Here is a 44,605-nt window from a genome sequence, read left to right as displayed (position 1 = left end):
ATCTGAGATATCAATCCTGCGAGTGCCCACACAGATTGTCTGATAAATTGTTAAAGAGCAGTGAGTTACGCGCTTTCGCTTGCTAACTCGAGGTGGCGTATATTACGCTTTCCTCTTTCAGAGTCAACCCTTAATTTCAGGATATTTGACTCTCATCGCCGCCGTTACTCTGTGATGTTGTTCACATGTTCCGTGTCGATGGAGGCGCATTATAGGGAGTTATCCTGAGGCTGCAACCCTAAATTTGCACTAATTTGACTGACTGCTGCAATCCCCAGCAAAACCCCGCCTTATACGCAGTTGTGCACAAAGTTATCCACAAAATTGATCGACTCCCCTTGATATACACACCATGAGGTTAGTAATACCTTCATTAGCAGTATGAGAACATCCCCAATAAGACGCGTTTTTCTGAAGACCAGCTCATCAGTATCCGCCACGAAGCCGGGCCTGGCGTTCCTGCCCGTGAGATCTACCGGAAGTATGTCATCTCCAACTATCCCTTCTATATATAGAAGGCGAAGAAGATTCACGGCATGGAGAGCAAGGCTTTTGATGGCGACGGCATTTTGTGGAAATGTATCCGGCCTCTCGCGAGTGAGATGTTGTTACAGCCAAGCCACGATGGAATCAGCAAGCATCGCTTCCTTAAGAGCACACTTCTGGCGTTCAGTACTACCCGCTTTCAGCCAGTGTCGATTCGTAGTTATGTTATCCGCTTAAACACAGCAAACATGTAAAACACATGCGGGTCGGTATGCCTATATAAATGTACGCTGCACGATGATGTCATCGTCGTCCCGTTCGAGGAGATTCAAAGACACTGCGTTACTGGGCACAACGTGGCGTCACCAATGCCCTCTTCCATTCTGGAAAATTCAACCCCAACCCCGAAAGTTGGAACAACATTCAGTTGGGTGAAAATGTGATGGTGGGCTGTGGGAATAGGATGCAGACAGGATGTATCTGCAACCAGTAGCAGGAAACATGATGACGAGGGCGATAGATTAAGCCAACTACCAGGATGACTTTGCTTTTACTTGAGCAAGCAGTTCCGTTTTATCCAGGTCAGATAACTTCACCCAACTTAATGTAAGTTCTGCCAGTTGATCATCTACCATATAGAAGTAAGCAAGTGGGACTTCCAGAGCTGTAGCAAGCTGCTGTGCGATCTCAATATTGGCCTGATGCACACCCTTTTCATAGCGATTGATGCGCGTGCTCGCAACGAACTCGTCTATCCCAGCAAGAATGCCAAGACTCTTTTGTGACAGCCCTTTCGAAAGACGTGCAGCTTTTAGGCGCTGGCAGAAGATATCGGGGTAATTAATAGAAGTTTTCATAGCTACGATAGTCGTAGCTTTATAGCGTAGCAGATACTACGAGTAACGTAGTTTTTGTATTAAATAGAGTGGTAACACAGATGGCTAACGGGCTAGATCTAAAACTTCTTCTTTAATCTGCAAAGATGATCGGCTAAAGAGCAAAAGCATTTCTGCCAATTGATCATCAGCATAGAAATAGGCAAGCGGTACATCTAATACTTCAGCCAAATACTGAGCCGTTTGTATATCAGCTTCATGAATCCCAAGCTCATACCGATTGATGCGAGCGCTCGCAACAAACTCATCTATACCTGCCAAAATCCCAAGGTTTCTTTGTGAAAGACCAGACGCAAGCCGGGAAGCTTTGAGCCTTTTGCAGAAAATTTCACGATAATTTGTTGTTGTTCGTATAACTACGATATTCGTAGTTTTCATTTAGACACAAAACTACGAATAACGTAGCATTGATTTGTGACAGTTCTATTTACAAGTAGTAGTTAGGAGGGAATCATGACAAACGGCTGGCATCAGGCAGATATCATCGCGGGTTTACATAAAAAGGGTACTTCCCTTGCAGCGCTTTCAAGAAGTGCTGGTTTGAGTTCATCAACACTGGCTAATGCACTTATACGGCCCTGGCCAAAAGGTGAGTTTTTGATTGCTGAGGCTTTAGGGGTACATCCGAGTGAAATTTGGCCTGGTAGATATTTTGGGGTTGATGGGGAAATTTTTGAGCGTAAGAATTTAATCCGAAAGGCTAGAGAGTAACTAAATGAAGTAATTCACGTTAAAATTAAAAAATAGCAAAGATAATTTACCTTCAATATGAAATCATGTTCACAACAGCAAATATCCTTATTAAGGATACTTGCCAAAAGGATAAAAAAAGACCATTGTAGTTTACAAAACCATAATTAAAATTCTACCATTTACTCAGAGTAAGCAAAGCGTGATAACTCACTAAAACCTAACAACTATAAACATTATAAAAATGTAGCTATAATTGTCAGCATTCAAGTATTACTTAGCTCTGTTAGTCACACCAAATGGTATATGTACAGAAGGAAGTACAGACGCAGAAGCATCAGAATGAAGGCGTTGATCATAAAAAACATGTGCGTCTTCATTATGCCAAGAATTTTACTCTTTTCCACTCCTCCCATAAAGAATGCCTCATTCACATTTATCCCCCAAGAACGCATGGTATTAATGACACGTTTGTGCGAAGGAGCATTTCTAGCGCTAACTATTGATATACGTAATATCCTTTGATATGAGGGATCTTTTTCCTCCATCTCCTCCTCCATTTTCTGAATGTCAGATATACGTTTTAAAAACTCTTTTAAAGGACCTGGATTATGTGAAACATTTACTTTTGATTCTTCATGGTGATGAAAATCTGCTAGAATGCGATTTTCTTGAAATATTGCTTCAGCTTCATCGTCAGCAATAACTCCATCGAAGTCAAAAGCAATTCTCAATTCGCGGTCTAGAACATCGTCCTTTATATTTCCTTTCAAGATCTGCCCAGCATGGTAACCTGCCATTACAGCTTGATTAACATCCTGTGAATTTGCAGAAAGGAACAACTCTATATCTAAAGCTGGTATATATTTATGGGGCGTTCACCCTTGCAAGAAAAGCGCTCGTGTTATACTTAAACCATAGCTTTCTATAGAGTTCATAACGCGCAGGCCGGTATCAGGATCATTTCGCGATAATAATATAACTTCGACCGGGGGGCTTGTTGGATTAATATTATTTAGGCTTAACAACCTTCTGATAAATGGGAATGCCCCCCTTTACTTAACAATACATCTTGATTTTCTCTCTGAAATTTTCGATATTCCTCTTCTCCCTTTTTTCTAAATATTTCATCCGACTCCTCGAGATCAAAAAGAGCACTGGAAGCTAAACCCATTACTAATCGAGAGGACAAATCATAAGGCATTTCTACTTTCCCTTGTATAATACAAGTGAGGATAAAAATTAGCCGTACTAAATCAAAGATGTGAGAACATTCACGGAAAAAAATTACAAAAAAAGCCGCTCGTGAGCGACTTAATTTGCATATCAAATGGTGCGAAGGCCGGACTCGCCAAATCAACATAACCATCTGAATTACATAAATATTAAATCATTTAAACCTTCTTTATATACTCACTTGTATACTCAATTGATTTTAGTTTGCTATGATTATAAATCAATGAGTTAGAGCAATGTGTATAGTCTCAGTTTTGAGCCATTTTTACCAGCAGGAAGCAACTCAAACTCTCCGCTTCAACGAGGCTTAGCTAACATCCCCGGATAGTGTTTCGCAATAATGTCATTCATCCTTTCTATCAACTCCAAACGCTTGAACGTCAGATGGGCTGTTCCCTTTTGAAAGTAACGAATACTGAAGAACTCATCCTCGTACATATCCTTAGCAGGGTTATCCCGAATATGTTCCATCAACCGGGTAGAAATATCACCACGGTTGTCGGGAATCGGTTTGCCATCGAGTAAAAACAGCATCCGCCCCAGATCCGCCAGTTGATCCCGCCTCCAGCCCCAGTTCAGACTAAATCCCCAGCGGTTATGCGTCACCAGATTGTTAATGATGATCTTCTTACCAAAGCTACAAGGGCTATTGGTCTTATAATCCCATGACAGACCTTTGAACACATTGATGATCCCACGCTCAAATACATCCATTTTATTCAGATGTAACTGCTCAAAAGTACTGAGTATATTCGCCTCGCTGATGGCAGGTAGATCGCCCTCCTCCAGGTTCTTATGCCATTGGTCGCGCGCCTGAGCATCCATCAATGCCATCATGCCAGACTTCAACATCAAATCACGCCAGATACTACGGTCAATATTGCGGGTGACAGCAGGGAGCGCTTTATCCACCGTTTCAGTCAGCCAACTATCGTAGCGGTGCCCGGCTTTCATCGCCCAGTCTTGCGCCGTACCACCGCCAACTTCTGAGGTTAATAGTGAAATGGCATCAAGCTGCTATATGAGCTGTTCAATTTGCAGCAGTGCTGCATCGCGGCCAGAAACTACTCGTTCGATACTGGTCGAACAGATGAGTTCATTGTGTTCCGTTAATACATCGGGTTCTGTTTGCATCGTCAATCATCCATAAAAGCAAACACGCCTGCCGGAAATGGCAGGCGCATTATGCGATGAATAAATAAGGTGGGAACTTCAGAGGTAAAAATCAGGAATGGTGCTCGAAGAATTTAAATATTCATTAATCCGGTAGCTCGCCTGGCCCTGAGAATATCGATAGCGGTTAGGAAGGGTGTCTGCTCTTGCCATGTAAACCCTTTGCGGTCAGTGCGTATCAGTTCATAACGTTCAACCAGAAAATTCACCGCATCAGCCAGTGTTATTCCTGCTTCGATATGTTCCTGGATGGCTGAATCATCATGGAATGGTGTGTCGTTGAGCGTAAGGCCGTAATGATGCTCAAGCAGATAGGTTAATAGTTGCTGCCAGATCTGCACGGGCGACAGGCGTGACGCAACCGGCACCGTGACCGGTACAGTTGAAATATACATGAGTTGAATCCCTGATAAAGGAAGAGGAAGTTGTTATCTGGTTACAGCTGACTGGGGATAAATAGCAATATAAACGTAGCCATGAGAGCCGAGAGTGTCAGCTTCGCAGGTGAGTCCGTTATGATGCAGACTGACGCAGTGCTGGCTGCGGGAATTAAGTTCTCCAGTGGTCAGCATTCTTTCCAGCTGTTTCATCATCAGTGGAAACGCCTGATCCAAACGCAATGCTTCATCGTCACTGAATGAGCCATTAAACCCAGCTCGGTCAGCCAGAAAGTAGAGACGGTTGCCTTCCTGAACCAGGCGAGCGCCGAAGCATGGCGTGATATTACGTATTAATCCCCACTGAAGGCAGAATGCGCTCTCCGCCGATGTGCCGGATAAGGTGGTCGACTGCATTAACATATTCCTTAATGACTGAGAGAGGTGATTAATTCATCGTCACGCTGCGAAGGATGGCATATGGGCCTGCCCGGTCCTGACGACGCTCAACAAAAACAGCGAGTACGCCGCTGATATTCTGAACTTCACGTCCGTAGTAATGGCAGACACTGCCATGCCACTGGTAGTGACCTGTACAGAAGGCAGATAACCGGGATTCGGGATGCTGACGATAAATATGCATCGCCTGGCGTTTACTGATGATTTTCATTCTGCACCTCACAACCAGCCACATTCAGCAAAAGACACCACTTCGTTCCCGACCACGAGATGATCCAGCACCCGCACTTCCACCAGTGCCAGCGCTTTCGCGATCCGCTGAGTAACATGTTTATCCTGCTGACTGATTTCTGTTGTACCTGAAGGATGGTTATGGGCCAGAATGACCGCAGCGGCGTTGTGCTTCAGGGCTGACTTCACCACTTCACGGGGATGCACTTCGGTATGGCTGAGAGTGCCGGTAAAGAGTGCTTCGCGCCCCAAAAGGCAGTGCTGGTTATCGAGATACATCACGATAAAGACTTCCCGCTCCAGGTGAGCCATCTGCAGTTGTAGCCAGGTTTTGGTGAAGCTGGTGGAGGTAAAAGACTCACTCGGCTGACGCTGATACTTTTCCAGCAGTCGTAACGCCCGACGGATAACGCGTTGCTCATTTGGTAGTAATACCGGGGATAAATTGAGTGCGGACATAATTACTCCTTAAAACAAAAGCCCCGCCGGATTAGTGGCAGGGCATGAAGAGATGGAAGGTAAAAAGGTTCATGAAGTAAGCTGCAGCATATTCTCAGCCATCACCCACAGAGCGCGGTTAAGCTTCACATCACCGTCGATACCTTTTACGGCACGGGTATGGGCACGTTTGCCTTTGGTCGTTCGCCCCGACAAACCACCTTTAATCAGGTTTTCCTGAATACGCTGGTAAGTGGTCCATAAATCGTTACTCTCATCCTGCCAGCGGCGTGGGGAAAGAATTTGTGATTCGGTTACCGGCTGATGTTCTTCACCAAAGCGATACGTCAATGCTGCTTTTGCCATCGCCTGCTGGGCTGGTGGAGGTAGCATTAGCGATTGCATGGCATCGCGCTTCTCCTCCACCCGGTCAAATATCCCCAGTACCTCGTAAGCACCTTCGATAACCTTCTCCACTATGTTGCCTTTGTGTGGCACACGCACTTCGCCGAAAGACTCGCCACATATCAATCCGTTCTGACAAACAGCACGAAACAAGCCCGGCAGCATCTGATAAGAACTAGAACCATCATGGCTGTTCAGCAGGATGATTTCCGGGACCTGTTTGCCAGTAATCTGGCCTTCACGCCGCAGACGCAACATATGTTTTGTGTGCTCGCGCTTGCTGGGATCGCGAACGCGGGTCTGACAAGCAAAAAATGGCTGGAACCCTTCGCGTTGCAGGTTATCCAGTAGGGTAATGGTTGGAATATAGGTATAGCGGTCACTACGGGATTCATGTTTCTCCTCGCTAAAAACACTGGGTACATAATGCGCGAGTTCATCGTGTGTCAATGGACGGTCGCGGCGAACCAGATTGACCACACTAAAGCGGCTGGCTAATTTCATGGTTATTTCCTGTATTTGAGACAAAAGAAAACGCCCTGCTCGAATGAGCAGGGCGCTGGTGGTGTATTACTGATGTTTTAAGCATTGTGGGTAAGACTTACGGAAGTGCAAATTTCGGCACACAGCCGTTATCGCCAAATTCAGGAAGAACATTGGCAGCGCCGTTGAGCGTGAACGTTGCTGCTTTTGCGCTGGTTCCCGAGACAATAACGCGCTTGCCGCTACGTAATTTATTCCATGCCCACATCACATTGTCTGAACCCCCATGGGATTCGCTTTCGCTGATATTCGCTTCTTCTTCGTTATCAATTTTCATGGTCAGCTTCTGGCCATCATCCATGCTGACCTGATGGCCGTTTACATCAGTGAAGATAATGGTTACCGCCTGTGAACCGGTACTTTCGCAGGCGAGGTATAACTGTGACTGCCCCTTACCGAGGATGGTGTATTCAGCGGTGCCCTGAGCGTAGCCGCTTGTCCAGGCATCCTGGCTACCAAATGCCATTGCCTGGGCGGATAAAAGAAGAACGAGAGCAAGGGGTATGCAAGGTTTTAGTGTCATAGTTTTAGTCCGTTAAATGGGTGAGGAAGGGAAACACTGCTGATAAGGCGTTTATTTCATTCGCTGATAGTGAAGGTTCCCTTGTTGGTAAATACACGTGCTTCAACGAAGCTGCAGTTAATTCCTTTTTGCTGGAGCGGGTTGCCGAAATGCCACGTCAGGCCATCGGCAAACTTCATGGTAGTGGGGGTAAATCCCTCCTTTTTGGGCACCCAGCCTTCAACCGTAATGCCCTGATAGGTGACCGTTCCTTTTGCCAACAGCAGGCATCTGCCCCGGTTTACGTCAATGTTCTTGATCTGGATGTTGTCAGTCCTGGCGATAACAGTGACAAGCAGCTCGAAACCACTCTTCTGGACATCGAGTTTAATAACATCATTTTCAGTCGCTCCGGCAGGCAAAGACACCGTTGCCAGTAGTGCCATGGCGGCGGTGACAGGATAAATTTTTTTCATCTGAGTCCTTAAAACGCGATCAACCCTACGATTCATCGCATTGATTTTTAATAAATAAAATTTCAAGCAAAGCAATCCCTGAGAGATTCTATAACCTGATATTAATAGTGGATAATGAATAAACCCGATCGGTTCGATCGACAAAATAGATCGTAATTCAGCAAAATTGCTTGTTGATGGTATTAACCGAAAAAGAACGACCAGACGCTATGAGCAGCTCGAGCCACGGTATGAGTTACGGCGTGAAGAGCATTGCGGGCAACCTGAGGCATAGGTATCAGGTCAATGACGTGATCAACGGTATCCGCCACGAGTTCTGCGAAGCTGTCGCGGGCGGTGCTGGTGGTATAGTGCGTGCGGTAAGCACTGTGAAGATGAGGTACTAGTGGGCTGCGGGCCTGCTTTGGGAGCCGGGTGATCATGGCCTCCACCACTTTTGCCAGTTGATAACGGCCTTTGACCGAGATCGGCAGAATCTCGTCAGCCGCCACGGGAAGCTGACGGGCCACGGCCTGACGTTTCAGTACAATATGCTCCGCCTGTCGCGCAGAAGGCTGCGCCGATGCCCGGTTCCACAGCTCGGCTGGCTCAGTCTTATCCACCTGGTTGAGCAGCCACAGGACAGGAGGCAACGAGCCGCAGTACTGTGCAAATACATCTTCATAGAACTGCTCTTCAGCCGCATAAGCACGGTCATCGGCCTTAAGCACCCAGATAACCATATCAAGCTCAGGCATAAGTTCGCGGTAAAGCTTCCGGTACTCACCGTCACGGCACTGACTTTCCCCTACGCCGGGCAAATCGATGAGCGTCAGGTAGTGAGAGCCCAAACGCAGCCGGATGCGCTGAGGTTTTCGGGTACAGGATTCTACGGCATTGACGGCGCAGACTTCACTGCGAAACAGCGCGTTGCACAGGCTGCTCTTCCCGACGCCCGTTTTGCCCATGATGCCGATAACCGGTTCATAGGTAACAAGCTTGTTAAGCTCGCTTAAAAGGGACTGACGTAGTGAACGTGGATAGCGCCGCAGATGGCGGCGGATAAGGGCATAACCCGATGGATTTTTCATGGTGGCTTCCAGATAGCAAAAAGGCCATCCGGAGTGGATGGCCTGTTGAGGTGAAACGGGAGGGAATTCATTAAGGTGATATATAACTGAGAAAAGTTTAGACGTACTGCGCAGCGGTCATTTAATGCATTTGATGGATTAGAGCTGAGGGGCTGCTATGTGTCAGAAGCGGACCTTGCTTACATTATGGGGGGCAGCTCAGTGCTATGATTGGCATTGCTCAGTCTGGACTGAGTCTCCACAAGGTAATACTTGCCAAAAAGTATAGTTCCCCTAACCGCAGGGTCTTGTTATTGGCAGGGCCTCCATAACAATTTCCAGGGCGCTCCGTTCCTCTTATGAAAATCGACTACGTCTATCTGCATCAATACCGAAACTTCGCTGAAGCACACATCAATCTAGCCAAGAACAGCTTGGTGATTGGAAGCAACGATGTTGGTAAAACCAATATGATTCATGCGTTGCGACTTTTGCTCGACAAGAGTTTGTCAGAGGCTGATATCGAGCCGACGGCACGTGACTTCCATTGTGGGCAAAATGGCATACAGGCCAATTACTTTATGATTCGAGTTGCGTTCTCAGAAGTAACTCAGGACGCCGTTCTTTCCCAACTCAAGGGCTTTGTTAGTGCTACAGGCCACTTCTTTCTTGAATTTAGGGCCACCAGGGCGAACCATAGCTATGAGATCGCTGCAGGCTATGACCTCTCTGCAATGGAGGTTATTCCTAGTCGTCATTACCTAAAGCACCTTCATCTGAAGTACATCCACTCTCAGCGGGACCTTGTACGATACATCCGTTCAGAGAAGCGGCATCTTTTGCGTCTTGCGCAGGAATCACGCGATGATGCCCAAGTGGATGCCGATGCCATACAGCTACAGACACTTGCTGGGCTGCTGGAATCCATAAACTCTGGCGTGAAGAACCTGCACTATGTTGCAGAGGCAACCAGAGACCTAAACGATGAATTGCAGGCTCTCTCACACCATCACATGGGATACAACGTTTCACTGGATACCGGAGCAATAGGTATCGAGCAGTTCATCGAGCAGTTGGAGCTGGGAGCCAGCACCAATGGTTCTCGTGTAATGCTCGGGGGTGATGGCCGCAATAATCAAATCCTGCTGGCTTTGTGGAAAGCAAAAAGTGTGCTTGAGCATGACCAAGACAGCGAGGTGGTGATCTATTGCGTCGAAGAGCCCGAAGCACATCTGCACCCCCACCAACAGCGCAAACTAGCAAGCTATCTCATCAGCGCGTTACCAGGTCAAACCATAGTTACCACACATTCTCCACAGATTGCTGCAAGCTACCACCCCAACTCGATTATTCGCCTATTGCGTAGCAACGGAGCGTCCCGAGCGGCAAGTCAAGGTTGCTCTGATTGCATCAATAGCGCATGGACAGGGCTTGGCTACAGAATAAGCATTCTTCCCGCGGAGGCGTTTTTCTCCTCAGCAGTCATGTTAGTTGAAGGACCTTCAGAAATGCTGTTCTATGCAGCACTAGCACGTGCTCATGATTACGATCTTGATCAGAGCAATGTATCATTGTTGTCTGTTGATGGTGTGGCGTTTGAGGTTTATAAACGCGTACTAGACGCTTTGGAGATCCCATGGGCTGTGCGAACCGATAATGACATCTCAAATATTCTGATCGGCCCTCGAGGCGCGCAAGAGGTGCATCGTAACCTCGCGGGTATGAACCGTGCTCTATCACTAGCTGGTATGCCTCCTCAGCTACACCGTTCTCAACCATATGATCATGCTGCATCGTTGGCTGACGGCACCTGGCAAGCAGTCAGTACCTCCGTCGCCCCCCACGGCATCTTCCTTTCGAAAATTGATCTGGAAAATGACATTGCTGTCGAACTCCCGGCCCTGTTGAACGGGTTTAAAGGTCATGAATTAATTCAAGCGATCGCTTACATGCAAGGCAAAAAAGCCATTCGCATGCAGGAGTTCGTTGAGCACTGCGGGCCCCAGCTCAGAGTTCAAATTAATGGACATCTGTTAAAACCGTTACTCTATTGCATCCAAGCTGCAGCGCAGGTTTAATTATGGCCACCTTCACGCCAAGTGCAGAACAAAACCAAGCTATTCAATACAAGAGCAACATGGTTATCACCGCCCGTCCCGGCAGTGGAAAAACCAGCGTTCTTTCATGCAAGGTTCGGAATATGATCTCTGAGCTACGTCCCCACCAAGGCATCATTGCCATTTCCTTCACAAACAAAGCGAGCAATGAACTGGAGCGCCGCTGCAGAGCCGACGCTTTCGACGTGAAGAGTTCTTTCTTTGGCACTATCGACGATTTTTGTCTTCGAGAGATCATCTTTCCATTTGGGCGGCAGTTGATGTCTGTAGCCGCTGAGATCAAAACTGCCAAGATCAGGGAATTGCCCGACTCGGTGACTCGCATGCTGCCGTTAACGCCGCTTAAGGATGGTAGCGTTGCCAACACAATCAATTTTCTGCCGTTCATACAGCAGGCACTGGCCTTAGGTTTCGTCCCCTTAGAGGCAGTAGGTATGCTTGCCCATTACGTGGTCGAACGGTCATTTGCCTGCCAGAAATACCTCGTGGCACGTTATCGAGCAGTCTATATTGATGAATATCAGGACAGTGGGTACTTTCAGCATCAGCTATTTCAAAAGTTGAAGGAATTTGGTTTGACAGCTGTTGCAGTCGGCGACAATGACCAATCTATTTATGCATTTGCTCAAAAATCAGACAAATATCTACTAGCACTCACTGCTCAAGGAAGCGGCTTTGAGCATTTTTCTATCACTACTAATTTCCGCTGTCATCCATCCATCAATGATTTTGCACTTCGTTTGCTCAACCCAAACCATCCAATCACGCCAACGGACGATATGCGGGTGTTAATCAAGACGATCAATGGTGACCAACGTACTATGAGTCTCTGGTTAGAAACCGCCATACCTCATCTTATGGATCATTATCAAATCGCATCGGCGGAAAGAGTGGCCATTCTGTGTCGACATCAGCATTCGGCGAAGTTGATTGCTAATCATCTGAGACTTTCTAACCGACTTGTCGAGGATAATCCTTTCGAGGCCGCATCAACGAGCGAAGCACTACTTTTTTCTGATTTGCTGAAACTACGTTACGATCCAATGATGACTGCCGAGTATCTGATTGATCGAGCAGGTAAATTAAACCGAACTACACAGGAGCGGCGTGCGCTTCGTCGAGCGATTTTAAGTTGCCGATCTTGCTTAGATGGCGATCTCATTGTGAAAGTGTTAGCTGCAGCCGCAAGCTTACTGAGACAACAACCTTCGTCTGTCGCTGTGACTGAGCTTGAAAGCGTTTGTGGAGATAACGGCAAGCTTCGCTGGTTCCAAAGATCCAGCGACAATGCCGTTCAGATTATGACCCTGCACAAGGCCAAAGGGCTTGAATTTGAACTTGTTTTCCATGCTGACCTTTACGATCACGTTATTCCTACACGCCTCTATCCTCCAGGAAAGTTTGGTCAGGTTATCTTTGAGAATGAAATTCAATGTTTAAATCTGCATTACGTTGGGGTCACGCGTGCTGTTAAAGCTTGCGTATTGATGACATCGAACTATCGGATAAATGGGCAAGGAAATGTTAAGAACGGTCAACCCTCACAGTTCATTGGCAGGAATGGCGCGAATGCTATACCCATCATTTGGTAACGCCCATGATAGGTAAAGTCGCTTAGCGAGTCTAAATAGCCGATCCTAATATCGCTACACTTTGGCCAGGCCATGCTCATCGTCCTGGAATAGGCCAACCCTACTCATACAATTCTTCATCTTTTTAATAAGTTACCACATTGAAAGGTATTGATGATTATGAGTGTAGTGTAATGCCACCACTGTTAAATATGATTTATAAACTTTGGGTTGAAATGGATGCCAATTATATAGATTCCTACGTCCGCTCCTCGCTGTGATTTCAATGGATCTCTATGCTAACGACTCCGCACCCGGTGCGTACGGTATCGTTTTCGAGCTGTAACTCGTGAGCATGAAGGGTCACCCTTTACTTATCGACGCTATATGCTCTCCATAGTTGGAGGGCATAGCAGTATCATTTTGAAGCTCTTGTTCCATTTTTTTACGGAGTTTTCTCTGCTCGTATTTATGCCTGCTGTACTGATTGTTATAGACAGGTTTGTCGCTCTGTGTAACCGAGGTAACCCCGGGGATTTTGCTATAGTTTTTTGCCACCCTGGCCAGGTAGCTAAGGTGATTTTTCTGACTATCATCCATGCCCGTAATATTCTTCAACTGCTGTTTTAACGCTTTAAGATGGGTCTGACTGTATCTTTCCTTATTGATTTTTTTCATTTCTGCTCTGGCAATCAATGCAGTCAGTTCAGCCACAGTTTTCTCCTCTATCCCTCTGTATTTATTAGGGTCTTCAGATGGAAAGGGAAGCAGGACATCTTTATAAACAATCTGATAGCTCCCACTTCCACCATCAACCATTTCGGCATTCAGCAAATGTTTCGGCGGTGATGGCAACTCGCCAGCAAATGAGTAGTAATGGATGTCGACATGGCAACCACTCACTTTGCCCAAGGTGCTGCCAATGTCATGCGCATACCAGGTACTCAAATTGTCTTCAGTAAGATAGAAGATGATATGCAGAAACGGCACAAAGTATGTGTCTGTCAACATGACCACCTTTGAATATCCCAGGAAAGATGAATAGGGTGATCTATGCCTGAGCTTTCTAATCACTTGCGGCAATAGCTTATTAAGCCGGGCCACATGTTCTTTCATCCGCTGGTGTGCAGAGCCGTTATGCTGCGAACCTTCCTGACTGAGGAAGATTGACATGGGGAGAAGGGTCAGCGTTTTTTTGTCAGAACGGCTGTTACGTTGTAGAGAAAAGTAATGTTGCTGAAGATCCGCAAAAAGCCTCTTTTTATCATTCAGCAGTGTTTTCACTACCCGGCGATCATCTTTCTGCAGTGGGTGCCGGAACGGATATGTCCAGCGGTCAGCATTCTTTTTCTTTGCAAACGAGATATCATTACTTGCGTTACGGCTTGAGCTGAAAGACTGCGATTGGGTACGTCGCTCCTTTCTACTCCGCTCCTCTTTCTCTATATCCTTGATGAGTAATGTTTGCCAAAAGTTGATGGGATCATAATCTTTATTCTTTTGACCATCATTCTGTTCAGACGAACGCTTATTGAAGCAGGTGAACGTGTAATTATCAGCAATGTCGCCATACGTAACCTCATCGAACCCTCGTCCTGCATCTCGCGGTTCGACGCCAAAAAAACGAAGTTCGTCTAAAGGTAACCGCATTAGATCCTGCTGCTGACCTGTAGGCTTTCCCTTCATAGCTTCACCATTCCCTCGTGAACGTACTTTTCTCTTATCTGGCATACCGCTCTTAACCTCCCCCAACAAAGCATTACCTATGACCATTTTTTACAGTAATTTTTGATGTGTAAAGAATAAAAATTCGACCAAAGCATTACAGATAATCACCATTATAAATGTCGTTTTTCATGTCGGAAAATAACACCTGAAAAGTCATTTTTTCCAGCATTAATGGGGGGAAATATGACTTAGTGTAGTTTTTATAGAAAAAACGCGCAGATGGAATGCAAGCAGTCAATGAATTCCCACAAGTAGAACGCAGCGACAAGGGCAACCAATTTCAGTTTGCAGTGAATTGGCACCAACCAGGCAGATACCTGTTAACAGCATTTTCTTGGAGTCGTCATTCAGTTTTGAAGTTTAATGGGTATAGCCCGAGGGCGTGATAACCATATGCAACATTCCCCAAGAACTGATACTAATCTGAACGACACCCATTACCGGACGCTAAACCGGCATCTGCGCCATCACCTGACTAAGCTGTTTGCTCGTTACTCCAAACTGATCATGCTGCGAGTGGACTTATCATACCAACTGGACAGCCATTCAAGGGATGAAGGCGATATTCACTCCACAGTGGCCGATATGGCGTTATTGCTCCAGCGCAGTTACGACATCAACGTGCTGGTGGGGTATGCGTGGGTGCTGGAATACACGGAGGGGCACGGGATGCATATTCACGCTGCTTTCTATATGAATGCGCAAAAGCATCGGAAAGTATGGCCTGTGTTTGAAAAGTTGAAAGATATCTGGCTGGAAGTCACCGAAGGCGAAGATGTTGCCTTCCGCTGTGCTCCTCAGAGTTACTACAAGGTTCAGGGGGAATGTGTTACGCCATACCATGACCTACAGGGACGTAAGGGGATGCAATACATCCTGAACTACTTGGGTAAGCAGTCGTAGCGGACAGTACGCCGGATTTACAGAGTCAGCGCTATTCCGGCACCGGCGGTGAGCAGCAGACCACGCCCATGTGTTCCAGACGTTAATCCTGTTTTACCTGACGGTTCTGAGAATAAGTATAACGAAATTTATCACCGTAGATGGATTCCGTATCCAGCACAAAGTCCAGTTGGTGTGGCTGCTGTGATGCCCACTTCAGTCTTAACAGGTCTGAAGCACATTTTTTATCAAAGTCTCTTGCTTCCACCAGAAATATTTCTTCTCCAACTTTAAAGGAATCATTCGGACGTGGGCCACCAATCGCAAAACACTCAGCTCGAAGTCCTAATGCCTGAACAGCCCTGACGAAGATATTGTTGTCAACGGCATCCACGGGTTTGCCATTGACTGTCACGGTAACCCCGTTAACAAAAGCCGTTCCCATACCGTTGTTGATGACATAAATTCCCCATTGATTTTTGCGGCCGTCAATAGAGAAATAAGCATTCATCCTCGGTTCTACAGAAATATGGTTGTGCTTGATTTCCTCTCTGCCCTGCCAGATAGCGAACACAAGCGAGATCATGGCAATGATGATGCCTGCAGATGCGAGGATCGAGTCGCGGTACGTTGTCAGAAAATGGCGCATGAACGGTGTTTCCTTACGATAAGTCAGCTGCTTCAATGCCATATTGTTGGTCAGGTATACGCTGTAATTAAGGTATATAATACTGTTTCTAAAGAAGAGATATTTTCAATTAATCTTCCTTCCCCCAGGCTGTCATCACATTTCCCCCTCGCTGATGATCGATGCTATCCAGCAATGACTTTCCGTCAGATCGACATACCGATAATCTTCCTGAAGGAAACATCTCACGATACTGATCCTCAGCCTCGTGATCTGCGTATCCGTCAAATCTGAAGCCTGTGCCCATTCCCGTGACAAGTATTCACCGGGAAACGGCATATGACTTACCACAACATCACCGATACCAATCTTAACTACGTCCAGCACCGCACGCTACAACGTTACCAGCGTCATCACCTCTTCGAATTGTTTGAACGCTATTCCAAGTTGCTCATGCTCCGGGTTGATTTCTACTACCGGGTAGACAGCAATGCCTGGTGCCACGCGGATAAACATTCCACGACGGCGGATATGATTCTGTTACTCCAGCGGTGTAACACGATGACAGAGATTGTCGGGTATACCTGGGTACTGGAACATACCGATCAACATGGTTTTCATATCCACGCTGCGTTTTATCTCAATGGTCAGCGGCATCGGAAGATATGGCCGACCTTTAAAACCCTGCAAGCCCTCTGGGTTGAGGTCACAGCAGGTGAGGGCCATGCTTACCGCTGTGCGCCCCAGAAATACTACAAAGTGCAGGGCGAGCGGGTAACGTCGCATAGCGATATGAAAGGCCGTAAGGGCATGCTGTACATTCTGAGCTACCTGAGCAAGCAGGACCAGAAGGGCGAGAAAGTGGTTTGCCAGTTGAGTGACATTCCCGCTCCTGCGGTGAGTGGCAGACGTCGCAGGTGTGCTATTAGCGAATAAAAAAATACTCCAGTGCGTCATCGTTTGAAGAAGTCTGCATCATTCGAACCCCTGGCTTCTTCTCCCTTACCACCAACGGAGAAAAAACGATGACCAGCCCAACCTGCCTTCTTACCGACAAGTTTGTCAATATGGCGTTTATCACACAACTGACCGGCTTAACGGACAAATATTTCTATAAGTTGATAAAAGACGGCAGGTTTCCAAAGCCGATTAAGCTGGGACGTAGCTCTCGTTGGCTTGAGAGCGAGGTGGAGGCCTGGCTGCAGCAGCGTATAGCAGACTCCCGGAGCTGACTGCGATGCGCACACTGAATATTCCTGCCCATTGGATATGTGCTAAATGCCAGCGCCGGTACTGTGGAGCGACTCCGTGTCCATTCTGCTACCGAATAAATACATCAGTCTTCTCATAGGCTGACAACGACTCAGCCAGACAGCACCGCTTCCTAATTCAGCATTCCACCATGTACATCTGCCCATACCGGGACGGGTTACGGCTGCCTGTCGCATGGCAAAGGACCCGTACTATGACGATTTACGCCAAATCCTTTATCGCACTTGATGGTAACCAGCGCCTGACGGGCGCAACCACTGCTCAGATTTCCCCTTACGACCATTACACCTGCCATCTTTGCGGCAGTGCGCTGGTATATAACCCGGAATGGGTCACCAGCCGTCCGTGGTTTGAACATACCCGGGAAGACCTGACGGAAAACGGACGCCACCATTGCCCGTATGTGCATCTGGAGCCGGAAGAAGCGCGACGAATACGTATGCTGCGTCGCTATATGCCGGATGTCTTACCGATGGTTCGCAAGGCCGACTGGTACTGCTCTGGCTGCAACAGCGATTACCACGGAGAACGCTACTGCGTGGATTGCCGTACTGGTAACCATAGCACTGAAATCTACCAGAGCTGAGCCACCCGTCACGGGTCCCGTAACTTCATACCTCTACCGACGCTCAGGCGAGGTATCACTTCAGGATGATTATTATGCAGTTTCGAACTATTCGGACCGCCCTTGACCGTGAGGGCAATATTGTCCGGGCAAGCGAGTTGACGCCCCGCTCCCGTGGTACCTGGTCCTGCCGTTCCTGTCATAGTGTTCTTCGACTGTGCTGGACATACGACAACGGTGGGTACTTTGAACACGATCTTGAGGTTGCAGAAAACATCGTACTGAAACATTGCGAATATCTACTCACCTCATCAGATAAATCACCATCGCTCTTCACTCAAGCGGTCAGTGAAATATTGCAGCGTACTGAACCACTCCCTAAGGTACCGAGCTCAAAAGATTATTTCTGCGTGCTGTGTAATCATGCTTATTACGGGTTGAGAAAGTGTCCCTATTGCCTTAACAGTCTGTACAGTACTGAAACGGCACTGCGGGATACACAGACCATACCGAAAAAATGGGCAATATGATGGAAGCTTACTGTATCCGTCGTTTCAACCTGCCAGTGTTCTACGGCTCCAATATATTCATGACATTTGGATCCGATATAGTGGCCCCTCTTTTTTGGCTGAGAGCTTCGGTGGCTAATGGTATGAACATCAATCGCTTTTGTTACTTACTGCAGGCCCTGGCCGCTACAGGCTGCTCTCTCCTACCTCATCCTCTCGTGACATGGTTCCTGCTCGCCAACTTACTGACGCTGGTATTTTATGGCGTGGCCAAAATGGCGGCCCGCAAAGCCTGGCGTAGAGTACCGTAGTGTCACCCTGCTGACATTTTGTTTTGTCAGTGGGTGGCCCGGAGCCATTCTCGGTCAGCAAATCTTCCGGCATAAAACGCAACAGCAGCCGTTTAAGACATGGTTCATCATCAGCGAAATAGTCAATATCGCGGTGCTGGTGGTGTTGTATCGATTCTATACTTGGCGAACGTACTTGTAGCGCTGATAGGCTAGATAGGACAATTCCCTCGATATACACCAGTCTCACTCACTATCCCTTCGTTGACCTGAAATCTGGGCCGAACCAGTCATGCAATAATGTTGCCCCGCTTCGCATTGATCGACAGTACCGATCAATCTTCAGAAATTGATCTACCAAAACGATTATCTTTCATGTGGTCTGGCTGGTTATCCTTGCACCATCATTGATCGCAGAAAAAGCCTTTGTATTACGGTTGGTTACACAGCCGAGGCTTGCTGCGCCTATTTTCTAGGAATACCAGAGGCATGAGGTCGCGGAAGCGCTGAAACATGAATAAATGTGCACGATGCAACAAGAAAAGAAACCTGCTCGAGCGGTGGTTCGCATTGGATAAAGAATACTGTGACGAATGCCTGTATGAGATGAATCAGGAAATCCGGGAAAGGAGAGTCTTCCCGGTCAGGTGTCATAACAACGGCAACGAAGGGAAGTCGTGACTTAACATGAAGACTAAAATCGATGTCAGTGTCATTATCCCTGCTTACAACGCCGCCTCGACCATTGGTTGTCTGGCCAACAAAATCCTAAGCGAAACCCGTGTTGATATTGAACTTATTATCGTCAACGATGGTTCTACTGATGATACCAGCAACGTTCTTCATCGTATCCAGGATGATCGGCTCATTCTCATTGAGCAGGCTAATCAGGGCGTCTACGCAGCACGCAATGCGGCACTAGCTATTCATCGGGGAGAGTGGGTGGTTTTGCTTGATGCTGACGACGATATAGCAGACGGGTTTGTGGAAGCACGATGGCAGGCTGCAACAGTGACAAAAGTCGATGTGGTTATTTTCAACGCTTGGCATTCCGGCACAGGTCACCGCCGAAAAGCTGTACACCTCAAGCAGCCCTACCGGCAAACCCTTTCAGGTCATGACTGGGTCCGACACTGCGTTACCCAACGTGAGTGGCCGCATTACCTCTGGCTACAAATAGTCAGGTCAACCTACATCAGGCAGCATTCCCTTTCCTTCCAGTCTGGCAAGAGCCATAAAGACATTCTCTGGACCGTGCAACTCGCCGCTTGCAATGGTCGTTTCTGTATATTGGACGTAAGGGATTATATCTACATCAGCAACACAGCCTCTATCACGCACAGGCCTGATTACTACGATGTTCGGGCACTAAGCTATATCGATGTAATAGCGGAAATCATCCGACTGGCAAAACAGGATCAAAACAAAAAAATAAAGGTGTTTTTGTACAGGCATGCGCTGGTGGAAGCACGTCATTTTTTGGGACTTTACCGCAATCGCGTTGGGGACAAATCTAGCATAAAGAACTGCTTCAAAGCGAACATATCCGCCGCCTATTTATTCAGAGGTATCAGCAGTTTTAGCGATATGTTTTTCTTAATTAAGCTGCTGGGCAAGCTGTTCTGATGTGTTGTGCATTGCTACACGACACCAACGCACAGCGTAATTTCCCGCTATCTGACTAAATTGTTCAGGCCTTTTCTACAGGTGTGAACAAAACTCCCCGTACTTTCCTATACCAACTCAAAGCCATCGCACCTTTCTGACCCAGAAAGAGAGCATGCCCTGCACTAGTATCCGCACAGCTCACACTCTATTGATACCAACAGCACTTCAGCACAACAAAGTAACTCGAGAATCACGACTCAAAGTGAAGGTGCCAAAAACTCGTCTGAGAGCAATAAATTCAATAACATGAAAAAACTGTACTTTGCATTGAAAATCTTACTTATTGCGCTTGGCTACAAACTCATGCTTGGTAAGATAAGTTTTCAAACAGCACACTAGCTATCTAGTAAGTAATATCACAGTAAAGGAAACTCACGATGGATCTTGTAGATAGTGTCGAAGCAGGTAAGCTGACTCTCAGTGAATTGATTGATTTCCTAGCAAAAGATGTAAATTATGAACCTTCCAGGTGGAATCAGCGATATCGTGAATTTACGAGGCTGCTACAGCAAGTCCCAACATTCACGGTGCCTGGTTCGGAAGATTTGATCAAACGACTTTGGTATGAACGTGATAACGGCATTGCCAGCATTCGTCAGGGTGTCCCTTCATTGGCGGAATATCAGCAAAGTCTGCCACTGCTTAGAGAATTGACCGAACGCGTTCGTCAGCAACCAGATGAAGCAACTTATCAATACGTGGGAAGTGCTCTGCAGAAGGCCAAAGAAACCGGGCTACTTAAACGTATGTATTGGAGTCTGAGAAACCGCGTTTTTGCCGCTTTTTTGCCAGAAACCTGCACCAGTACTGTGGATGAGAATGCGTTTACAAAAGTGGCAGATTTCTTAAATAAGAAGTTCAGCCTTGGTCTGGAACTGAATGGAAGTTGGCTGCAGAAAAACCATGAATTGAAGCAAGCCATACACGCTCAATCTCCCAATGCAGATCCATATTACGTGAATATGGCTATTTGGCATCTCTATGAATTATTACGCCAACGCGACAATGAGCAGAAACAGGAGAAATTATCCAGCATCACATCAACAGCCAGCAGTGAACTCACTGAAATTAAGACCCTCCCACATTCACCCATGAACGTTATTTACTTTGGTCCACCAGGTACAGGGAAGACATTCACGCTGCAGCAAAAGATGAAAGAGTACACCTCTCATGCTGTACCAGCCGATCGTGATGCCTGGCTTGATTCTCGCCTTGAATCGTTGAACTGGATGCAGGTCATAACGCTAGTGCTGCTCGATCTTGATAAACGAGCAAAAGTTCGCCAAATTATTGAGCATACGTGGTTTCAACGTAAGGCATTATTAAATGGTCATAATGGCAATTTATCGAATACGGCCTGGGCTGCTTTGCAATCCTACACAGTTCCCGAGTCGTTAACTGTTAATTATAAGAATCGGCGTGAACCTGCAATATTTAACAAAACAGATAGTAGTGAATGGTTACTTGTTGAATCACAGCTGGAGCAAGTGGAGGATTTGGTAGAGCTCTACGCTGAGCTTAAACGCGGTCCTAAATCCGCCGAAGCCATCCAGCGCTTTGCAGTGGTTACGTTCCACCAATCTTACGGCTATGAAGAATTTATTGAAGGTATCCGCGCTCGCTCAGACGAAAGTGGCAATATCTCTTACCCTATTGAGCCGGGTATCTTTATGCGCCTGTGTCAGCGGGCCAATGCTGATCCGGCACATCGCTACGCCATTTTCATTGATGAGATCAATCGCGGCAACATCTCCAAGATCTTTGGCGAATTGATCTCGCTCATTGAAATAGACAAGCGTGCGGGTATGTCCAATGCAATGAGCCTGCAACTGTCTTATAGCGGAGATCACTTCAGCGTTCCTGCCAATGTTGACATCATTGGAGCCATGAATACAGCGGACCGTTCTTTAGCTCTGATGGACACGGCTTTGCGCCGTCGTTTTGACTTTGTCGAGATGATGCCTGATCTCTCTTTACTGAGTGGCACTAAGGTGAAAGGCATAGAACTCGAGTCGTTGTTAGAGAAACTTAATAGCCGCATCGAAGCGCTTTACGATCGTGAACATACACTGGGGCATGCGTTCTTTATGCCGGTAAAAAGTGCACTCGATGCCGGTGATGAAGAAGCTGCATTTAAACAACTGAAGATCGCATTCCAGAAAAAGATCCTTCCGCTATTACAGGAATACTTCTTCGATGACTGGAACAAGATCAGGTTAGTGCTGGCAGACAACCAAAAGCAAGACGACAGCCTACAATTCGTAATTGAGAAAACCGACGATCTGGATACGCTTTTTGGTAACGACCATGGTTTACGACGCCATGAGCAGCAATCGACAGCTTATGAGCTAGAAGCATTCGATCAAGAGATCTGGAATATGCCGCAGGCTTACCACGCTATTTATCAACCCCAGCAGACCACTCCTGATGAGCAGGCTGTAAACCATGGGTGAAGTTATCTCAGTTTTTGAATATGATCTGCTGGGGAGTGGACAAGCGGCTTCAGTTGGCGCAAAGCTGGTGCCTCAACAGGTCTTTAATTATTTAGAAGCACTTAGCCTAGCAAGTATTCAAGGGAGCCAGTTTCTCAAACTCACCTCTCGCTCAGGCTTAAAATTGCTTCAGGTGCAAAACTACGCGGGGATGCTTTCCACACCTCACGGTTTCCAACTTGAGATACTGCCCAAGGTTGGTAAAAACCTCACAGCTGCTAATGCGCGTGAAACACTGCTGACGATGCTAAGCCATCTGCCTAGGTTTCGACATATTCAAACCCGGCAGGCAACTCTGCAGGCTCAGCGTCTACCATTGCTTGAGATTTTTATCAGTCAGTTTTTGCATAGCGTCAGCCAATTGCTTAAACAAGGTTTATGCTCTAACTATGTGAGCGAGCAAGGGAATCTGCCTTTTATGAAGGGCAAACTGATGCTTTCTGCACAGTTGCGGCATAACGTGGTGAGTCGTCATAAGTTTTGTGTCGATTATGATGACTACATGCCGGATTGTGCAGCCAATCGGCTCTTACACTCCGCGCTGGATAAGCTACTTAGCCTGAAGCTTTCATCAGAGAATCAGCGCTGGCTTTACGAGCTGCGCTTTGCTTTTGACGGTATTCCACTTAGCCGGGATATTGAGAGCGATATAAACAGCCTACGCCTGGAGCGTGGTATGGCTCATTACAATGAGCCAATGGCCTGGGCGCAATTGATCCTGAGAGGAATGAGCCCGAGCGCTCTGCAGGGAAATGCCAAAGCAATATCTCTCTTGTTCCCGATGGAAGCGGTATTTGAATCCTTTGTTGCACAAACCCTTCCCGACGAACTCCCTCCTCACCTTAAAGTTAAACCACAGGCTGCCACTTATTCTTTGATAAAGCATGGGCTTAACGATTGCTTTAAGCTTCGCCCAGACTTGTTGATACAGTCACGCCAACCAGTCCAAACCAAAATGGTGATGGATACAAAATGGAAGCTGGTGGATAATAACTCACAAAAAAAATCACTGTATGGATTAGCGCAATCCGACTTCTATCAAATGTTTGCCTACGGCCAAAAATATCTTGATGGGACTGGTGAAATGTACCTGATCTACCCTGCGCACGATGATTTTAACCAACCGATACAGCAGCACTTTGCTTTTTCAGAAACTTTAAAATTATGGGTTGTGCCATACCAGATAACAGCAAAGCGTGGGGAGAGGATGATGTGGCCGAGTGATGTGTTCATGGAGCTAAGATGATGAGGAACCAGTCCTATGACAAATGGGTATCCTCTAAGCATAGTTTTAGGTGAAAATAAATATAATGTCTAATTACGACTTTCTTACATGGAGATGTTATGAAAAGTGCAAAAATTGCAGTTGTTCCAGATTTTGATAACATAATCAGCGACTACAAAAGTGACTACTCAGACCAAAATATAATAAAAAAAAATGTAAAACCAAAATATGGCGATGCAGCATTTTTAGCATATTCCCAACAAATAGTTAAGCATCCAAATTATGCTGGAATGCCAGACCCTTTTGGGGAAAAAGGTGAGATTCAATGGGAAGCCCCATCAAATAGGGCATCAGGAAAATTTAAGCACACTCATCAACGACGCTACGAATGGTGGAAAAATAAAGCAAGAAGCATCGGAATAGATCCCGATACTGAAAATGCATGGATTAGTAAAACAGCTAAAATAATTCATCCATTTGGAGTTAAACCCTGCAAAAAATGCGGTAAAGAAATGCAATTGTCTTACTCTTATCCCAACGAACATTTCTTTTCTCGGATTAAAAAGCTTAATTATATAGATGAGACTTTTGAGCTATCTCAAAATGAACACATAGTCGATCTTTTAACACGTTTAGACGATCGATTTGGTGAAAAAATATACTCAGACTTATCATATTTATTTTCTACAAAATTTATCACAACGCCTGAATTACCAAACAATCTCGAAGCATGGATTGAATATCTGAAAGAACAATACATACCTCAAGAATCTCGTATGCTAAGCCCTGGAGCTATGGCAAACCCTCCAGACCGTTTTGATGGGTTCCATTCATTTAACCGCTGTTGTCGCTCAACTGCTGATAAAGGAAGAACTAAAGAAAATCTTAAATCCTATGTTACTGATCGAAGAGTTTTCGAATATTGGGTAGACGGTGATTGGGTTGCTGCAGACAGGTTAATGGGCCAAGTTAGAACAAATGATATTTTTATTAAAGAAGAATGCTTGAATACAGGGAATGGAGGTTTACACCCTATGCCTTGCCAAGCAGACCATATTGGTCCAATATCACTAGGATTTTCCCATCGCCCTCAATTTCAGCTGCTTTGTAAATCATGTAATAGTGCCAAAAATAATCGCATGTATTTAAGCGATGTAACCTCTTTATTAGAAGCTGAGAATGAAGGACATACAGTTATTTCATGGTTCGCAGAAGAGGTATGGAATCGTCTAAAACACTCTGTAGATGATACCGAAAAAGCCTTAAGGCTAAGTAAAATACTACGTGATAACAGACATACATATATGAATCTCCTAAAAAAGATACTCGATGAAGGTTATTATACTTTCCTTGCGAGTCTTTTGCATCTTGAAGTAGCTAATTATACTCCAGAATTTGAAGGGTTATATATTTCAAAGCATGTAACTTATTTTAAAGCAATAAAAAAATCAAAACGTGAAACAAAATATACAATTGTACAAAAAGCAAGAAGAATAAGAATAGCATTTACTTCATTGAATGATTATCATAGAAAAGAAAGTAGGAACGCATTTATAGTATCAAATGAATTATCTGAGAATTACTTCTCTGAAGCCATGGATAACCTACAATCATTAAGCACAGTTACAACTAGTTTAGATGAAAGAATAGCCGGAATAATGTCCGAGAATTCAAATTCAGAAAACGAGTTCCGAGTCATCATTTTAGAACTACAAGAAATAATTACAAGAAATCAAGAAAAATTCAATCTAATATTAAAAAACCTAATGTCAGGGATGAGTGAAATAGGAAAGGAATTAGAATCGTCTTGGACAAATGATCGTTATGTTCGCTCAAGCCCTGATGATATCATAGAATAAAAAATAGCCCTCTTAAAAAGAGGGCTTTACATTCTTATTATAATACTCTGAAGCAGTGATAAGGCCTCTCATAAATAGTTGATAGTCATTTTCAGGTTGGTGGATATAGTATTTACCAATTCCATCTTCACCATGTTGTAAAGGAGGAAGATCAGATAATGCTTGTTTAACAGATACCCAAGAATCCTTTTGCTCTGTTAACTTTTCTGGCGGTTCAATTGAAAATAAAGGATCGTTTGAACCTACTAATATAACTCTTTTTCGGCGTTGAGGAATTGCATAATGTTCAGAGTTTAATACCCATCCATTCATAGTTTTCATGGTTGATGATAATTCTTCTTTAACCCTTTCAAAGACCTTGCCTTTTTCCATATTCAACAGACCAGCAACATTTTCAAAAATAAAACCGTTTGGTTTTATCTCATCCAAGAGAGATTTATAATGCATGAAGAGTGAATTTCTTGGATCATCCATTGTTCTTGCATTTCCTGCCGTAGAAAATCCTTGACATGGAGGACCTCCAAGTATCCACAATTGTTTATCAGAATATACTTTTTTAAACTCTGATAACTTAAGTATTATTTTTGAGAATTTTTCATCATCAGAAATACTTCCGCATATAACTTCTTCATGAACATTTTTTGAATATGTTTGTAGATACTTTTCCTCAATATCATTCGCTAATAATGGAGTCCACCCAGCCCATTTGAATCCTAACCCAAGCCCCCCAGCCCCAGAAAAAAGATCGACATAGTAACCAGTATTACCTATTGCTTTCTCTATTTCTTTCGCAATCAAAAAAGCCAAAAATGGAGGTACGGCATTACCAATTTGGGTATTAACTGCTGTTTGCCCTCCACAGAAAATAAAATCATCTGGGAATGATTGCAATCTTGCTGCTTCTCTCTGGGATAGGACACGATTTTGCTCATAGTGGATATGGCAACCATTTCCAGGCCGGTTAAAATATGTATTTATAGTATATGCAGGCATATCTGGAAGTAATCTACCGTAGTAGGTTGAACGGCTTCCTTTTCCTTGTGCATAACTTTCCCGAATTTGCTCTATTCTTTTAGATGGTACATCTAAAGGAATGTTTTTCCAATTGCCGCCTGGCGGTACTGAATTAACAATCATCATATCCAGTTCACTTAGCTTTGCAGCCTTATGATTGGGAATCATTAATGCTTCACTTTTAGCCATAATGTTGAAACATCCTCAGTAAATTTTCTTTTTCTGCTAACTCAATTTTATCAAATGAAGATAAAAGTTTATTAAATTCATTCAAGTTCAATTTGTAAATTTTTTTGGCTATATAAGCCTCAACTTTCAGTTCAGCATCACAGCATCCATTCATGCAAGAGATTACCAGATGTTTTAATTCAGTATGTTGTGATAATATTTTTTCAGACGGTATCGCAGTCTTTCTTAAGGCTGATAATGAAACATGGCCAGTGGCTAAAAAGCTTCTTAATTGAAATTCAAAACAAAGGGAGTTTATTATTCCCAGTAAACTAAAGAGTGAATCCTGTGATCCACTTTGATAATAGACTACACCCAGTGAATTCCCTGCTAATGAATTAGGAGGAATTACTGTTGCGATTACTCTTCTCTTTTGACTTGGGCGAGAAATATCACGCCATGCAATCCTTTCAAAATTAGAACTGGATGGAACTTTATCAATTTTCTTAGTTACCTTTAAATTATGACTAATGTCAAAGTTGTATCTCCCGATCATTTTTCCTTTAACGAATAGGTATCCATCTCCATTCTTTTTCGTCCAATTACTACTCCCCGTCTCATCGATTTCTCTTCCCGCCCATATTTCTCCATTTTTTTCTAAACTATTCCAAGTTGAGTATTCTTCTTGCAGCCTTTTTAATAAATGAATTGCATGAACACCTTGAGATATTGGAATGCTAAGGTGTTGAGTATCTATACTAGAAAAGTCAAAACACCCGAATGAATTAATATTCAATTTTTTATCATATACACTAAGCTGCATGTCCTCTTTAAAAAAATTATCTTTAATTAAAATAAAAGAACATGAAGATACATCAGCGCCATTAAATAACTTTGCTTCCGCCGGATAATAGTTTATAAAATCAAGTCTTCCAGTGTTAAAGAACTTTTGACGCAAAGTAAAAGACTGTTCATCAGCGAAAAAAGATGCAGGCATAACGATAGCTAACATACCATTTTTATTACATATTTCTAAGCTAAGCTCTGCACCAACACGTGAAAGGTTAGTCCCCCAACCAGCGAATTTGCGCTTCGGTTGTGAATATGGCAAAACCCTTGACAAATAATCATCAAACTCTCGAAGAGACTCGATATATTTCAATTTGATAGATGGCTCAAAAAGATTAAGCTCTCTGGAATCTGGTTTTATATTCTCCCAAGGTGGGTTAGTAATAACACAATCAAAGTAATCAATATAGTTTTCAAATTCATAAAAAATATCAATATTTTTAACAGTAACGTTAATACTTGCACCAGCTAATTTAAGTTGAGCTAACTCACTTTTAGCATGAACAAGGCCAGCGTGTTCTATATCAAAAAGATAAACATTCCATTCCACATCAGGAAAGCCATTTAACATCCATTGTTTAATAAGCAATGTGACAAGTCGTCCATCTCCTGAAAATGGATCCGCAATATTATAATTTTTTTTACCAATTGCATTTATTAACGGCAATAACTTCTCTATCATCAATAATGCAATTTTTTCATCAGTATAGTACTTACCTGTTGCTTTCTCAGTGAACTTTTCAGCATTATTTAAAGGCAGTGAATTAATTAAATGGATATGTTTCATGTAATATATCTCTTCCATCATCAGGATAGATTGTATCATTTTGTGTGTAAATACTCAACAACAACTGTACATAAACACAGCCATTATTTGAACAAACCTAGGTTGAACACGCGTAGATAAAATAAAAGTCACGGGAATAACTTCCCGTGACTTTTATTTAGTTTTGAAAGGGTTTAACTTTTATTTAGTTAAGAACTAAAAAAGCATATATCCTAGATACTAGTAATATATGTCTTAATATTGTTGCTACTTCCCAAATTCAAACGGACTTACAATCTTCTCCCGATTCACATCCAGATAATCCGCCCACCACTGCAGCATTAACCTGCGCTCCCCCAGATGCTCGGCCTTATGAATGTAGGCCGCACGCACCGAGTTACGCTCCTGGTGACTCATCTGCCGCTCTACCGCATCCTTCGACCACAATCCCGACTCAATTAATGAACTACATGCCATAGTCCTGAAACCATGTCCGCAAACCTCAACCTTCGTATCGTAGCCCATCACCCGCAGCGCCTTGTTCACCGTGTTCTCACTCATGGGTTTACGTGGATCATGATCGCCGACGAAAATCAGCTCACGGTTTCCACTCATGTTTTTGATCTTTTCCAAAATGGCGAGAGCTTGACGCGATAAGGGAACAAGATGTGGGGTCTTCATCTTGGAGCCACGCTGAGAATGTTTGACACCCTCCAGCGGTTCACGCTCACCCGGAATCGTCCACATAGCAGTTTCAAAATCGACTTCTGACCAGCGTGCAAAACGCAGTTCACTAGACCGAATGAAGACCAACAACGTCAGCTCCACAGCTAAGCGTGTTAGTGGTCTGCCAGTATATGTGTCGATACGATGAAGTAGTTCAGGAATGCGATTAAGTTCTAGCGCAGCACGATGCTGTCGTTTAGCTGTAGCAACCGCTCCAGCGATCTCCTGTGCGGGGTTGTAGTCGATTAAACCGCTTTGCACGGCAAATCGCATGATTGCTGTTGTTCGTTGTTGTAAACGCGCCGCCACTTCAAGACGTCCAGACATCTCTACTGCTTTTATGGGAATCAGTAAATCCCTTGTTTTTAACTCAGCGATATTCCGCTTACCAATCGCATCGAACAAATTATCTTCGAGACTTTTAAGAACACGACCACTATGTGACTCAGACCATTTTTGATTGCTGGCGTGCCAGTCTCTGGCAACAGATTCAAAAGTTATGATCTCTTTAGCCTGTTCTTCTTTTACTGCACGCTTATGCTCACGAGGATCGACTCCGGCAGCAACAAGCCTCCTGGCCTCTTCCCTCTTTTGACGAGCATCAGCCAGTGACGTTTCGGGGTAAACCCCAAAAGCCATAAGGTGCTGCTTGCCGCCAAAGCGGAAACGAAAGCGCCAGTATTTGGAGCCGTTAGGATGTATCAACAAAAACATGCCATCGCCGTCTACTAGCGAGTATTCCTTTTCTTCTGGTTTTGCCGAACGCACCTTGGTATCAGTCAGGGCCATGATGGTATTCCTTCCATATGCTGCCGTGAGTATATAAGCATTATCGAACCAGCATATATACTCGGTTCTATACTCACAAGCATGTTGATGTGGGGTAACTCAGATTGACGTCGGTTGACTGAAAAGCGAGGGAAGCCTTGCGGGGACTGGATTTTAGACATAAAAAAAGACCTCAGTTGAGGTCTATTTACATACTATTGGTGCCGAAGGCCGGACTCGAACCGGCACGTATCTCTACGGTTGATTTTGAATCAACTGCGTCTACCGATTTCGCCACTTCGGCACGAAGAGGTATGCGGAAAACGTTGGGGATTATATATGTCACACGCCGCTTTGCAAGCCCCATTCTAGCTTCAGCGTGCTGAGTGCTGAAAAAACCAGCGCATCATCAATTCGTTGCCCTTTTCTGTCGGTTCTGCGCTTCCAGCCTCACCTCACAAATTCACTAAATCTATCGTTCCAAGGTTTACATCACCTTTCATTTGTTATGTGATCTCGTTACGGGTTTCATTAACCAATCTCCCCTTCTGCATTTCCAAACCGAATCGGGAAAACGTGAATGGATTTTTATCAGGCTGACCCTACGCTTGAGAACTACTGGCGTGGAGTGATCCTTTTTGGAAGAAACGTCGCATCTTACAAATTTGCTCTCGCGCATGCTTTGTATGAGGTTGATAAATCCGGTAGCGATCTGGTTACGCTTGAGGAACTTGCCGTTCCATTCAGCCGCCACCTTTGCCAGCATCTATTGCATGCACCAAAGCAAATCACATCACGCGGTAGCCAGTTTCTGGATACCTGCGTGCAATTTAATAACGGTGAGCTCACGCAAGATACGTTAACAGAAACCACGGTTCGCCTCGGGTTTAACAATGTGATTGATGCTTTCCATAATGTGAACGCGGGTGAGATTGAGAAACGCTTTTTCCTTGATGAGCGAAAAACTCATAAGGGGATTCGCCTCACCGATAACTTCTATCAATTGAGCGTGCGTCAGCAATACCAGAACCTGGCCTTTGAAACGAATGCGCGCTGGAATCTGGTTGAGCAAGCCTGGGCGATGGGCGTTTCCCGTAATTTGGTTGCGATAGAGTTTGACGAGCAAGAGAAGCTTCTGTTTAGCCACGTTAATACACGTCGGGTGAATATCACTAGTTGTCGGGATAGCCTTAATGGTTATCAGAAAGGGCGTTGCTTCTATTGCTTTAAACCGATCAGCCTGGTACCAGGTGACACCGAACTGGCAGATGTAGACCACTTTATTCCGTGGAAAGCACGCGATGAGGTGGCCAATATCAATGGCGTGTGGAATCTGGTTCTATCTTGCCAATGCTGTAACCGGGGCAAAGCAGGCAAATCTTCGCATTTGCCAAGCCGCAAACTATTGCAGCGGCTTCACATTCGCAATGAGTACTTTATTCAAAGTAAGCTTCCACTACATGAAACTATTGTGAATCAGACTGGCACGCAACCTGCGCAGCGGATAGATTTTCTTGAAAGTAACTGGGCGAGAGCAAAAAACAACATTCTGTTCCACATCTGGGAACCAAAAGCAGAAGGCGAGGCAACATTCTGATGACGCTGAATTATTACCAAAACAACGCACAGGTCTTTTTCAATGGTACGGTGAATGTCGATATGTCTTCGCTGTACGAATCTTTTACTCGCCTTTTACTGCCAGGCTCACAAGTTCTGGACGCTGGTTGCGGTTCCGGGCGCGATTCTAAAGCATTCATTGAAATGGGTTATCAGGTTGAAGCATTTGATGCCTCGTCAAAGATGGTGGCTTTAGCAAGCCAACACACGGGTTTATCTGTTCAGCAGATGACGTTTGCAGACGTGGAGACTCAGCAACAATACGACGGAATCTGGTGTTGTGCCTCTCTACTGCACGTTCCCTCGCAGGAATTACCGTCAGTGATGCAGAAACTAGCAAATGCACTTAAACCGGGTGGCGTCTGGTATGTGTCATTTAAGTATGGCGACAGTGAGCGCGAGAAGGATGGGCGCTTATTTACGGATATGAACGAAGCAAGTCTCGGTGCATTACTGGAAACCACACCAGAAGTCGAAATAGAAACGCTGTGGACGACGCAAGACAACCGTCCTGAGCGAGATGAAATATGGCTGAATGCACTTCTCACAAAACGCTAGCCACCACTGGTTTTCCCCTTACATCGTGATAGTCTTTCAAACATAACCCGCCTTCGGAGATAGCACCCGTTTATGATACGCCTCGCTGTTATTGGAACTAACTGGATCACACGTCAGTTCGTCGATGCTGCCCACGAAAGTGGCAAATATAAACTCACCGCGGTCTACTCCCGCTCGTTGGAACAGGCGCAATCCTTCGCCAGCGACTATCCGGTGGAACATCTTTTTACCGATCTTGAGGCGATGGCGAAAAGCGACGCGATAGATGCGGTTTACATCGCCAGCCCGAATTCCCTGCATTCTCCACAAACGCTGCTGTTTTTAAGCCATAAAAAGCATGTGATTTGTGAGAAGCCACTCGCATCTAATTTACATGAAGTGGAAAAGGCGATTGCCTGCGCTCGCGAAAACCAGGTGGTGTTGTTCGAGGCATTTAAAACGGCCAGCTTGCCGAACTTTATCGCCCTGCAGCAAGCGTTGCCAAAAGTGGGCAAGATCCGTAAAGCGCTGCTCAGCTATTGCCAGTACTCTTCGCGCTATCAGCGTTATCTGGACGGTGAAAACCCAAATACCTTTAATCCGGCGTTCTCGAACGGCTCGATTATGGATATCGGTTTTTACGTGCTGGCCTCTGCCGCCGCGTTGTGGGGTGAACCTAGAGCTATCCACGCAACGGCAAGTCTTCTGGAAAGTGGTGTCGATGCTCACGGTTCGGTGCAAATGAATTACGGTGATTTTGACGTGAATCTGCTGCATTCCAAAGTGAGCGATTCCGTAACCCCTAGCGAGATTCAGGGCGAGGCCGGCTCACTGGTTATCGAGAAAATCTCAGAATGCCAGCGAATCACCTTTATACCGCGTGGTGGAAAACCGCAGGATCTGACGCTGCCGCAGCATATCAATACTATGCTTTATGAAGCCGAAGTCTTTGCTCGTTTGGTTGCCGGCAATGAAGTGAATCATCCAGGTTTAGTCACGTCGCGCATCACTGCAGCGCTGAGTACGGAAATCCGCGCGCAGACTGGCGTGAAATTCCCAGCGGATGAAGTGTCTGCACATTCACCAGCATGATATACCGGCGTAAAGCTGTGTAAACCGAAGGGTGGAATGTTGACGAAATGTGTCAGATATAATAATTTCCCGCCCGCAAAGGGGAGTAACTTCTTCGTCGGTTAATCGTCATTACGGTGTTTAAAAAACAAACACCCGGTTACCGGGCAACATATATATGTCATGTATATATGTTGTAAGTGAGACCTTGCCGGAAGGCGAGATCCCTGTTGCAAGCATTAGCGGCTGGCGTCTTCCGACGTTGGCCGTTTTTGTTTTGTTTGAAGGAAACCCTTTTATGAATAGTGTCGGTACTCCATTACTGTGGGGCAGTTTTGCTGTCGTGGTCCTTATCATGTTGGCCATCGACCTGCTGCTTCAGGGTCGTAAAGGCTCACACACCATGACCATGAAGCAGGCGGCGGTTTGGTCCCTGGTTTGGGTTACGCTTTCGCTGCTGTTTAATGCGGCATTCTGGTGGTATCTCACCGGAACATCTGGTCGTGAAGTCGCAGACGCTCAGGCTCTCGCCTTCCTCACCGGCTATCTGATTGAAAAATCCCTCGCGGTGGATAACGTTTTTGTCTGGCTAATGTTGTTCAGCTACTTCGCAGTGCCTGCAGCTTTGCAACGCCGTGTGCTGGTTTACGGTGTGCTGGGCGCGATTGTGCTGCGTACCATCATGATCTTCGCGGGTAGCTGGTTGATTGCCCAGTTTGAGTGGCTGCTGTATGTGTTCGGTGCCTTCTTGCTGTTCACCGGTATTAAGATGGCGTTCTCAAGGGAAGATGAAGGCGGCATCGGTGATAAACCGTTAGTGCGTTGGATTCGTGGCCACCTGCGCATGACGGATAAAATCGAAGGCGAAAAATTCTTCACCCGTAAAAATGGCGTGCTGTTCGCAACGCCTTTGCTGTTGGTATTGATTCTGGTTGAACTGAGTGACGTGATTTTCGCAGTCGACAGTATCCCAGCTATCTTCGCGGTAACGACTGACCCGTTCATCGTGCTGACATCAAACCTGTTTGCGATCCTCGGCTTGCGTGCCATGTACTTCCTGCTGGCAGGCGTGGCGGAGCGCTTCACAATGCTGAAGTACGGTTTGTCGATTATCCTGATATTTATCGGCGTGAAGATGATGATTGTCGATTTCTATCATATCCCTATCGCGATTTCGCTGGGCGTGGTCGGTGGCATTCTGGCGTTGACATTGATCATCAACGCTATCGTGAACTACCGTAACGATCAGAAGAAACTGGCGAAGTAATACCCCGCCATTCTGCGTGTTTTACTGGATGGCGTTACGCTTCTCCGACCGATTAAAATCGACAGACTCCAGCCCCGCTTCGGCGGGGTTTTCTTTTGGTGACGCGCTATTTTGGCAAGTCAATTAGCGACAATGCATTTACTGAGCAATTTGTTGCTAATGTCACATATTTGTTAATACATGGTTATAAAATCTAGCCCATACCGTAATTATCAGTGATTACCACTTACTACCCCGCGACATTTCCTTATACTCCACCAGGCAAACGCATTTATTACATCCGGTCAGTAAAGTGCCTCAGAGTACAGATCGGGATGGGACGACATACAATACAGGAAGGTTATCCATGGCTATACAATCTCCAGGTCTTATCAAACGGCTGGCGCAAGGCAGTCTGGTCAAACAAATTCTCATTGGGTTGGTGCTGGGTATCGCGCTGGCAGCAGTTTCAAAACCCGCAGCCGTTGCCGCGGGTTTACTCGGCACATTGTTCGTTGGTGCACTAAAGGCCGTCGCACCGGTGCTGGTTCTGATGTTGGTAATGGCGTCAATCACCAACCATAAGCACGGTCAGAAAACCAGTATTCGCCCGATTCTGGTCCTCTATCTTCTGGGAACGTTTACCGCTGCATTAACCGCAGTTGTGGTCAGCTTCCTGTTCCCTTCCACACTGCATCTGGTGACTGGCGCAACCGATATCACTCCGCCGTCAGGTATTGTGGAAGTTCTGCGCGACTTGCTCCTGAGCATGGTTGCTAACCCAATCAACGCGCTGCTAAACGCAAACTACATCGGTATTCTGGTGTGGGCTGTGGGTCTGGGCTTCGCGCTGCGTCACGGCAATGAAACCACCAAAAACCTGATTAATGATGTCTCCGATGCGGTGACCTTCATGGTTAAAGTGGTGATTCGTTTTGCCCCTATCGGTATTTTTGGTCTGGTAGCATCAACACTTGCAACCACCGGCTTTGAAACGCTGTGGAGCTATGCGCAGCTGCTGCTTGTCCTGGTGGGCTGTATGTTCGGCGTGGCGTTGGTAATCAACCCGCTGCTGGTGTTCGTGAAGATTCGCCGCAACCCTTACCCGCTGGTGTTTGCTTGCCTGCGTGAAAGTGGCGTAACGGCCTTCTTCACCCGTAGTTCTGCAGCTAACATTCCCGTAAACATGGCGATGTGTGAAAAGCTGAATCTTGACCGCGATACCTATTCCGTATCTATCCCGCTGGGCGCAACCATTAACATGGCGGGCGCGGCGATCACCATTACCGTTCTGACGCTGGCTGCGGTTAATACGCTGGGTGTACCGGTAGATTTGCCAACCGCGCTGCTGTTGAGCGTGGTGGCGTCGCTGTGTGCTTGCGGGGCGTCTGGTGTGGCGGGTGGTTCTCTGCTGCTGATCCCACTGGCTTGCGGCATGTTTGGTATCCCAAATGAGATTGCCATGCAGGTGGTTGCGGTTGGTTTCATCATCGGCGTGTTGCAGGATTCTTGCGAAACCGCACTGAACTCCTCAACCGACGTGCTGTTTACTGCGGCGGCTTGCCAGGCAGAAGATGCTCGCCTGGCTGATAATAATCCGTTACGCGGTTAATGCTTCAAGCTCCCTGTCTTTCGAGGCAGGGAGTTTTACTCCTGCTGTTGCACTTCTTTTTCGACTTTAAACGGATCAATTCCCCGCCTTTGCATTCGCCAGAAACGAATGATGTTCAAACCATTCATCACCAAAAAACTCCCTTCGATTAACGTGCCGCCAATCGAGCCCAACCAGAAGTTATGCGTCACCCAACAAGCAGTGGAGCACCACATCACGCAGCGCGTCGTTAACCCTTTGCAGCGGAATAAAGCCCAGGTACTGGCAACCGTCCCGGCAATCGGCAGTAATTCCATCGCATGGTTAAATTTAGCCAAGCCCAATCCCACCGTCAGCGCGATGAAATTCCCCATCACCCACAGGCTTCGCGTGCGCAGAGAGATAACAGTTCGCAGCGCATTAAGCTCCGCACTCATGCCCGCCGGGCTTGCACCCATCAAAAAGAAGTGAATGCCGATAATGGCGCTGTAACCCGCCAGTTGTAGCTTGAAACGCCGTTCATCACGATTGATGAACGTGGTAATGCCAACCACAAAGGCGAGAACGCCGACGCCCTGGGCAACCCAATACGCGGTCATGACGAATCCTTGAGAGTAAAAACGAGGCGAAAAAAAACGGCATTTTAAAAATCAAAATGCCGTTTCATGTTAACACCTGACGGGCTATTTACAACGTGACGCCGCTTTTAAAGATCGCCAACTCGCGGAAATCATTGCGTTCGTTACACGTCTTTTTACCGTTCGCGATCTCCACAATGGTGTCGATAAACTCGGTTAGCAAGGTGTTCATGTCGCTACCGTGCAGCAGTTTTCCCGCGTCAAAATCAATCCAGTGCGGCTTTTTGGTCGCCAGTTCACTGTTGGTCGCGATTTTAACGGTTGGCACAAAACCGCCGTATGGTGTTCCACGACCGGTGCTGAACAGCACCATGTGGCAACCTGCTCCGGCAAGGGCACTGGTAGCAACGGCATCGTTACCTGGTGCGCTTAACAGATTCAGGCCTGGCGTTTTCAGACGCTCGCCATAACGCAGGACATCGACAACCTCGCTCTCACCGGCTTTTTGCGTGCAGCCGAGGGATTTTTCTTCAAGCGTGGTGATACCGCCAGCTTTGTTCCCTGGTGATGGGTTCTCATAAATAGGCTGGTTGTGTTCGATGAAGTATTGTTTGAAGTCGTTCACCATGGTGACGGTTTTTTCAAACGTGGCTTCGTCGCGGCAATGGCTCATCAGAATGCGTTCTGCACCAAACATTTCCGGGACTTCCGTCAGTACAGTCGTACCGCCGTTCGCCACCATATAGTCTGAGAAACGCCCCAGCATTGGGTTGGCCGTAATACCGGACAAACCGTCTGAACCACCGCACTCAAGGCCGAATTTGAGCTCGCTGATTTTGCCAGGTTCACGCTTGTCATGGCGCATCACTTCATACAGTTCTTGCAACTGCTCAAGCCCGGCTTCCACTTCGTCGTCTTGCTGCTGGCAAACCATAAAGTGAACGCGAGAAGCATCGTATTCACCCAGCGTTTCGCGGAAGGCACTCACCTGGTTGTTTTCACAACCCAGGCCAATCACCAGCACTGCACCCGCATTTGGATGATGCACCATGTTTTGCAGCATAGTGCGGGTGTTGATGTGATCTTCACCCAACTGCGAACAACCGAACGGGTGGCTGAACAAGAAGACGCCATCGATATCTTCGGCGTCATTATTCTGCTTCAAAAAACGGTTCTGGATCTGACGCGCGATGCCATTTACACAGCCCACGGTTGGCAGGATCCACAACTCATTGCGTACACCCACAGTTCCGTTGTCGCGGCGATAAACGCTCACTTCGCGGTCTGCGGCCTGGCTTGCCAGAGCCTGGAAATCAGGTTGATAGCGATACTCATCCAGATCGCTCAGATTCGTACGCGCGTTGTGTGAGTGAATGTGCTCACCGGCCTCAATAGTGGCCAACGCGTGGCCAATCGGCAAACCGTACTTCACCACATTCTCGCCCTGCGCAAGTGTGCCAAGCGCAAATTTGTGGCCGCGCAGCACTGGCTGGCGCAGGGTAATTTCTGTGCCTTCAACGGTAACAACGTCACCTTCAGCCAGGTCCACTAACGCAACAGCGACGTTATCTTGCGTATGGATCTTGATGTATTGCATATCAACCTCAGAGCCTGATTAGTTCAGTTCAATGCCAAAGTAGTCTCGGGCATTGTTAAAGCAGATGTTTTCCACCATTTTGCCCAGCAACTGGATATCAGCTGGCGCTTCGCCCGCTTCAACCCAACGGCCAATCATCTGGCACAGGATGCGGCGGAAATATTCATGGCGAGTATATGACAGGAAGCTACGGCTATCAGTCAGCATGCCCACAAAGCGGCTTAACAGACCCAATTGCGCCAGTTGCGTCATTTGACGCTCCATGCCATCTTTCTGATCGTTGAACCACCAACCTGAACCAAACTGCATTTTTCCTGGCATACCTTCGCCCTGGAAGTTGCCGATCATGGTGCCCAGCACTTCGTTATCGCGCGGGTTCAGGCAGTAAAGAATGGTTTTTGGCAGTTCGTTGTTTTCGTTCTGCTTGCTGAGCAGGCGAGAAAGTTCTTCAGCCATTGGACGATCGTTGATGGAGTCAAAGCCCACATCTGGTCCCAGCAATTTGAACTGACGCAGGTTGTTATTGCGCAACGCGCCAATGTGATACTGCTGAACCCAACCACGACGGGTGTATTCCGTAGCCAGCCACACCAGAACCGCAGTTTTGAACTGAGCAACTTCGTGCTCGGTTGGGGCAACACCTGAAAGACGACGAGCCAGAATGCCATCAAGAGTAGGTTCGTCTGCTTCGGCAAACAGCACCACGTCTAATGCATGGTCAGAAACTTTACAGCCATGTTCTGCGAAGTGGTCCAGACGCTTGCTCAGCGCCGCTTGCAGGTCACTGAAACGACGGATGTCGGTATCAGACACTTCAGCCAGCTTGCCCATGTATTCAGCAAAGGTTTCTTGTTCGATATTGAACGCTTTATCCGGGCGCCAGCTCGGCAGCACTTTGGTTTCAAACGCGTCGAGTGCGATTTGGCGATGGAAACGCAGATCATCGATAGGATCATCAGTCGTGCCCACCATTTTCACATTCATCTGCTTCATGATGCCACGCGCAGAGAAGTTATCCTGGGTCAGCAACTCGTTACATTCGTTCCAGATTTCATCAGCGGTGGTTGGGGATAGCAGTTTGCCGGTGATGCCGAACGGACGACGTAGTTCGAGATGAGTCCAGTGGTAAAGAGGGTTACCGATAGTGTGAGGAACCGTTGCAGCCCAGGCATCGAATTTCTCGCGGTCAGTCGCGTCACCAGTACAAAGACGCTCTTCCACACCGTTTGCACGCATACCGCGCCACTTATAGTGATCGCCTTTTAACCAGATGTCATACAGGTTTTTAAAGCGGTAATCTTCGGCAACTTGCTGTGGTGGTAAGTGGCAGTGATAGTCAAAAATTGGCTGATCGGCTGCAAACTCATGATACAAACGGCGAGCAAATTCGGTATCCAGCAAAAAATCTTCAGTCATAAACTGGGCCATTGTAGGGTTCCTCTGTTCATAGCAGTTCGATGCTTGCGCATAATGCAAATAAAGTTATCACACCAATTTCCAGAGACCGAGTGGATTTTTGAGGCATTCGTCACAAAAACCACACTTTCATTGTTAATATTCTGTTTAAAAATAACCTATATCCCGCGCCACTTCTGGCCTACAAGGCCCTACCACCTTGGAGTGAGCAGATCGACACTTTTGTGATATCACTCAACTTTTAAAGCTGTATGACAAGTTATCTTTCTGCCGTCGCAATACAAAAGTAATGGAATTACATCAGACGCTGGTTTCACGAACAGCGCATCACGGTACGGAAACCGTAGTTGCCACTGACACTTTATTTTTTATGGCAAGGTACGGGGTCGTACCGGGTGATACCCCCGGATATGAACCCTCAAACAGAACACGCTTCTGGCAGCAATGCCGGACGTGCAACCACACAATGTGCGGTTGTCTATAAGACGGGATGAAATTCAAAATGCGAAAGATTAAAGGCTTGCGCTGGTACATGATTGCCCTGGTTACCATGGGCACCATACTGGGTTATCTGACACGTAATACCATTGCAGCAGCTGCGCCAACCCTGATGCAAGAGCTGCATATTTCCACTCAGCAATATTCCTACATTATCGCAGCCTATTCGGCTGCTTATACCATTATGCAGCCTGTTGCTGGCTACGTGCTGGATGTACTGGGTACTAAAGTTGGCTACGCCTTCTTCGCTGTCGCATGGGCAATTTTCTGTGGTGCAACTGCACTCGCGGGAAGCTGGGGTGGCCTGGCCATCGCGCGTGGTGCCGTTGGTGCTGCTGAAGCCGCTATGATCCCTGCAGGTCTGAAAGCCAGTAGCGAATGGTTCCCGGCTAAAGAGCGTTCAATCGCAGTGGGTTACTTCAACGTGGGTTCTTCTATCGGCGGCATGATTGCTCCACCATTAGTGGTGTGGGCGATTGTGATGCACAGCTGGCAGATGGCATTCATCATCTCTGGCGTGCTGAGCTTTGCATGGGCAATGGCATGGTTGATTTTCTACAAACACCCACGCGATCAGAAAAAACTGTCCGATGAAGAACGTGAGTACATCATTGGCGGTCAGGAAGCTCAACACCAGACCAACAACAGCAAAAAAATGAGCGCCTGGAAAATCGTGCAGAACCGTCAGTTCTGGGGGATTGCTCTGCCACGTTTCCTGGCTGAACCTGCATGGGGTACTTTCAACGCGTGGATCCCATTGTTCATGTTTAAAGTGTACGGCTTTGACCTGAAACACATTGCGATGTTTGCCTGGATGCCAATGCTGTTTGCTGACCTCGGCTGTATCGTCGGCGGCTACCTGCCACCGCTGTTCCAACGCGTATTCGGCGTAAACCTGATTGTCTCTCGCAAAATGGTGGTGACCATGGGTGCGATTCTGATGATTGCTCCAGGTACCATCGGTCTGTTCACCAGCCCATACGTTGCAATCGCTCTGCTGTGTATTGGTGGCTTTGCGCACCAATCACTGTCTGGCGCACTGATTACACTGTCTTCTGACGTATTTGGTCGTAACGAAGTGGCAACGGCGAATGGCCTGACCGGTATGGCGGCCTGGACTGCAAGCACCATGTTTGCTCTGGTGGTGGGTGCGTTGGCAGATACCATTGGCTTCAGCCCACTGTTTGCTGCACTGGCGGTGTTCGATATCCTCGGCGCTATCGTTATCTGGACCGTACTGCAAAACAAACCAATCAGTGAGTTGGAAGACCCACAAAAACCGAAGCAAGCGCTAGCTTAATCGGCGTTTCAGTTAGCATTAAAAGCCGCCTAATTGGCGGCTTTTATGTATCTGGAATATGGAGCCTAACTTTGAAAAGTGGTATAACAAATAAGGTTAACCGCAGGATCTTTCCCGGAGCTACAGATGGATATTATGGAACCACGTCGTCTTTATCAGCAATTGGCTGCTGAGCTTAAACAACGCATCGAAAACGGTGTGTATTTGGTTGGTGAAAAACTCCCGGCCGAGCGCTTTATTGCTGAAGAAAAGAACGTGAGCCGCACTGTGGTTCGTGAAGCCATTATCATGCTGGAAGTCGAAGGATACGTCGAAGTACGCAAAGGCTCCGGCATCCATGTCATCGCCAATCAGGCGAAATACACCACGCTTCCAGATGAACAGTTTGAATTCGCAAATTTTGGTCCGTTTGAGCTACTGCAAGCTCGCCAACTGATTGAGAGCAATATCGCTGAATTTGCGGCGACTCAAGTCACCAAGCAAGATATCGTCAAACTCATGGAAATTCAGGAAATGGCGCGTAATGAGCACAATTTCCAGGATTCAGAATGGGACCTTCATTTCCACACTCAGGTTGCTCTCGCGTCGCAAAATAGCGCCCTCGCCGCCATCGTGGAAAAAATGTGGAGCCAACGTATCCACAACCCATACTGGAAGAAACTGCATGAGCATATTGATAAGCGCACCGCTGACAACTGGTGTGACGATCACGACCAGATCCTTAAAGCATTGATTCGTAAAGACCCGCATGCCGCTAAACTGGCGATGTGGCAACACCTTGAAAACACAAAGCAAATGTTATTTGATGCGACCAGCGATGATTTCGAATTTAATGCTGATCGCTATTTGTTTGCTGATAATCCGGTGATTCATCTCGATACCGCGACAAACGGGCAAAAATAGCCATTTTCTCCCGCGAGGGTAAGCAAACCAACCAATAGTGTCAGCGTTTGTAAATACCCTCGCCAGCACCTCAGCGAGTCATCAAAATCAACCCTCGGCAAAGCATAAATACTGTGACGCCTCACACAGAGCTTTGTTACAATTAGATGCAATTTCACTGTCGGTGTAAGCTTTGTTTTTCACCTACCGGAACACGTTAAAACGGAACTGTAGCCTGTTCGGGTAATAAGCGGTGGGTTGCAATCGGCAACAGCACATTAAAACAACACAAATAATGCCGTGCTTCACCAATCTGACTTTGATCAGCGGTCATAACCGATGTACCAGGAATACTGAATGGAACTTTTCACGCAATTATTGAACGCTCTATGGAACCAGGATTTTGAAACGCTCGCCAATCCAGGAATGATTGGCATGCTTTACTTCGTATTATTCATGATTTTATTCCTTGAAAATGGCCTGCTTCCAGCAGCTTTCTTGCCTGGTGACAGTTTGTTGGTTTTGGTCGGTGTCCTGATTGCCAAAGGGGCAATGGGTTTTCCAGAAACCGTCATCCTGTTAACCACCGCCGCAAGCCTCGGGTGTTGGCTCAGTTATATTCAAGGACGCTGGCTAGGAAACACGCGCATAGTGCAGAATTGGCTTTCCCACCTCCCTGCTCACTATCATCAACGCGCGCACAACTTATTCCATAAACATGGCTTGTCTGCGTTACTGATTGGCCGTTTTATTGCTTTTGTTCGTACCCTGCTACCCACTATTGCCGGTTTATCAGGTCTGAATAATGCACGCTTCCAGTTTTTCAACTGGATGAGTGGATTGTTATGGGTTCTGATTTTGACCACGTTGGGATATCTGCTCGGCAAAACGCCTGTATTCCTGAAATATGAAGATGCATTGATGTCCTGCCTGATGCTGTTACCCGTCGTGTTGCTGGTATTCGGCCTGATCGGTTCGTTGATTGTGCTTTGGCGTAAAAAATACGGTAGCCGCAGTTAAGAGGGATAACGATGAAAACACACTTTTTTCGTGGCCTGCGGGCCACGACGCTGATCGGTGTTGTTGCCGTCGCAGCCATATTGATATGGTCTGGAATGCAACGCACTGAATCAACGCTGGAAATCCGCTCCAGCCAACAAGGTATCAGCATGCCTGATGGCTTTTTTGTCTGGCATCATCTTGATGCCAACGGGATCCGCTTCAAAAGCATTACCCCTGAAAACAATTCTTTATTGATCAAGTTTGAATCAAGTGCGCAAAGTGAAGCAGCAAAAGTCGTGTTATATAGAACACTGCCACAGGGTTACGTCATCGCCCAACAAGAAGAAGAAGACAACGCCAGTAGCTGGCTGACGCGCGTGCTCAACGAAAATATTCGCATCGGTTAATCTTTTCCTGAAATCCTAATTTGTTAATAGGGATTGGGTTTTTACTCAATTTCTGACTATGCTTGGTCTTACTTATATTGTTAAACCTCACCCTTTTCGCCGTATTTCTGGACTTTATGTGTGCTTAACCTCATGGCTAAACGTACATCACAATGGAAGGTTTTTATCATGAATTATCGTACCGTATTGGCTATCGCTTTGTTATCTATGACCTCTTTAGCGCAAGCAAACTCGCTATGTAGCGAAAAAGAGCAGGATATTCAGCGTGAAATTGGCTATGCGGAGAAGCATCATAATCAAAGTCGTGTTGATGGGCTTAACAAAGCGTTGAAAGAAGTCCGCGCCAATTGTACCGACAGCAGTTTACGCGCGGCTCATCAGAAGAAAATCAACGAGCAAAAAGCTGAGATCACCGAACGCAAAGCAGACCTTAAAGAAGCTCGAGCAAAAGGCGACGCTGATAAAATTTCTAAGCGTGAACAGAAGCTCTCCGAAGCTGAGCATGAGCTCAAAACTTTACAGGCTCGTGATTACTAAATTCCTTCAATAAAAGTTACCGCCAAACTTCAAAGACCTGGAGAAAATTATGTCAAAAGATACTACATCAGAACACTTGCGAGCTGAGTTGAAATCCCTGGCAGATACCCTGGAAGAAGTGCTGAGTGCATCGACGGACAAGTCTAAGTCCGAACTCGAAAGACTGCGTGGCAAAGCGGAAAAAGCATTGAAAGAAAGCCGCGTACGTCTGGGTGATACCGGCGACGTGATTGCTAAACAAACACGTGAAGCGGCTGCCAAAGCTGAC

At 46.3% G+C, this 44,605-nt stretch carries 42 protein-coding genes, 1 tRNA gene and 3 pseudogenes (1 of these 46 running past the window's edge); 24 read left to right on the top strand and 22 right to left on the bottom strand.

Annotation, left to right across the window (positions count from 1 at the left end; translation table 11 throughout):
- Nucleotides 1-1,016 precede the first annotated feature (1,016 nt).
- A complete protein-coding gene (locus BSPA111_RS18970) occupies nucleotides 1,017-1,343 on the bottom strand; it encodes a helix-turn-helix domain-containing protein (protein ID WP_183272689.1) in 327 nt (108 codons plus the stop codon).
- 84 nt (nucleotides 1,344-1,427) lie between these two features.
- Entirely contained in the window at nucleotides 1,428-1,736 is a 309-nt protein-coding gene (locus BSPA111_RS18965) for a helix-turn-helix domain-containing protein (protein ID WP_373925646.1), read from the bottom strand.
- 99 nt (nucleotides 1,737-1,835) lie between these two features.
- On the opposite strand from BSPA111_RS18965, the gene BSPA111_RS18960 reads away from it, so the two are divergent.
- Nucleotides 1,836-2,093, top strand: a complete 258-nt coding sequence (locus BSPA111_RS18960) for a helix-turn-helix transcriptional regulator (RefSeq protein WP_183272687.1) — start codon at nucleotides 1,836-1,838, stop codon at nucleotides 2,091-2,093.
- Nucleotides 2,094-2,362: 269 nt separating this feature from the next.
- On the opposite strand, the pseudogene BSPA111_RS22530 reads toward BSPA111_RS18960, so the two are convergent.
- The 11 genes and pseudogenes from BSPA111_RS22530 to BSPA111_RS18910 all read right to left on the bottom strand — a co-directional run bounded on the left by BSPA111_RS22530 (nucleotide 2,363) and on the right by BSPA111_RS18910 (nucleotide 8,982).
- A pseudogene (locus BSPA111_RS22530) lies at nucleotides 2,363-3,100 on the bottom strand (5'-nucleotidase).
- Entirely contained in the window at nucleotides 3,094-3,246 is a 153-nt protein-coding gene (locus BSPA111_RS22825) for a 5'-nucleotidase (protein ID WP_373925645.1), read from the bottom strand. Before BSPA111_RS22825 ends, BSPA111_RS22530 begins: the two are co-directional and overlap by 7 nt.
- 359 nt (nucleotides 3,247-3,605) lie before the next feature.
- Nucleotides 3,606-4,442: pseudogene (locus tag BSPA111_RS18950) on the bottom strand (DUF4942 domain-containing protein).
- A gap of 113 nt (nucleotides 4,443-4,555) precedes the next feature.
- Nucleotides 4,556-4,876: a TA system toxin CbtA family protein gene (locus BSPA111_RS18945; protein ID WP_183272686.1), complete on the bottom strand. Its 321-nt coding sequence runs from the start codon at nucleotides 4,874-4,876 to the stop codon at nucleotides 4,556-4,558.
- A 33-nt stretch (nucleotides 4,877-4,909) separates the two neighbouring features.
- The gene (locus BSPA111_RS18940) at nucleotides 4,910-5,275 is read right to left on the bottom strand and encodes a type IV toxin-antitoxin system YeeU family antitoxin (protein WP_183272685.1); all 366 of its coding nucleotides are present in this window, start codon (nucleotides 5,273-5,275) and stop codon (nucleotides 4,910-4,912) included.
- 31 nt (nucleotides 5,276-5,306) lie between these two features.
- A complete protein-coding gene (locus tag BSPA111_RS18935; protein ID WP_059177774.1) occupies nucleotides 5,307-5,528 on the bottom strand; it encodes a DUF987 domain-containing protein in 222 nt (73 codons plus the stop codon).
- A gap of 8 nt (nucleotides 5,529-5,536) precedes the next feature.
- Complete coding sequence (gene radC, locus BSPA111_RS18930) at nucleotides 5,537-6,007, bottom strand: DNA repair protein RadC (protein WP_183272684.1); 471 nt, start codon at nucleotides 6,005-6,007, stop codon at nucleotides 5,537-5,539.
- 69 nt (nucleotides 6,008-6,076) lie between these two features.
- Complete coding sequence (locus BSPA111_RS18925; protein WP_183272683.1) at nucleotides 6,077-6,895, bottom strand: DUF932 domain-containing protein; 819 nt, start codon at nucleotides 6,893-6,895, stop codon at nucleotides 6,077-6,079.
- Nucleotides 6,896-6,992: 97 nt separating this feature from the next.
- Complete coding sequence (locus BSPA111_RS18920) at nucleotides 6,993-7,457, bottom strand: hypothetical protein (RefSeq protein ID WP_183272682.1); 465 nt, start codon at nucleotides 7,455-7,457, stop codon at nucleotides 6,993-6,995.
- Nucleotides 7,458-7,513: 56 nt separating this feature from the next.
- Nucleotides 7,514-7,912, bottom strand: coding sequence for a hypothetical protein (locus tag BSPA111_RS18915; RefSeq protein WP_183272681.1), 399 nt, complete (start codon nucleotides 7,910-7,912; stop codon nucleotides 7,514-7,516).
- 182 nt (nucleotides 7,913-8,094) lie between these two features.
- Nucleotides 8,095-8,982, bottom strand: a complete 888-nt coding sequence (locus BSPA111_RS18910) for a GTPase family protein (protein WP_183272680.1) — start codon at nucleotides 8,980-8,982, stop codon at nucleotides 8,095-8,097.
- A 338-nt stretch (nucleotides 8,983-9,320) separates the two neighbouring features.
- On the opposite strand from BSPA111_RS18910, the gene BSPA111_RS18905 reads away from it, so the two are divergent.
- Nucleotides 9,321-11,039 (top strand): ATP-dependent endonuclease, encoded by a 1,719-nt coding sequence (locus tag BSPA111_RS18905; RefSeq protein WP_183272679.1) that lies wholly within the window; start codon nucleotides 9,321-9,323, stop codon nucleotides 11,037-11,039.
- Between the two features lie 2 nt (nucleotides 11,040-11,041).
- On the top strand, nucleotides 11,042-12,670 hold the full coding sequence (locus tag BSPA111_RS18900) for a UvrD-helicase domain-containing protein (RefSeq protein ID WP_183272678.1): 1,629 nt from the start codon (nucleotides 11,042-11,044) through the stop codon (nucleotides 12,668-12,670).
- A gap of 342 nt (nucleotides 12,671-13,012) precedes the next feature.
- Here the strand turns inward: BSPA111_RS18900 and BSPA111_RS18895 are convergent, their stop codons facing one another.
- Nucleotides 13,013-14,380 carry a hypothetical protein gene (locus tag BSPA111_RS18895; protein WP_183272677.1) on the bottom strand — a complete coding sequence of 456 codons (1,368 nt, stop codon included), beginning with the start codon at nucleotides 14,378-14,380 and terminating at the stop codon, nucleotides 13,013-13,015.
- Nucleotides 14,381-14,770: 390 nt separating this feature from the next.
- Here BSPA111_RS18895 and BSPA111_RS18890 point away from each other — a divergent pair, with 390 nt between their 5' ends.
- Entirely contained in the window at nucleotides 14,771-15,280 is a 510-nt protein-coding gene (locus tag BSPA111_RS18890; RefSeq protein ID WP_183272676.1) for an inovirus-type Gp2 protein, read from the top strand.
- 82 nt (nucleotides 15,281-15,362) lie between these two features.
- Here the strand turns inward: BSPA111_RS18890 and BSPA111_RS18885 are convergent, their stop codons facing one another.
- Nucleotides 15,363-15,908, bottom strand: a complete 546-nt coding sequence (locus BSPA111_RS18885) for a hypothetical protein (protein WP_183272675.1) — start codon at nucleotides 15,906-15,908, stop codon at nucleotides 15,363-15,365.
- Between the two features lie 318 nt (nucleotides 15,909-16,226).
- Between BSPA111_RS18885 and BSPA111_RS18880 the strand changes: the two genes are divergently transcribed.
- The 9 genes and pseudogenes from BSPA111_RS18880 to BSPA111_RS18840 all read left to right on the top strand — a co-directional run bounded on the left by BSPA111_RS18880 (nucleotide 16,227) and on the right by BSPA111_RS18840 (nucleotide 25,767).
- A complete protein-coding gene (locus tag BSPA111_RS18880) occupies nucleotides 16,227-16,823 on the top strand; it encodes an inovirus-type Gp2 protein (RefSeq protein WP_183272674.1) in 597 nt (198 codons plus the stop codon).
- 89 nt (nucleotides 16,824-16,912) lie between these two features.
- Nucleotides 16,913-17,119, top strand: coding sequence for an AlpA family transcriptional regulator (locus BSPA111_RS18875; protein WP_183272673.1), 207 nt, complete (start codon nucleotides 16,913-16,915; stop codon nucleotides 17,117-17,119).
- Between the two features lie 233 nt (nucleotides 17,120-17,352).
- A complete protein-coding gene (locus BSPA111_RS18870) occupies nucleotides 17,353-17,745 on the top strand; it encodes a putative zinc ribbon protein (protein WP_183272672.1) in 393 nt (130 codons plus the stop codon).
- Nucleotides 17,746-17,810: 65 nt separating this feature from the next.
- Nucleotides 17,811-18,254 (top strand): putative zinc ribbon protein, encoded by a 444-nt coding sequence (locus BSPA111_RS18865; protein WP_308738509.1) that lies wholly within the window; start codon nucleotides 17,811-17,813, stop codon nucleotides 18,252-18,254.
- Between the two features lie 122 nt (nucleotides 18,255-18,376).
- Nucleotides 18,377-18,725, top strand: a pseudogene (locus BSPA111_RS18860) (DUF1294 domain-containing protein).
- 485 nt (nucleotides 18,726-19,210) lie between these two features.
- Nucleotides 19,211-20,149, top strand: a complete 939-nt coding sequence (locus tag BSPA111_RS18855) for a glycosyltransferase (protein WP_183272670.1) — start codon at nucleotides 19,211-19,213, stop codon at nucleotides 20,147-20,149.
- A gap of 419 nt (nucleotides 20,150-20,568) precedes the next feature.
- On the top strand, nucleotides 20,569-22,644 hold the full coding sequence (locus BSPA111_RS18850; RefSeq protein ID WP_183272669.1) for an McrB family protein: 2,076 nt from the start codon (nucleotides 20,569-20,571) through the stop codon (nucleotides 22,642-22,644).
- Nucleotides 22,637-23,929: an McrC family protein gene (locus BSPA111_RS18845; protein ID WP_183272668.1), complete on the top strand. Its 1,293-nt coding sequence runs from the start codon at nucleotides 22,637-22,639 to the stop codon at nucleotides 23,927-23,929. The genes BSPA111_RS18850 and BSPA111_RS18845 overlap by 8 nt, the downstream gene beginning before the upstream one ends.
- Before the next feature lie 98 nt (nucleotides 23,930-24,027).
- Nucleotides 24,028-25,767 (top strand): Alw26I/Eco31I/Esp3I family type II restriction endonuclease, encoded by a 1,740-nt coding sequence (locus BSPA111_RS18840; protein WP_183272667.1) that lies wholly within the window; start codon nucleotides 24,028-24,030, stop codon nucleotides 25,765-25,767.
- 12 nt (nucleotides 25,768-25,779) lie between these two features.
- On the opposite strand, the gene dcm is transcribed toward BSPA111_RS18840, so the two are convergent.
- From dcm to BSPA111_RS18820, 4 genes are all read right to left on the bottom strand, one after another.
- The gene (dcm, locus tag BSPA111_RS18835; protein WP_183272666.1) at nucleotides 25,780-26,970 is read right to left on the bottom strand and encodes a DNA (cytosine-5-)-methyltransferase; all 1,191 of its coding nucleotides are present in this window, start codon (nucleotides 26,968-26,970) and stop codon (nucleotides 25,780-25,782) included.
- Nucleotides 26,963-28,585 (bottom strand): Alw26I/Eco31I/Esp3I family type II restriction adenine-specific DNA-methyltransferase, encoded by a 1,623-nt coding sequence (locus BSPA111_RS18830; RefSeq protein ID WP_255459305.1) that lies wholly within the window; start codon nucleotides 28,583-28,585, stop codon nucleotides 26,963-26,965. The genes dcm and BSPA111_RS18830 overlap by 8 nt, the downstream gene beginning before the upstream one ends.
- A 246-nt stretch (nucleotides 28,586-28,831) precedes the next feature.
- A complete protein-coding gene (locus BSPA111_RS18825; protein ID WP_183272665.1) occupies nucleotides 28,832-30,079 on the bottom strand; it encodes an integrase arm-type DNA-binding domain-containing protein in 1,248 nt (415 codons plus the stop codon).
- A gap of 198 nt (nucleotides 30,080-30,277) precedes the next feature.
- Nucleotides 30,278-30,362 (bottom strand) — tRNA-Leu (locus BSPA111_RS18820).
- A gap of 276 nt (nucleotides 30,363-30,638) precedes the next feature.
- Between BSPA111_RS18820 and BSPA111_RS18815 the strand changes: the two genes are divergently transcribed.
- The 5 genes from BSPA111_RS18815 to sstT all read left to right on the top strand — a co-directional run bounded on the left by BSPA111_RS18815 (nucleotide 30,639) and on the right by sstT (nucleotide 36,141).
- The gene (locus BSPA111_RS18815) at nucleotides 30,639-31,655 is read left to right on the top strand and encodes an HNH endonuclease (protein WP_183272664.1); all 1,017 of its coding nucleotides are present in this window, start codon (nucleotides 30,639-30,641) and stop codon (nucleotides 31,653-31,655) included.
- Entirely contained in the window at nucleotides 31,655-32,233 is a 579-nt protein-coding gene (locus BSPA111_RS18810; RefSeq protein ID WP_183272663.1) for a bifunctional 2-polyprenyl-6-hydroxyphenol methylase/3-demethylubiquinol 3-O-methyltransferase UbiG, read from the top strand. The genes BSPA111_RS18815 and BSPA111_RS18810 overlap by 1 nt, the downstream gene beginning before the upstream one ends.
- A gap of 72 nt (nucleotides 32,234-32,305) precedes the next feature.
- The gene (locus tag BSPA111_RS18805; RefSeq protein WP_183272662.1) at nucleotides 32,306-33,304 is read left to right on the top strand and encodes a Gfo/Idh/MocA family protein; all 999 of its coding nucleotides are present in this window, start codon (nucleotides 32,306-32,308) and stop codon (nucleotides 33,302-33,304) included.
- 277 nt (nucleotides 33,305-33,581) lie between these two features.
- A complete protein-coding gene (locus BSPA111_RS18800; protein ID WP_183272661.1) occupies nucleotides 33,582-34,550 on the top strand; it encodes a TerC family protein in 969 nt (322 codons plus the stop codon).
- Between the two features lie 346 nt (nucleotides 34,551-34,896).
- Nucleotides 34,897-36,141 carry a serine/threonine transporter SstT gene (gene sstT, locus BSPA111_RS18795; RefSeq protein WP_183272660.1) on the top strand — a complete coding sequence of 415 codons (1,245 nt, stop codon included), beginning with the start codon at nucleotides 34,897-34,899 and terminating at the stop codon, nucleotides 36,139-36,141.
- A 35-nt stretch (nucleotides 36,142-36,176) separates the two neighbouring features.
- On the opposite strand, the gene BSPA111_RS18790 is transcribed toward sstT, so the two are convergent.
- From BSPA111_RS18790 to uxaC, 3 genes are all read right to left on the bottom strand, one after another.
- Entirely contained in the window at nucleotides 36,177-36,719 is a 543-nt protein-coding gene (locus BSPA111_RS18790) for a YgjV family protein (protein WP_183272659.1), read from the bottom strand.
- An 88-nt stretch (nucleotides 36,720-36,807) separates the two neighbouring features.
- Nucleotides 36,808-38,295: a UxaA family hydrolase gene (locus BSPA111_RS18785; protein ID WP_183272658.1), complete on the bottom strand. Its 1,488-nt coding sequence runs from the start codon at nucleotides 38,293-38,295 to the stop codon at nucleotides 36,808-36,810.
- A gap of 18 nt (nucleotides 38,296-38,313) precedes the next feature.
- Nucleotides 38,314-39,723: a glucuronate isomerase gene (uxaC, locus tag BSPA111_RS18780; protein ID WP_183272657.1), complete on the bottom strand. Its 1,410-nt coding sequence runs from the start codon at nucleotides 39,721-39,723 to the stop codon at nucleotides 38,314-38,316.
- Nucleotides 39,724-40,213: 490 nt separating this feature from the next.
- On the opposite strand from uxaC, the gene BSPA111_RS18775 reads away from it, so the two are divergent.
- From BSPA111_RS18775 to BSPA111_RS18750, 6 genes are all read left to right on the top strand, one after another.
- A complete protein-coding gene (locus tag BSPA111_RS18775) occupies nucleotides 40,214-41,509 on the top strand; it encodes an MFS transporter (protein WP_183272656.1) in 1,296 nt (431 codons plus the stop codon).
- A gap of 126 nt (nucleotides 41,510-41,635) precedes the next feature.
- Entirely contained in the window at nucleotides 41,636-42,412 is a 777-nt protein-coding gene (gene exuR / locus BSPA111_RS18770) for a transcriptional regulator ExuR (protein ID WP_183272655.1), read from the top strand.
- 336 nt (nucleotides 42,413-42,748) lie between these two features.
- Nucleotides 42,749-43,411, top strand: a complete 663-nt coding sequence (gene yqjA, locus BSPA111_RS18765; protein WP_183272654.1) for a DedA family general envelope maintenance protein YqjA — start codon at nucleotides 42,749-42,751, stop codon at nucleotides 43,409-43,411.
- 11 nt (nucleotides 43,412-43,422) lie between these two features.
- Nucleotides 43,423-43,800, top strand: coding sequence for an EnvZ/OmpR regulon moderator MzrA (gene mzrA / locus BSPA111_RS18760; protein ID WP_183272653.1), 378 nt, complete (start codon nucleotides 43,423-43,425; stop codon nucleotides 43,798-43,800).
- A gap of 168 nt (nucleotides 43,801-43,968) precedes the next feature.
- The gene (locus BSPA111_RS18755) at nucleotides 43,969-44,337 is read left to right on the top strand and encodes a DUF1090 domain-containing protein (protein WP_183272652.1); all 369 of its coding nucleotides are present in this window, start codon (nucleotides 43,969-43,971) and stop codon (nucleotides 44,335-44,337) included.
- 49 nt (nucleotides 44,338-44,386) lie between these two features.
- Nucleotides 44,387-44,605 carry the 5' portion of a YqjD family protein gene (locus BSPA111_RS18750; protein ID WP_064540411.1) on the top strand. The gene runs 87 nt beyond the window's last position, so 219 of the gene's 306 nt are visible here — the first part of the coding sequence; it begins with the start codon at nucleotides 44,387-44,389; the stop codon falls past the right edge of the window.

This window comes from Buttiauxella sp. A111 (genome assembly GCF_014189855.1).
Taxonomy (GTDB): Bacteria; Pseudomonadota; Gammaproteobacteria; order Enterobacterales; family Enterobacteriaceae; genus Buttiauxella; species Buttiauxella selenatireducens.
This window is presented reverse-complemented; position numbering and strand designations above follow the sequence as displayed.

Excerpts from the sequence above, each read along its gene's own strand:
- BSPA111_RS18970 (WP_183272689.1), bottom strand. The coding sequence starts at position 1,343 with ATGAAAACTTCTATTAATTACCCCGATATCTTCTGCCAGCGCCTAAAA.
- BSPA111_RS18960 (WP_183272687.1), top strand. The coding sequence starts at position 1,836 with ATGACAAACGGCTGGCATCAGGCAGATATCATCGCGGGTTTACATAAA.
- BSPA111_RS22825 (WP_373925645.1), bottom strand. The coding sequence starts at position 3,246 with ATGGGTTTAGCTTCCAGTGCTCTTTTTGATCTCGAGGAGTCGGATGAA.
- BSPA111_RS18945 (WP_183272686.1), bottom strand. The coding sequence starts at position 4,876 with ATGTATATTTCAACTGTACCGGTCACGGTGCCGGTTGCGTCACGCCTG.
- BSPA111_RS18940 (WP_183272685.1), bottom strand. The coding sequence starts at position 5,275 with ATGCAGTCGACCACCTTATCCGGCACATCGGCGGAGAGCGCATTCTGC.
- BSPA111_RS18935 (WP_059177774.1), bottom strand. The coding sequence starts at position 5,528 with ATGAAAATCATCAGTAAACGCCAGGCGATGCATATTTATCGTCAGCAT.
- radC (WP_183272684.1), bottom strand. The coding sequence starts at position 6,007 with ATGTCCGCACTCAATTTATCCCCGGTATTACTACCAAATGAGCAACGC.
- BSPA111_RS18925 (WP_183272683.1), bottom strand. The coding sequence starts at position 6,895 with ATGAAATTAGCCAGCCGCTTTAGTGTGGTCAATCTGGTTCGCCGCGAC.
- BSPA111_RS18920 (WP_183272682.1), bottom strand. The coding sequence starts at position 7,457 with ATGACACTAAAACCTTGCATACCCCTTGCTCTCGTTCTTCTTTTATCC.
- BSPA111_RS18915 (WP_183272681.1), bottom strand. The coding sequence starts at position 7,912 with ATGAAAAAAATTTATCCTGTCACCGCCGCCATGGCACTACTGGCAACG.
- BSPA111_RS18910 (WP_183272680.1), bottom strand. The coding sequence starts at position 8,982 with ATGAAAAATCCATCGGGTTATGCCCTTATCCGCCGCCATCTGCGGCGC.
- BSPA111_RS18905 (WP_183272679.1), top strand. The coding sequence starts at position 9,321 with ATGAAAATCGACTACGTCTATCTGCATCAATACCGAAACTTCGCTGAA.
- BSPA111_RS18900 (WP_183272678.1), top strand. The coding sequence starts at position 11,042 with ATGGCCACCTTCACGCCAAGTGCAGAACAAAACCAAGCTATTCAATAC.
- BSPA111_RS18895 (WP_183272677.1), bottom strand. The coding sequence starts at position 14,380 with ATGCCAGATAAGAGAAAAGTACGTTCACGAGGGAATGGTGAAGCTATG.
- BSPA111_RS18890 (WP_183272676.1), top strand. The coding sequence starts at position 14,771 with ATGCAACATTCCCCAAGAACTGATACTAATCTGAACGACACCCATTAC.
- BSPA111_RS18885 (WP_183272675.1), bottom strand. The coding sequence starts at position 15,908 with ATGCGCCATTTTCTGACAACGTACCGCGACTCGATCCTCGCATCTGCA.
- BSPA111_RS18880 (WP_183272674.1), top strand. The coding sequence starts at position 16,227 with ATGACTTACCACAACATCACCGATACCAATCTTAACTACGTCCAGCAC.
- BSPA111_RS18875 (WP_183272673.1), top strand. The coding sequence starts at position 16,913 with ATGACCAGCCCAACCTGCCTTCTTACCGACAAGTTTGTCAATATGGCG.
- BSPA111_RS18870 (WP_183272672.1), top strand. The coding sequence starts at position 17,353 with ATGACGATTTACGCCAAATCCTTTATCGCACTTGATGGTAACCAGCGC.
- BSPA111_RS18865 (WP_308738509.1), top strand. The coding sequence starts at position 17,811 with ATGATTATTATGCAGTTTCGAACTATTCGGACCGCCCTTGACCGTGAG.
- BSPA111_RS18855 (WP_183272670.1), top strand. The coding sequence starts at position 19,211 with ATGAAGACTAAAATCGATGTCAGTGTCATTATCCCTGCTTACAACGCC.
- BSPA111_RS18850 (WP_183272669.1), top strand. The coding sequence starts at position 20,569 with ATGGATCTTGTAGATAGTGTCGAAGCAGGTAAGCTGACTCTCAGTGAA.
- BSPA111_RS18845 (WP_183272668.1), top strand. The coding sequence starts at position 22,637 with ATGGGTGAAGTTATCTCAGTTTTTGAATATGATCTGCTGGGGAGTGGA.
- BSPA111_RS18840 (WP_183272667.1), top strand. The coding sequence starts at position 24,028 with ATGAAAAGTGCAAAAATTGCAGTTGTTCCAGATTTTGATAACATAATC.
- dcm (WP_183272666.1), bottom strand. The coding sequence starts at position 26,970 with ATGGCTAAAAGTGAAGCATTAATGATTCCCAATCATAAGGCTGCAAAG.
- BSPA111_RS18830 (WP_255459305.1), bottom strand. The coding sequence starts at position 28,585 with ATGAAACATATCCATTTAATTAATTCACTGCCTTTAAATAATGCTGAA.
- BSPA111_RS18825 (WP_183272665.1), bottom strand. The coding sequence starts at position 30,079 with ATGGCCCTGACTGATACCAAGGTGCGTTCGGCAAAACCAGAAGAAAAG.
- BSPA111_RS18815 (WP_183272664.1), top strand. The coding sequence starts at position 30,639 with ATGGATTTTTATCAGGCTGACCCTACGCTTGAGAACTACTGGCGTGGA.
- BSPA111_RS18810 (WP_183272663.1), top strand. The coding sequence starts at position 31,655 with ATGACGCTGAATTATTACCAAAACAACGCACAGGTCTTTTTCAATGGT.
- BSPA111_RS18805 (WP_183272662.1), top strand. The coding sequence starts at position 32,306 with ATGATACGCCTCGCTGTTATTGGAACTAACTGGATCACACGTCAGTTC.
- BSPA111_RS18800 (WP_183272661.1), top strand. The coding sequence starts at position 33,582 with ATGAATAGTGTCGGTACTCCATTACTGTGGGGCAGTTTTGCTGTCGTG.
- sstT (WP_183272660.1), top strand. The coding sequence starts at position 34,897 with ATGGCTATACAATCTCCAGGTCTTATCAAACGGCTGGCGCAAGGCAGT.
- BSPA111_RS18790 (WP_183272659.1), bottom strand. The coding sequence starts at position 36,719 with ATGACCGCGTATTGGGTTGCCCAGGGCGTCGGCGTTCTCGCCTTTGTG.
- BSPA111_RS18785 (WP_183272658.1), bottom strand. The coding sequence starts at position 38,295 with ATGCAATACATCAAGATCCATACGCAAGATAACGTCGCTGTTGCGTTA.
- uxaC (WP_183272657.1), bottom strand. The coding sequence starts at position 39,723 with ATGGCCCAGTTTATGACTGAAGATTTTTTGCTGGATACCGAATTTGCT.
- BSPA111_RS18775 (WP_183272656.1), top strand. The coding sequence starts at position 40,214 with ATGCGAAAGATTAAAGGCTTGCGCTGGTACATGATTGCCCTGGTTACC.
- exuR (WP_183272655.1), top strand. The coding sequence starts at position 41,636 with ATGGATATTATGGAACCACGTCGTCTTTATCAGCAATTGGCTGCTGAG.
- yqjA (WP_183272654.1), top strand. The coding sequence starts at position 42,749 with ATGGAACTTTTCACGCAATTATTGAACGCTCTATGGAACCAGGATTTT.
- mzrA (WP_183272653.1), top strand. The coding sequence starts at position 43,423 with ATGAAAACACACTTTTTTCGTGGCCTGCGGGCCACGACGCTGATCGGT.
- BSPA111_RS18755 (WP_183272652.1), top strand. The coding sequence starts at position 43,969 with ATGAATTATCGTACCGTATTGGCTATCGCTTTGTTATCTATGACCTCT.